Source organism: Mycobacterium sp. 1245805.9 (assembly GCF_001672915.1).
Classification (GTDB): Bacteria; Actinomycetota; Actinomycetes; order Mycobacteriales; family Mycobacteriaceae; genus Mycobacterium.
Genome location: NZ_LZKR01000218.1, coordinates 1 through 55,496, shown reverse-complemented (window position 1 = coordinate 55,496; position 55,496 = coordinate 1). Strand labels below are relative to the sequence as shown.

The 55,496-nt window shown below is 64.2% G+C and carries 63 protein-coding genes (1 of these 63 running past the window's edge); 42 read left to right on the top strand and 21 right to left on the bottom strand.

Going from position 1 to position 55,496, the window contains the following annotated elements; genetic code table 11:
- Window positions 1-1,058, top strand: partial view of an amidohydrolase family protein gene (locus A9X00_RS28360; protein WP_067161403.1) — the 3' portion only. It extends 154 nt beyond the left edge of the window; only the last 1,058 of its 1,212 coding nucleotides appear in the window; its start codon lies off the left edge, out of view; it ends in the stop codon at window positions 1,056-1,058.
- Between the two features lie 191 nt (window positions 1,059-1,249).
- Here the strand turns inward: A9X00_RS28360 and A9X00_RS28355 are convergent, their stop codons facing one another.
- The 11 genes from A9X00_RS28355 to A9X00_RS28310 form a co-directional block, all read right to left on the bottom strand.
- The gene (locus tag A9X00_RS28355; RefSeq protein ID WP_082975584.1) at window positions 1,250-1,858 is read right to left on the bottom strand and encodes a carboxymuconolactone decarboxylase family protein; all 609 of its coding nucleotides are present in this window, start codon (window positions 1,856-1,858) and stop codon (window positions 1,250-1,252) included.
- Window positions 1,859-1,870: 12 nt separating this feature from the next.
- The gene (locus A9X00_RS30370) at window positions 1,871-2,212 is read right to left on the bottom strand and encodes a ferredoxin family protein (RefSeq protein WP_082975583.1); all 342 of its coding nucleotides are present in this window, start codon (window positions 2,210-2,212) and stop codon (window positions 1,871-1,873) included.
- Between the two features lie 4 nt (window positions 2,213-2,216).
- Window positions 2,217-3,257, bottom strand: coding sequence for an NAD(P)/FAD-dependent oxidoreductase (locus A9X00_RS28350; RefSeq protein ID WP_067161400.1), 1,041 nt, complete (start codon window positions 3,255-3,257; stop codon window positions 2,217-2,219).
- Window positions 3,254-4,003: a dienelactone hydrolase family protein gene (locus A9X00_RS28345; RefSeq protein ID WP_082975582.1), complete on the bottom strand. Its 750-nt coding sequence runs from the start codon at window positions 4,001-4,003 to the stop codon at window positions 3,254-3,256. The genes A9X00_RS28350 and A9X00_RS28345 overlap by 4 nt, the downstream gene beginning before the upstream one ends.
- 39 nt (window positions 4,004-4,042) lie before the next feature.
- On the bottom strand, window positions 4,043-4,948 hold the full coding sequence (locus A9X00_RS28340) for a hypothetical protein (RefSeq protein WP_156772340.1): 906 nt from the start codon (window positions 4,946-4,948) through the stop codon (window positions 4,043-4,045).
- 113 nt (window positions 4,949-5,061) lie between these two features.
- The gene (locus A9X00_RS28335; protein ID WP_066939464.1) at window positions 5,062-5,343 is read right to left on the bottom strand and encodes a hypothetical protein; all 282 of its coding nucleotides are present in this window, start codon (window positions 5,341-5,343) and stop codon (window positions 5,062-5,064) included.
- 37 nt (window positions 5,344-5,380) lie between these two features.
- Window positions 5,381-5,929 (bottom strand): hypothetical protein, encoded by a 549-nt coding sequence (locus A9X00_RS28330; protein WP_067161394.1) that lies wholly within the window; start codon window positions 5,927-5,929, stop codon window positions 5,381-5,383.
- 17 nt (window positions 5,930-5,946) lie between these two features.
- Window positions 5,947-6,699 (bottom strand): hypothetical protein, encoded by a 753-nt coding sequence (locus A9X00_RS28325; protein WP_156772339.1) that lies wholly within the window; start codon window positions 6,697-6,699, stop codon window positions 5,947-5,949.
- A 30-nt stretch (window positions 6,700-6,729) separates the two neighbouring features.
- On the bottom strand, window positions 6,730-7,629 hold the full coding sequence (gene dapA / locus A9X00_RS28320) for a 4-hydroxy-tetrahydrodipicolinate synthase (RefSeq protein ID WP_067161388.1): 900 nt from the start codon (window positions 7,627-7,629) through the stop codon (window positions 6,730-6,732).
- Complete coding sequence (locus tag A9X00_RS28315; protein ID WP_067161386.1) at window positions 7,626-8,711, bottom strand: cupin domain-containing protein; 1,086 nt, start codon at window positions 8,709-8,711, stop codon at window positions 7,626-7,628. The genes dapA and A9X00_RS28315 overlap by 4 nt, the downstream gene beginning before the upstream one ends.
- Complete coding sequence (locus A9X00_RS28310) at window positions 8,711-9,754, bottom strand: ornithine cyclodeaminase family protein (protein ID WP_082975580.1); 1,044 nt, start codon at window positions 9,752-9,754, stop codon at window positions 8,711-8,713. Before A9X00_RS28310 ends, A9X00_RS28315 begins: the two co-directional genes overlap by 1 nt.
- A 79-nt stretch (window positions 9,755-9,833) precedes the next feature.
- Here A9X00_RS28310 and A9X00_RS28305 point away from each other — a divergent pair, with 79 nt between their 5' ends.
- The 22 genes from A9X00_RS28305 (at window position 9,834) to A9X00_RS28195 (ending at window position 27,528) form a co-directional block, all read left to right on the top strand.
- Window positions 9,834-10,592 (top strand): FadR/GntR family transcriptional regulator, encoded by a 759-nt coding sequence (locus A9X00_RS28305; protein ID WP_067161382.1) that lies wholly within the window; start codon window positions 9,834-9,836, stop codon window positions 10,590-10,592.
- 172 nt (window positions 10,593-10,764) lie between these two features.
- Window positions 10,765-11,328 (top strand): TetR/AcrR family transcriptional regulator, encoded by a 564-nt coding sequence (locus A9X00_RS28300; protein ID WP_197515299.1) that lies wholly within the window; start codon window positions 10,765-10,767, stop codon window positions 11,326-11,328.
- Window positions 11,315-11,902: a pyridoxamine 5'-phosphate oxidase family protein gene (locus tag A9X00_RS28295; protein WP_067161376.1), complete on the top strand. Its 588-nt coding sequence runs from the start codon at window positions 11,315-11,317 to the stop codon at window positions 11,900-11,902. Before A9X00_RS28300 ends, A9X00_RS28295 begins: the two co-directional genes overlap by 14 nt.
- Window positions 11,899-12,348, top strand: coding sequence for an anthrone oxygenase family protein (locus A9X00_RS28290; protein ID WP_067161372.1), 450 nt, complete (start codon window positions 11,899-11,901; stop codon window positions 12,346-12,348). The genes A9X00_RS28295 and A9X00_RS28290 overlap by 4 nt, the downstream gene beginning before the upstream one ends.
- Window positions 12,349-12,503: 155 nt before the next feature.
- Entirely contained in the window at window positions 12,504-13,421 is a 918-nt protein-coding gene (locus tag A9X00_RS28285) for an ABC transporter permease (protein WP_232006977.1), read from the top strand.
- Window positions 13,422-13,462: 41 nt separating this feature from the next.
- Window positions 13,463-14,269: an ABC transporter permease gene (locus A9X00_RS28280; RefSeq protein WP_067161369.1), complete on the top strand. Its 807-nt coding sequence runs from the start codon at window positions 13,463-13,465 to the stop codon at window positions 14,267-14,269.
- Between the two features lie 8 nt (window positions 14,270-14,277).
- Complete coding sequence (locus tag A9X00_RS28275; RefSeq protein WP_067161362.1) at window positions 14,278-15,297, top strand: hypothetical protein; 1,020 nt, start codon at window positions 14,278-14,280, stop codon at window positions 15,295-15,297.
- Window positions 15,294-16,295 (top strand): MlaD family protein, encoded by a 1,002-nt coding sequence (locus tag A9X00_RS28270; RefSeq protein ID WP_067161360.1) that lies wholly within the window; start codon window positions 15,294-15,296, stop codon window positions 16,293-16,295. Before A9X00_RS28275 ends, A9X00_RS28270 begins: the two co-directional genes overlap by 4 nt.
- Window positions 16,283-17,251, top strand: a complete 969-nt coding sequence (locus A9X00_RS28265; protein ID WP_197515298.1) for an MlaD family protein — start codon at window positions 16,283-16,285, stop codon at window positions 17,249-17,251. The genes A9X00_RS28270 and A9X00_RS28265 overlap by 13 nt, the downstream gene beginning before the upstream one ends.
- A gap of 44 nt (window positions 17,252-17,295) precedes the next feature.
- Window positions 17,296-18,345 (top strand): MlaD family protein, encoded by a 1,050-nt coding sequence (locus A9X00_RS28260; protein ID WP_232006976.1) that lies wholly within the window; start codon window positions 17,296-17,298, stop codon window positions 18,343-18,345.
- Window positions 18,345-19,337: an MlaD family protein gene (locus tag A9X00_RS28255; RefSeq protein WP_197515297.1), complete on the top strand. Its 993-nt coding sequence runs from the start codon at window positions 18,345-18,347 to the stop codon at window positions 19,335-19,337. Before A9X00_RS28260 ends, A9X00_RS28255 begins: the two co-directional genes overlap by 1 nt.
- Window positions 19,334-20,356, top strand: coding sequence for an MlaD family protein (locus A9X00_RS28250; protein ID WP_067161357.1), 1,023 nt, complete (start codon window positions 19,334-19,336; stop codon window positions 20,354-20,356). The genes A9X00_RS28255 and A9X00_RS28250 overlap by 4 nt, the downstream gene beginning before the upstream one ends.
- Window positions 20,357-20,404: 48 nt before the next feature.
- Window positions 20,405-21,169, top strand: coding sequence for a hypothetical protein (locus tag A9X00_RS28245; protein WP_156772338.1), 765 nt, complete (start codon window positions 20,405-20,407; stop codon window positions 21,167-21,169).
- Between the two features lie 30 nt (window positions 21,170-21,199).
- Complete coding sequence (locus A9X00_RS28240; RefSeq protein WP_067161355.1) at window positions 21,200-21,832, top strand: hypothetical protein; 633 nt, start codon at window positions 21,200-21,202, stop codon at window positions 21,830-21,832.
- A gap of 12 nt (window positions 21,833-21,844) precedes the next feature.
- Window positions 21,845-22,366: a hypothetical protein gene (locus A9X00_RS28235; RefSeq protein WP_156772337.1), complete on the top strand. Its 522-nt coding sequence runs from the start codon at window positions 21,845-21,847 to the stop codon at window positions 22,364-22,366.
- Window positions 22,367-22,402: 36 nt separating this feature from the next.
- Window positions 22,403-22,792 carry a hypothetical protein gene (locus A9X00_RS28230; RefSeq protein ID WP_067161353.1) on the top strand — a complete coding sequence of 130 codons (390 nt, stop codon included), beginning with the start codon at window positions 22,403-22,405 and terminating at the stop codon, window positions 22,790-22,792.
- A gap of 29 nt (window positions 22,793-22,821) precedes the next feature.
- A complete protein-coding gene (locus A9X00_RS28225; protein WP_067161351.1) occupies window positions 22,822-23,304 on the top strand; it encodes a hypothetical protein in 483 nt (160 codons plus the stop codon).
- A 260-nt stretch (window positions 23,305-23,564) separates the two neighbouring features.
- Window positions 23,565-24,056 (top strand): flavin reductase family protein, encoded by a 492-nt coding sequence (locus A9X00_RS28215; RefSeq protein WP_067161344.1) that lies wholly within the window; start codon window positions 23,565-23,567, stop codon window positions 24,054-24,056.
- Between the two features lie 32 nt (window positions 24,057-24,088).
- Entirely contained in the window at window positions 24,089-25,303 is a 1,215-nt protein-coding gene (locus tag A9X00_RS28210) for an acyl-CoA dehydrogenase family protein (protein ID WP_067161342.1), read from the top strand.
- Between the two features lie 32 nt (window positions 25,304-25,335).
- Window positions 25,336-26,196: a fumarylacetoacetate hydrolase family protein gene (locus A9X00_RS28205; RefSeq protein ID WP_067161340.1), complete on the top strand. Its 861-nt coding sequence runs from the start codon at window positions 25,336-25,338 to the stop codon at window positions 26,194-26,196.
- Window positions 26,197-26,234: 38 nt separating this feature from the next.
- The gene (locus tag A9X00_RS28200) at window positions 26,235-27,155 is read left to right on the top strand and encodes a VOC family protein (protein ID WP_067161335.1); all 921 of its coding nucleotides are present in this window, start codon (window positions 26,235-26,237) and stop codon (window positions 27,153-27,155) included.
- A gap of 25 nt (window positions 27,156-27,180) precedes the next feature.
- Window positions 27,181-27,528: a hypothetical protein gene (locus A9X00_RS28195; RefSeq protein WP_067161334.1), complete on the top strand. Its 348-nt coding sequence runs from the start codon at window positions 27,181-27,183 to the stop codon at window positions 27,526-27,528.
- 25 nt (window positions 27,529-27,553) lie between these two features.
- Here the strand turns inward: A9X00_RS28195 and A9X00_RS28190 are convergent, their stop codons facing one another.
- From A9X00_RS28190 to A9X00_RS28180, 3 genes are all read right to left on the bottom strand, one after another.
- Window positions 27,554-27,760: a ferredoxin gene (locus A9X00_RS28190; RefSeq protein ID WP_067161333.1), complete on the bottom strand. Its 207-nt coding sequence runs from the start codon at window positions 27,758-27,760 to the stop codon at window positions 27,554-27,556.
- On the bottom strand, window positions 27,757-28,962 hold the full coding sequence (locus A9X00_RS28185) for a cytochrome P450 (protein WP_197515295.1): 1,206 nt from the start codon (window positions 28,960-28,962) through the stop codon (window positions 27,757-27,759). Before A9X00_RS28185 ends, A9X00_RS28190 begins: the two co-directional genes overlap by 4 nt.
- 241 nt (window positions 28,963-29,203) lie before the next feature.
- Window positions 29,204-29,875, bottom strand: coding sequence for a FadR/GntR family transcriptional regulator (locus tag A9X00_RS28180; RefSeq protein WP_232006973.1), 672 nt, complete (start codon window positions 29,873-29,875; stop codon window positions 29,204-29,206).
- A gap of 389 nt (window positions 29,876-30,264) precedes the next feature.
- Between A9X00_RS28180 and A9X00_RS28175 the strand changes: the two genes are divergently transcribed.
- The 12 genes from A9X00_RS28175 to A9X00_RS28120 all read left to right on the top strand — a co-directional run bounded on the left by A9X00_RS28175 (window position 30,265) and on the right by A9X00_RS28120 (window position 41,791).
- Window positions 30,265-31,032 (top strand): ABC transporter permease, encoded by a 768-nt coding sequence (locus A9X00_RS28175; protein ID WP_067161330.1) that lies wholly within the window; start codon window positions 30,265-30,267, stop codon window positions 31,030-31,032.
- Window positions 31,029-31,877 (top strand): ABC transporter permease, encoded by an 849-nt coding sequence (locus tag A9X00_RS28170; RefSeq protein WP_066939537.1) that lies wholly within the window; start codon window positions 31,029-31,031, stop codon window positions 31,875-31,877. The genes A9X00_RS28175 and A9X00_RS28170 overlap by 4 nt, the downstream gene beginning before the upstream one ends.
- Before the next feature lie 2 nt (window positions 31,878-31,879).
- Window positions 31,880-33,220 carry an MCE family protein gene (locus A9X00_RS28165; RefSeq protein WP_067161329.1) on the top strand — a complete coding sequence of 447 codons (1,341 nt, stop codon included), beginning with the start codon at window positions 31,880-31,882 and terminating at the stop codon, window positions 33,218-33,220.
- A 27-nt stretch (window positions 33,221-33,247) separates the two neighbouring features.
- On the top strand, window positions 33,248-34,276 hold the full coding sequence (locus A9X00_RS28160) for an MCE family protein (protein WP_156639200.1): 1,029 nt from the start codon (window positions 33,248-33,250) through the stop codon (window positions 34,274-34,276).
- Window positions 34,273-35,622, top strand: a complete 1,350-nt coding sequence (locus A9X00_RS28155) for an MCE family protein (protein WP_067161327.1) — start codon at window positions 34,273-34,275, stop codon at window positions 35,620-35,622. Before A9X00_RS28160 ends, A9X00_RS28155 begins: the two co-directional genes overlap by 4 nt.
- A complete protein-coding gene (locus A9X00_RS28150) occupies window positions 35,619-36,914 on the top strand; it encodes an MCE family protein (protein WP_156772336.1) in 1,296 nt (431 codons plus the stop codon). The genes A9X00_RS28155 and A9X00_RS28150 overlap by 4 nt, the downstream gene beginning before the upstream one ends.
- Window positions 36,911-38,047 carry an MCE family protein gene (locus A9X00_RS28145; RefSeq protein ID WP_067161326.1) on the top strand — a complete coding sequence of 379 codons (1,137 nt, stop codon included), beginning with the start codon at window positions 36,911-36,913 and terminating at the stop codon, window positions 38,045-38,047. The genes A9X00_RS28150 and A9X00_RS28145 overlap by 4 nt, the downstream gene beginning before the upstream one ends.
- 1 nt (window position 38,048) lies before the next feature.
- Complete coding sequence (locus tag A9X00_RS28140; protein ID WP_067161325.1) at window positions 38,049-39,512, top strand: MCE family protein; 1,464 nt, start codon at window positions 38,049-38,051, stop codon at window positions 39,510-39,512.
- Window positions 39,476-40,063, top strand: coding sequence for a mammalian cell entry protein (locus A9X00_RS28135; RefSeq protein WP_156772335.1), 588 nt, complete (start codon window positions 39,476-39,478; stop codon window positions 40,061-40,063). Before A9X00_RS28140 ends, A9X00_RS28135 begins: the two co-directional genes overlap by 37 nt.
- A complete protein-coding gene (locus tag A9X00_RS28130) occupies window positions 40,060-40,674 on the top strand; it encodes a hypothetical protein (protein ID WP_067161323.1) in 615 nt (204 codons plus the stop codon). The genes A9X00_RS28135 and A9X00_RS28130 overlap by 4 nt, the downstream gene beginning before the upstream one ends.
- Window positions 40,675-40,681: 7 nt before the next feature.
- Window positions 40,682-41,386, top strand: coding sequence for a CAP domain-containing protein (locus A9X00_RS28125; RefSeq protein WP_232006972.1), 705 nt, complete (start codon window positions 40,682-40,684; stop codon window positions 41,384-41,386).
- A gap of 78 nt (window positions 41,387-41,464) precedes the next feature.
- Entirely contained in the window at window positions 41,465-41,791 is a 327-nt protein-coding gene (locus A9X00_RS28120) for a DUF732 domain-containing protein (protein ID WP_232006971.1), read from the top strand.
- Window positions 41,792-41,818: 27 nt separating this feature from the next.
- Here the strand turns inward: A9X00_RS28120 and A9X00_RS28115 are convergent, their stop codons facing one another.
- A complete protein-coding gene (locus A9X00_RS28115; RefSeq protein ID WP_067161314.1) occupies window positions 41,819-42,511 on the bottom strand; it encodes a class II aldolase/adducin family protein in 693 nt (230 codons plus the stop codon).
- Between the two features lies 1 nt (window position 42,512).
- Entirely contained in the window at window positions 42,513-43,304 is a 792-nt protein-coding gene (locus A9X00_RS28110) for an IclR family transcriptional regulator (RefSeq protein ID WP_067161311.1), read from the bottom strand.
- Between the two features lie 128 nt (window positions 43,305-43,432).
- On the opposite strand from A9X00_RS28110, the gene A9X00_RS28105 reads away from it, so the two are divergent.
- The 5 genes from A9X00_RS28105 (at window position 43,433) to A9X00_RS28085 (ending at window position 48,503) form a co-directional block, all read left to right on the top strand.
- Window positions 43,433-45,061: a bifunctional 3-(3-hydroxy-phenyl)propionate/3-hydroxycinnamic acid hydroxylase gene (locus tag A9X00_RS28105; protein WP_232006969.1), complete on the top strand. Its 1,629-nt coding sequence runs from the start codon at window positions 43,433-43,435 to the stop codon at window positions 45,059-45,061.
- A 19-nt stretch (window positions 45,062-45,080) separates the two neighbouring features.
- Complete coding sequence (locus A9X00_RS28100; protein ID WP_067161309.1) at window positions 45,081-46,010, top strand: VOC family protein; 930 nt, start codon at window positions 45,081-45,083, stop codon at window positions 46,008-46,010.
- A 3-nt stretch (window positions 46,011-46,013) separates the two neighbouring features.
- Window positions 46,014-46,832 carry a fumarylacetoacetate hydrolase family protein gene (locus A9X00_RS28095; RefSeq protein WP_067161307.1) on the top strand — a complete coding sequence of 273 codons (819 nt, stop codon included), beginning with the start codon at window positions 46,014-46,016 and terminating at the stop codon, window positions 46,830-46,832.
- Between the two features lie 118 nt (window positions 46,833-46,950).
- A complete protein-coding gene (locus tag A9X00_RS28090; RefSeq protein WP_067161305.1) occupies window positions 46,951-47,208 on the top strand; it encodes a ferredoxin in 258 nt (85 codons plus the stop codon).
- 113 nt (window positions 47,209-47,321) lie between these two features.
- Window positions 47,322-48,503 (top strand): cytochrome P450, encoded by a 1,182-nt coding sequence (locus A9X00_RS28085; RefSeq protein ID WP_067161303.1) that lies wholly within the window; start codon window positions 47,322-47,324, stop codon window positions 48,501-48,503.
- 262 nt (window positions 48,504-48,765) lie between these two features.
- Here A9X00_RS28085 and A9X00_RS28080 read toward each other — a convergent pair whose 3' ends face one another.
- Window positions 48,766-49,680 (bottom strand): SAM-dependent methyltransferase, encoded by a 915-nt coding sequence (locus A9X00_RS28080; RefSeq protein WP_067161300.1) that lies wholly within the window; start codon window positions 49,678-49,680, stop codon window positions 48,766-48,768.
- Window positions 49,681-49,744: 64 nt separating this feature from the next.
- On the opposite strand from A9X00_RS28080, the gene A9X00_RS28075 reads away from it, so the two are divergent.
- Window positions 49,745-50,542, top strand: a complete 798-nt coding sequence (locus A9X00_RS28075; protein WP_197515301.1) for an enoyl-CoA hydratase/isomerase family protein — start codon at window positions 49,745-49,747, stop codon at window positions 50,540-50,542.
- 155 nt (window positions 50,543-50,697) lie between these two features.
- On the opposite strand, the gene A9X00_RS28070 is transcribed toward A9X00_RS28075, so the two are convergent.
- The 4 genes from A9X00_RS28070 to A9X00_RS28055 form a co-directional block, all read right to left on the bottom strand.
- Entirely contained in the window at window positions 50,698-51,564 is an 867-nt protein-coding gene (locus tag A9X00_RS28070) for an LLM class flavin-dependent oxidoreductase (RefSeq protein WP_067161296.1), read from the bottom strand.
- 211 nt (window positions 51,565-51,775) lie between these two features.
- Window positions 51,776-52,549, bottom strand: a complete 774-nt coding sequence (locus tag A9X00_RS28065; protein ID WP_232006967.1) for an STAS domain-containing protein — start codon at window positions 52,547-52,549, stop codon at window positions 51,776-51,778.
- Window positions 52,550-52,859: 310 nt separating this feature from the next.
- Window positions 52,860-54,032: a DUF4873 domain-containing protein gene (locus A9X00_RS28060; protein WP_082975575.1), complete on the bottom strand. Its 1,173-nt coding sequence runs from the start codon at window positions 54,030-54,032 to the stop codon at window positions 52,860-52,862.
- Entirely contained in the window at window positions 54,029-54,934 is a 906-nt protein-coding gene (locus A9X00_RS28055; RefSeq protein WP_067161291.1) for a diiron oxygenase, read from the bottom strand. Before A9X00_RS28055 ends, A9X00_RS28060 begins: the two co-directional genes overlap by 4 nt.
- A 172-nt stretch (window positions 54,935-55,106) precedes the next feature.
- On the opposite strand from A9X00_RS28055, the gene A9X00_RS28050 reads away from it, so the two are divergent.
- Window positions 55,107-55,496 (top strand): SAM-dependent methyltransferase (locus tag A9X00_RS28050; protein ID WP_082975587.1); only part of this gene is annotated, 390 nt, incomplete at its 3' end.

Below are 55,496 nucleotides of genomic sequence, written 5' to 3'. Positions count from 1 at the left end.
GGCTGATGGACATGGAGGTCAACCTCCTCATGGGAGGGCGGGGCGAAACCCCTGCCCTCTCTGGCGTGCAAGACGATCCGGCGACCCGCATGCTGCGTGCGGTAGGCAATGCCCGCCGAACCCTGCGCGCAGGGTTCACGACAGTGCGCAACCTCGGACTGTTCGTCAAGACCGGCGGCTACCTTCTCGACGTTGCGCTGAGTAAGGCGATCGACGCCGGCTGGATCGACGGTCCACGCGTGGTCCCCGCCGGCCACGCCATCACCCCCACTGGCGGGCACCTGGACCCGACGATGTTCGCCGGCCTGGCGCCCGGTGTGCTGCCGCTGTCGGTCGAAGAAGGGATCGCCAACGGGGTCGACGAAGTCCGCAAAGCGGTGCGTTACCAGATCAAACACGGTGCACAACTGATCAAAATCTGTGCATCGGGCGGAGTGATGTCCCTGACGGGCGACCCAGGGGCACAACATTATTCCGACGAGGAATTGCGGGCCATTGTCGACGAGGCGCACCGCCGAGGCCTGCGTGTGGCGGCGCACTGTTTAGGCGCCGACGCTGTCCGGCATGCTGTCGCGGCCGGCATCGACTGCATCGAGCACGGCTTCCTCGTCGATGACGACGCGATCTCTCAAATGGTCGAGCACGGCACCTTCCTCGTGGCCACCCAACGACTGGCCGACGCGATGGACATCTCCAAGGCGCCGGCGCAGCTTCAGGCCAAGGCCGCCGAGATTTTCCCACGCGCTCGCAAAGCTGTACTTGCCGCCTACGAGGCGGGTGTGAAGATCGCGGTGGGAACCGATGCACCGGCAATTCCGCACGGCAAAAACGCCGATGAACTTGTGGCCCTGGTCGACAGAGGACTGCCAACGCTGGCCGTGCTGCGCGGCGCCACGACGGTTGCGGCCGAATTGCTCAACGTCAGCGACCGCGGTCGGATTGCAGAAGGGCAGCTCGCCGACATCGTTGCTGTCCCGGGAGATCCGTTGCGCGACATCACTGTTACTAAGCAGGTTGGTTTCGTGATGAAGGGCGGCCAAGTCTATGTCCCCAACTGATGCGCGAGAGTTGCATCCAGGGCCGGCGAATTCCCGTCGGACTGCAACAGCAACTTCGGCCCGTGGCCGGCGACGCCGCTGCTGCTGGACACTGTGTCCACGGCGGTGATGTCGCGTCGGTTATGTCCGGACTCCGTCAGCGGACGGATATCCTGCTCACCACCGCTCAGCATCGATCGCCGACTTTAGCGTCAGCTGTCGCCGGCTGCGAAAATCGAGGGAACCGGAGGCTGAATGCCGAAGCTGTTGGCGATGGTTGCGTGTGCAACGTAGCGACCGCACATCAACGCGACCGCGACGGCGTCCTTGGGGCCCAGTCCTCGTACGAGCGCGTCCAACTCGGTGTGGCTGCCACGCCCATAGTCCTTGAGCACCGCCAGCACCCATCGTTGCGTATCCCGTTGCGCCGGCGCGAGATCGGCGTTATCGGGATCGAGCAGCTCCACGGCGGCGACCCACTCCTTACCGAGGCCAAGCTTTACCGACAGCCGCTCGTGTTGGTGGCGTTCGTAGTCGTTTCCAGTCGCGGTGGCGACCGTCAGCGCGACGAGCTCGGCCAGATCGTCGGGCAGCGCGCGCTTGGTGGCGTCGGTGTAATCGATGAACGCGGCCAGCGATTCCGGCTGGTGGGCGGTCACCTGGAAAAAGTCGCCGAGATAGCCGAGGCGATCGAACTTGGATTGAAGCCGTTGTCTCACGGCGGGATCCAACTCTTCGAATCCGATCAAGCGGACTCCGGCGAGTCGCCGTTCGTTTCCGTCGGTGTCCGACGCTTTTGTCCCAGAATCAATCTCTGTCATGCAATTTCCTCCTCAGGCGGGGCTAGCTGGTGCCGGTGTGTTTGAGGTCAGTTCGGTGTCGACGCCGATCTTGCCGACCGAAGACGAACCGCCCGGCGAACCCAGCGGCTCGGATCGGCCGGGAAGAGCCGTGTCGAAGAATCGCGCATTGTCTTCCATCCACTCCTGCGCCGAGTTCGGGCCGCTCGTTATCGCATCAACCGGGCAGACAGGTAGGCACGCCCCGCACTCGATGCACTCCTCGGGTTGGATGTACCGGCGCCGTTCACCTTCATAGATACAGTCCACCGGGCATGCGTCAACGCACGAGCCGTTGAGCTCTTCGATACAGGTGGGTCCGATTACATATGTCATGGGATCACCCCTCCCTCGCCGTGGCGGGAGCCATCAACTCGGTCGAGTGGCCAGGAAAGATCGGCTGCCCCGGATCAAGTTGAGCCGCGAGGTTGTTCACCGCCGTCGCGGCTTCGCCGAATCCCACGGCCATGATGCGGACCTTCCCCGGGTAGGCGGTGACGTCGCCAACCGCGAACACTCCCGGGATGTTCGTGGCCATGGTGGAATCGACGACAATCTGCCGGCTTTCGATCCTGAGGCCCCATTTGAGCAGCGGTCCCAGGTTGGCGACGTGGCCCAATGCCGCAATCACCGCTTGAGTCTTAATCGTTTCCCTACCGTCGCCCGTACGAATGGTGATGGCTTCGAGCCAGTGCTCGCCATGCGCGGCAACGACCTCGCTGTCCAAGATCACCCTGGCGCCGCTTTCTTGAAGTTCGTTGACCGACCTGGGATGTGCGGTCAGTGTGCGTCGGCGATGGATCAACGTCACGGACCTGGCGACAGGGCACAGCATGTTGGCCCAGTCGACCGCGCTGTCACCGCCGCCGACGATCACGACGTCGACATCGACGTAGGAGGCGACGTTGCGCAGGGCGTACTGCACACCGCGGTCCAGGTAGTCGTCGGCGCAGTTCAGCCGGCGGGTTTGGAAGCTGCCGATGCCGGCGGCGACGATGATCCCGTCGACGCTGATCCGACGTCCCTTGTCAGTGACAACCGTGAATCGCCGCGCGGCGGCCTCGGACTCGCCGCAATCCTGCGGCGCCGCAACCAGTTCCACCGATTGTTCACCCAGGAGCCAGGTGGGTTTCGCAAGCTCGGCCTGCGTCGTCAGCGACGCCGCCAACGCGGACCCCATCACCTCGGGAAGGCCGGCGACGTCATAGATGGGTTTGTCCGGGTAGAGCGCCATGAGCTGTCCGCCGGGCTGTTCCAGCGAATCCAGCAACACCACGCTGAGCCCGCGCAGCCCTGCGTAGTACGAGGCGAACAGGCCGCTGGGACCGGCGCCGATGATCAGCACGTCGGCATCGATGGCGGCAGGGGCCGAGCTCCTCACGGCCGCGCTCTGAGGGTCTCGGCCAGGAATTCAGTGGTGTTGACCCAGGCCTTGTGGGCCGCGTCGGCCACATACTGGGCCGGTCGCGCGTCGCAATGAAAGGCGTGCCCCGCCCCGGTGAAAACGACCAGCCGAAGGTCCAAATCGTGGCGCTGGGCTGCGGCTTGGATGGCCGACAGGTCCTCCGCCGGTATCGTCGGGTCGGCGTCACCGGCGAACATCAACACCGGCCCCTTGATGTTGGCCGCCTTCTCCAGAGTGGCGTGCGGCCCGCCGGCGATGCCCGGTCCATAGAAGACCACCGTCGCTGCCACCGGGAGCGCCGTGGCCGCGGTGAACGCGGCCCGGCCCCCGAAGCAGAAGCCGACGACCGCCGTCCTGTCCGCCGGGATGCCTTCGTGTTCAGCTAAGTTCGTGAGGACGGCGCCGACGTCGGTGACGATCGGTTCGGCTCCGAGCTCGCCGATCAGTCGCATTGCCGTGTCGCGGTCGGTGTATTCGACGGTGTCGATTCCCGAACGGTGGAACAGGTCGGGCGCCACAGCCAGGTATCCCTGCGCCGCGAGCCGGCGGGTCACGTCCTGGATGTGATCGTTGACGCCGAAGGCCTCCTGCAGCACGACGACGGCCGCGGCAGGCTCCACGGCTTCACCGGGACGGGGCCGCACGCGGTAAAGCCGCATAGGGCCGTCGGCGGTGCTCACCGTCAACCAGTCGGCGGTCAATTCTCCGGCGGCGGCAGTCATGAGGCGAAACGTTCCTTTCTCCAACTGTATTGGGTGGGTCTAGTCCCAGATCAGCGCCCGGGTCGGGCGTTGGTCTTCGGTGAAGGCCGCGTAGGCCTTGGCGGCCGCCGGATGGAGCGCGATCGGCGCGGCGGCGATAGCTCGCGGCTCCAACGGGTAGCTCAGCGGGCTGCGTTCCGGTGGAATGTGGCGATATTGCACCTCGAGCGCGTCGCGGGTAGCGACCATGCACCAGGCGATCAGTGCCGCGATGTCGTCGGGCAGTGCATCCGTGCACAAGAGCAGAAAATCGGAGAACTCCAGTGCGGTCAGGTCGCGCTCGAGGCCCGGCAGGTAGCCCTGTGGGACGATCGCCGTCGGCCAGCGCCAGGCATCGAAGGCCTGTATGACCGAGGGGGCCGCGTCGAGGTAGACCACCGATTTGCGGTCGGTGATGCGCTGCCAGGCGGGCATCATGATCGCTTCGTGGATAAGCACATTGGCATCACCATCGCGAAATGCGGCGATCGCGGGAAACGGCCTCTCGTCATACACGAACGAACCGCCGGCGGCGTCCAGCGCGGCAGGTTCGATACCGACCGCACGCAGTTGGTGGTGCGCTGCAAGACCGACCAGGTTGACGCCGTCGTCGGGACTGGTGGCGATGCGCAACTGCGGCATTTGCGATGCCAGCTCTTCCATCGATGCGACGCCGAGCTCGGCGTCCACACAGGTGACCAGGCGGTCTCGCTGGGGCAAAGTGCCCAGCGCTCGTAGCCGCTCGGCGCGTTCGACGGCCAGCGGCCCCGCGCCGGCGCCGACCATCCCCATCGCGGCAGTCGGGGTCATGAGCGCCACGTCGACTTGGCCGGACAGGACGGCGTGAATCGCGTCGGCGCCCCCACGTCCGGAACGGATGAAAAATTCTGAACCCCGCTCGCAGCGGTCGCCGACCTCCTGGGCCAACCACCCGCAGATGCGATGCAGGTTGGCTTGGCCCCAATCACCCTGCAGCGTCAAGGTGATTCGGCGGTCGAGAGCGGGTCCGTCAGAGCGCTGGTCGCCTGGGCGAGCAGTTGTCATGAAGTGGGAATGCCCTCGACCATTGCCTGCAGGCCGGGCGCGTCGAGCGCGAACTGGATCTCCCGGATCTCGTCGAACGGGAAACCCACTCGCTCGAATTCCCGTTCGAGGTCTTCCCGGCTGTCGGCTTGGTAGATCGTCACAAGGAAGCCGCTGTACATGTCGACGTACAGATTTTGAAATGTGGCGTACTTCGACTCCGCGACATCCGGTGCGTTGCCCGCGATTTCGTCGGCAGACAGGCCGGGGGCCAGGTGAGTGGTCAGGTAAGTGGGCATTAGTCGGCCTTTCGTTAGATGGTTTACGACCGTCGAGTTATTGGGTCTGCAGTTCGGCGCGCAACTGCTCCGCGAGCGGCTTCCAAGCTGCGAAGGGTTCCATGTCGATGCGTGGATGCTGGGCACCGCAACCACTGCAGCGGCGGAGTGTCTCGTCGTCGTTGAATGCGAGGCAGCCGTCGAAATAGACGTCCTGCGAGATGGTTTCGGAGGTGTCCCACTCGCAGCGGTGCAGTTCACGGTCGCAGCCGGGGCAGTACCATGCGATGCCTTCAAGCCCGGCGGTGCGCGCCTTGTAGCGCAGCTGGACGCTCTCTTCCGACGGCACGATGCGGTGGGGGGTGCCGGCTGGCACGTAAACGTGGTCGCCGACGTCCATCGCGAATCGGTTGACCGAGGAGTCCTTGAGATACATCTCGGCCGTGCCCGCCATCTGCACCACAACGGTGTCTTTCTCACAGATGAGATAGAACGGCTGGGGGACGGTGTTGCGGGACATGAACAGCTGTGGGTCCACCTTCGCCGGCAGCACCGGGACTTCCTCGTAGTTGCCGATTTCTTGAGCCGCTTTGAACGCGTGCAGCATTCGTCGCCGATCCATGATCACACCGCCTTGGTTTCCTGCGCGGACGCCGCCGCCGCGCGCAAGGCCCGCTTGGCCGAGTCCGCCGTGCGGACCTGTGCGACGTAGCGATTCCAGCCCCATTTGTGGTGTGGATGGGGCGGACTGACATGCCCGCATTTGGGACAGGTGCGCGCTGATTCCGGCTCGTAGGCCAGGGCCGCGCGATTGCTGCCCCAGATGGTGGGGAACATCTGCACCTCATCGTCCGGGCTGCCGTCCCACTGGGTGGGGTCATGACCCTCGACGCCTTTGGGGCTTGCGTTGTAGTCGAACCGCACCAGTTGCTCGGAACATTTCTGGCAGCGGAACAGGATTGCCTCGGCTTGATCTCCATCTTCAGCTTGGTGCTGGGTAACGGTGATCAAGATGAAAGCTTCAGGATCGGCCGAATTGCGCAGGAACGAGTTCACGCCATGCAGTTGCTGGGTGACGAAGATCTGACCGGTCTGCAGCATGGCCTGGTTGGATCCGAACGTGATCGCAACTTCCTCGACGGTGTTGTAGTGGAAGAAGTGGCCGAACGCGCTATCGTTCGGATCGCCTCTCATGATTGAGCCGGTAGGCACTATCGCGCCGGCGTCATGGTATGGGAACAGCGGCAGCAGTTGGGATGCCGCCCCGGTCATGAAGTCAAAGATGTTTACCTTCAAGGGTTCCCGTCTGCCCGACGGCGGGGGAATTCGCCGCGTCCTTTCGGGTGCGGATGCCGCTCCTGTCACGGTCTGCGTCATGTCGATCTCCCTTCGTTGGGCGTTTCCGTGCTAGAGGTTGGCCGCAGCGGCCAGGACCGCATCGCAGCGCCGTTCGACTTCGGGCGTGGCGGGCGCCATGGGCAGACGCTCTTCGTTGCTGGGAATCAGTCCGCGCTGGCGCATCATGTACTTCACCGGAATCGGGTTGGTGTCAAAGAACACCGATTGGTTGAGCTGCCACAGCGCTTGATGCAATCGCTGTGCCTCGGCGAGCTTCTCGTCTTGGACGGCTTGATAGAGGGCGGCGATCGGCGCCGGGAAGACGTTGGCGACCGCGTTCACCATGCCGGCGGCGCCGACGGCGAGCATCGGCAGGCTGACCTCCTCGAGCCCGACAAAGATGCGGAACTGCGGGCCTACGCGCAGCAAAACGTCGGTGACCCACGCCAGATCGGTTGACGCGTGTTTTGCGCCGACGAAGTTGTCGCACCGCTCGGCAATCGCCTCGACGGTGTCGACGGTCACCGACACGGCCGAACGCACGGGTATGTGATACAGCAGTACGGGCTTGCTCGTGTTGCGGCAGACGACCTCATAGAAGTCGATCAGACCCCGTTGCGGGGGACGCGTGAATGCCGGCGTCACCACCAACACCGCGGCGGCGCCGATGTCCTCGGCGTGTCGGGTCAGCTCGACGGTCTCCGCCAACGACGGGGCCCCGGTGGCAACCATCACCGGTAACCGCCCCGCTGCCGCGCCGATCGCCGTGGCCGCCAATTCCTTTCGCTCGGCCACCGTCAACAACGCCGGTTCACCGCTGGTGCCGGCCACGACGATCCCATGACTGCCTGACTGAACCTGGAACTCCACCAACTTCTCGTAGGTCTCGAGATCCACGCGACCATCGGCGAACGGGGTGACAAGCGGCGGATAGGAACCGCGCAACTCGTCGGGCGCCAGCGCGATCATTTCGCGGACCGGTTCGTCACGAAACCCGACTCGACTCCCAGCACTCGGGCGGGGCGCTTCAGATCCTCTTGCCACAAAAGCGATTCGAGCGCGATGTGGAAGGGCTGGTCCTGGATCGTGAGCTCGTGCACATGTTCGTCGGGACCGCTGGCGTGATGATGCACGGCCCAGCCGGGCGCCGACAACATCAGGTCGCCCGCTTCCCAGTCATAGCGCTTGCCGGCGACGAGGCTGTGGCCGCGGCCGTGGAAGTAATAGTTGATGGCGGCCGACACATGGCGGTGTGGGCGGTCGACGATCTTCGGCGGCCGCACGGTAATGGTCGCGAAAAAGTTGGGCGTGGTGCCGTTGGTGCGCCCGGTTGCGGGGTTGTACAGCAAATAAAGGCGACGGCCCCGATACTCGGGTCCCAGGGCGGTGAGCTTGTCGAGGTTGTCTTTGACGCGGTGCCACGGCCAGTACAGCGCGGGGCTTTCGACGTTGGGTGGGTCGATCAGCTTTTCATAGGGCATCAGCCACGCGCCCTCGTCGGTCAGCTGGAAAACGCCGAACGGGTTCTCTTTGCCCTCGCCGGACTCCTCCGCTTCCCGCGCTGCGGCCGCGGGCTCATCCGACGGATTCTCCTCCACCAAGTACACGCCGAGTTGGTCCAGCAGCGCCGCGTTGGAGTAGCTCAACCGCACCTGGGCGGCGTCGGTGTCATTGATGTGGCGATACGTGGTCCACGACGGGTGATTCCACACGTCGAACTGCCCGAAGCTGAACTTCTTGTCGCCCACGACGGCGGTTCCGCCGCCGGCAATGCAGAACGAGACCTGCGTCGCGTTGTGCCGAATCGGGTCCGTGCTTTCCCCGGGCAGCAGCACCGACAACGTCACCCGGATCCCGGGCGCCAGACCGTTGCCCGGCGCCGTCGCCTTCGGGTGAACGATCAGCGACTCGCGTCGCCCGTTCTTCGGCCGCGGGGCCTGGCTGAGCCGGTCAACCTCCGCGTCGATCTCAGCCCTCGTGATGAGCACGGGGTCCCAGAAGTCCAGCGAGGCCGGAGCGGCGCGATCGGTTACATCGACGAACAATGACATTAGTTACTCCACAACTTGGGCTTGGTCCGGGATGAAACAGTCAGTGGCCGCCCGACACCGGCCGCGAGCGCTCGCTCTAGCACCATCTCGGCCACCGCGAGGTCGGAAATGCCGGTGCCAAGTGCTTTGAAGATCGTCACGCCGTCGCCATCGAGCCGCTCGTCCGCGGCGAGCGCCGATCCGAGCGACACCACATGGGCAGCGTTCGTTGCCGACAGCTCGCGTGGCGAGAGTTGGCGCGCGGCCGCCACGTCGTCGGCGACGATCCGTCGAGCCCGCGCCACAACCGCCGCCTCCAGCTCGGCGCGTTCCGGCGTGATGGCGCCGACGGCGTTGATGTGGACGCGCTCGGCGAGCATCCACGGGCTGATGAATGGCTCCGTCGCACGCGTCACCGTGACGATGACATCGGCCTGATCCACCGCTTCCGCGACCGATGCCGCCGCGCGCGCGGTGATGCCGGAGCGCTCGGCGATCCTGGCCGCGAAAGAGGTTCGGTGTTCGGCCGTGGGGCTGTAGACGGCGATGTCGTGGATTTCGCGGACCGCGGCGACGGCCGCGATCTGCCCCTCGGCCTGCTTGCCCGAGCCGATTACGGCGAGCCGCTCGCAGCGGTCGGCGGCCAAGATCGACGTGGCCGTCCCGGTGATCGCGCTGGTGCGCAATTGACCCAGCGCGAACGCCTGGATCACCGCGAGCAACTCGCCGGTGCCCGCGTCCCACGCGGCCAGCAGGGGAGTAGCCCCACCCGGGGTGTGTGCCCAGGTCTTCGAAACCGCCAGCCCGCTTGCTACCGCGATCGCCCCGATGGCGTGCATGCTCCCGCCGGTCCAGGAGGCAAACGTCTTGGGCATCGCCACGACTTCGCCGGCCGCGGCGCGCAAGTACGCACCCTTTATGGCGGCGATGGCCTCGGGCAACGACACCAGTCCGACGACGTCGTCTTCATCGATCCATCGAGGCGGACCGCCTTCGGACCGTGCCTGCGACCGAGTGGCACCCCTCACGCCGACCTCGCGCAGCGCAGAATCCGTATTCATCATGATGAATTAGTGTGCGGACGGTCACACCCGATGTCAAGACAATTCGGCATAATCGTCATGCTGAATTCCGGAGGTGGTCATGGGCGCTGGCGAGCGCGAGCAAGGCCAAGCCGAGGCGCCCGCGCTTCGACGCAGCGAGTGGCGCGAGGTCACCGGCAGAAAACGGGTCACCAGCCGCTCGGAACTCGCCGCGCAGAAAATCACGGCGAGCATCAAAACAGTGGGGCCCGGCGGGCGCCTCGGTACCAAAGAGGAGCTGCGCGTCCAATGCGGCGTGTCGGTCGGGACGCTCAATGAAGCGATCCGGCTGCTGCAAGCCCGAGGTCTGGTCGCTATTCGCCCCGGACCCGGGGGAGGACTGTTCGCGTGCGAGCCGGCGCCCATGGTGCGGCTGGGCAACGTCATGTTGGCGTTGGACTCCCACGACGCATCGGTCGCCGACGCCGTGCGTATCCGAAACGCACTCGATGCCCTGCTGATCGAGGACGCGGTATGGCACGCCGATGCCGCGGACATCGCGGTGCTTCACGAACGACTCGCTGACATGGCCGCCGCCGCGCAGAGCGGGGACGGCATCGCTTTTCTGCACGCGAATTGCGCGTTGCATGCGCGTATCGCCGCCTTGAGTCCCAACGCCATGCTGAGCTCGATCTACGTCGGCCTGCTCGACATCATCGAGGCCCATACGTTGGCGGTCGTGCCGGCCGCCGAACAGCCGTTGCCCGAGTCGCTCCACGAGCGTTACCGGCTGCATGTGCGCCTGATTGACGCCATCGCCGTTCAAGATCCGGAGGGTGCGTTGAGAGCGCTTGCCCAGCACAATGCCACCCTCGATTGAGGGTTCTTCGAACCTTTGATGCAATACGGATCCGTACTCTTTCTGGCTATAGCAACTCGAAAAGTGGTTGTGCTTACGACCACTAATCGATACGATACCGTACGCTATGATCCAGGACACAGGTTCCGACCGGACCGCAAACAGTCGAGGCGCCAGCCGAGCGGCGGCGATATTGGACGCCACGCTGCAGTTGCTTGGGGAAGTTGGATACGACCAGCTGACCATCGATGCGGTCGCCGCGCTGGCTCGATCGAGCAAGACGACGATCTACCGGCGCTGGCCAGACAAGTCCGCGCTGGTGTGCGCGGCCCTGGTCTCAGCGTCCGTGCGGCATCCGGAACTGCCCGCCGGCGCCACCAGCCTGCGAGAGGACCTGCTGGCACTTACCGCGCTGTTTGCGAAGGTTGCGAGCATCGAGGACCCCGGCGCCTTCGCCAGCCTGCTCGCCGCCGCGCAAAAAGACCCGGCGATCGCGACTGCGGTCCGCGCCACGGCGGTCGAACCCCGTCGTCGTGACTGCCGCGACGTCATTCAGCGCGCCATCGGCCGGGGCGAACTACATGATCCGCGGCTGGCCACCGCGTTGTTCGAGATCTCGATCGGCCAGATGATGGTGCGCTTCTTGCTGCAATCAGACGGCTTCGATGAGGCGCTACAGGTCGACTTCGTCGACAACACCCTGATTCCCACGCTCAAAGCACACGACAAGGAGGCCGGCCGGGATGCCGATCGCTGAACCCGACCTGGAGCAGGTCGAAAACGACATAGCCGAGCTGCTGCGGACCGAAGAACTCGGGTCGCTCGCGGTCGTCGGCCCGAACGGCGGGCCCGCGGTGTCGATGATGCACTTCGCGTCCGACGGCCTCATCGTGTACTTGCACACCTTCACCTATTCACGCAAACACGAGGCGATCGCACGCGACCCCAAGGTCAGCTACACGATCGCGGCGATTCCACCCGACGGGTTTTACGGCCGAGGACAGCTGCGCGCCATTCAGGTCGAGGGGCGCGCCACCTTCGTAACCGATCCCGCGGAGATTCAACGCGCGGTCGAGGTCAGCCGCGAACAATTCGAATGGATGAAGGACTTGTCGCTTTACGACACCTTCGACAAGGGCACCGCCCACCACCAGACCTTCATTCGGATCGACCCGGTCGAGGCGCTGTGGAACGACAATCGCGTGCGGTTGCTGTGGCGCAAGATCGTCACGTTCACGGCAGATGGCAAACACGTTGCGGCGCTTTCGCCATATGAAACCAAGCTACGGGCGACGACGCCTGCCGATGGTGACGGGAGCACAACGTCATGACGATCATGCATGCCAGCGCGTGGCTGATGGCCTTGTTCGCCGGGCTGTTCGGCGGCGGGATCCTGATCGTTGCCGTCGAGCGACTCAACCTATGGCGGCGGATGCCCGTGGATCAATACGTCGTCGACTTTCGCCGATCGTTGTATCGGCTCGATCCCATGATGCCGATCCTCGGCGCTCTCGCAGGGGTGAGCGCGGTGATTTTCGCACTCAACAGCAGTGGACGTGCGGCGGCGCTCGCCTGGGTCGGCACGGGGCTGATCGGGGTCATCATGGTGGCCTCCATCCTTATCGCAGAGCCGATCAATTCGAAATTTCGCCGCCTTTCCGAGGGTGAAGCCCCCGATGGGGTCGACCAGTTGCGGGTCACTTGGCGCCGCTTTCATTTGGCGCGCACGGCTGTGGCGTTGGCCGCGCTCGCTTGTCTTGCCGCCGCGGTCGCCTAGATCATGCAAATCTTCACCCGGGATGGCAGTGCGGCCACCACACCTGCCGGAAGGCAAGATGAAACATGTCTTGCGGCAATGGTTTTCGTTGCTTCCGACGGGTGGTCACCAGCGCCGGACGGGCGCTGGGAATGTTCCCCGGCCGGGGAGCGGTGATGGCGACCGACATCAGCGACAGGCCGGCGCGGGAACAGTCGGCTGCCGACGTCTTGGACGCGGTGACGGCGGGCACGGCGCAAAGATCGACGGCCGCGCGCTTTGCCTCGGTCGGCAAAGCGACATCCCGGGTCCGCTCGATTCCCGCGCGGTCGCTCGCCACGATTGGTCGCGGCGCGGCACTGGGCGTGGCCGTGCTGCGCTACTCGGTCCTCGACACCATCACCCTGAGGCTGCCCGCCGGCGAATTCTTGGTGCAGGCATGGTTGCTGCTCACGGTCACGGCGATACCGGCAGTCCTCATGGCCATCCCGTTCGGCGCGATGGTGTCGGTCGTCTCCTCGGGGCTGGTCAATCAGGTCGGCGCAAGCTCACTTCTTGGCGCGGCGAGCGGCGCCGGCGTCGTTCGCCAGGGGGCACCGATCACCGCCGGATTGTTGATGGGCGGCGCGGCGGCTTCTGCCATCGCCTCCGACTTCGGTGCGCGCGCGATTCGCGAGGAGCTCGACGCACTCCGGGTGATGGGAATCAACCCCGTCCGCCGACTGGTGGTCCCGCGTTTCTTGGCCTTGGTGGCAATCGCGCCGATCCTGATCGTGGTCATCCTGGTGTCGGGCACGACGGCCTCCTACATCCTGGCGGTCACCCTTAGCGACGTGACGCCCGGAAGCTTTTGGCAGTCATTTGGTCTATTCGCGCAAAAGACGGATGTCTGGTTTGCCATGGCCAAGACTGTCGTGTTCGCCGCGATCGTCGCCATAGTTTCGTCGCTCCGCGGCATGGAGGCGACGCGTGGACCGCGCGGTGTCGCCGACGCGGTGAGCTCCTCGGTCGTGCTCAACGTCATCTGCATCGTTATCGCGAACCTCGCCATCACTCAGCTCGAAGTGATGTTCTTCCCGACGGTGGTCGCCTGATGGCCACCCCATCAGCGTTGCTCCCCGCACGATTGCTATCGATGCGGCCCATCCAGCGCCCCCTCATGGAAGCCGGGCAGTGGTTGCTTTTCATCTGCCTGACGCTGTGGTACCTGCCGCTGACGGTTCGCCGATACCATCGCCAAACCTTGCAGGCGATGAACAGTCTCGCCTGGGGCCGCGGCTCCATCATCGTCGACGGCGGCACCATCAGCGTGCTGATCCTGCTCGGCATCGCCGTCGGCGCCTCGGTGGCGATCGAGGGCTTCGCAATTCTGGACCTCATCGGATTCGGCGCGTTGGCGGGCATCATCGGCGGCGTCGGCACCGTCCGCGAGATCGGTCCGCTCGTCGCCGGTATCGCCTTCACCTCGCAGGCCGGCTGTCGGATGACCGCCGAAATCGGCGCAATGCGAATTTCCGAAGAGATCGACGCCGTGGAAGCGCTTGGCCTGCGGCCGATCCCATTCGTGGTCGGGACTCGCCTCATCGGCGGCCTGTTGGTGGTGATCCCGGGGTACCTGCTGACCCTGGTCGCCGCGTTCCTGGTGCAGAACGTGTTCATCACGGCGCTCTATAACCAACCCGCCGGCACGTATAGCCACTATCTGGCGATGTTCCTGACACCGACGGATCTTGCGTATTCGGTGATTAAGGCCGCCGTCTTTTGCATCGCGGTGACCTTGATCCATTGCTATTACGGATATTTCACCTCTGGCGGGCCGGTCGGTGTCGGCAAGGCGTCGGGCCGCGCCGTACGCGCAAGCCTGGTCACGATCATGGTGCTGGATTTCACGCTCACCGTCGCCCTCTGGGGCCTTCAACCACAGTTCGTCTTCCGGGGCTAGGTGCGCTTATGTTGCTCAGAGGCTCGCAGGAGTCGCAGGATCGGAAGTTGACGATCGCCGGCATCGTAGTCGTATTATCCGCCATTGCAGTCGGTTTCGTCGTCGTCTGGCACCCATCCGCGTCCGAAACGCCCGCAAGGATCTCGGTCGCCATCGATACTCCCTATGTCGGCCAAGGCGTGCGTGACGGCACCGCGATAGTCATGCATGGCGTCCAGGTGGGCGTCGTCAAGACCATATCGAGCTTGCCCGGCGGTGGTGTTCGGCTGCAGAGCGACCTGCAGAAGGGCCCGGTGGCCGGGCTGACCGACACCATGAAAATCGAGTTTCGGCCGATCAATTACTTTGGTGTCACCGGCATTACCCTCGCCGCCGGTTCGGGCGGGCAACAACTGCGCAACGGCATGCAGATCACGACGGTGCCCCAGAACTCGACGCTGCAGGCCGTTTTGTCCCGACTCGGCCAGGTTTCGGTGAGCGCCCTGACCCCGAGGCTGATATCGGTCATCGACCGCATCGTGCAATACACCGACGGGCTGACCCCGCTCCTCGAAACGGTGCTCATCGCCACGCATGCCGTCGCCGATGTCCAGACCGTATCCACCGAGCGCCTGCTGGCAACCACGACCGGGGTCAGCGTGGCATTTCCCACGTTCACCGATGCGCTCCTTGGTTCCGGCGAGGACTTCACGGCCGTACCGCGTCGATACAACGACGAACAGTGGCGCAACGGCGTGCAGGAGGCATACCGCGTCGGATCGACCGAACTCTTCGGCGGCTTCGGGCGGCTGGAGTCCAACTACGTCGACGACCTGCTGCCGGCGATCGACGGCGTCAAAGCCCTCACCGACCCGGTGCCCGCCCTGGTCAGACCGGACGACTTCGCGAACACGCTTGTGCAACTGCGGACCCGGCTGCAGAAGCTGTTCGCCGGTAACGGTGACCAGCGCGCCCTCCAGGTCAAGATTGTCCTCGATAACCTGCCCGGTGTGGCCGCTCCACTCGCCGCGATGGGAGGCCCGCAATGAGCTCCAGGGCGGCATTGCTGCGACTGACAATCAGCGCTGCCGCCGCAGTCGTTCTCCTCGTCCTGCTGCTAAGCGGCATCTCGCAACCCCTCAAGATGCAAACCCGGTCGTACAACGCGAAATTCACCGACATATCCGGCCTGCACGAGGGAGCCGACGTGCGTGTTCGCGGAGTCCTCGCAGGGCGGGTGCTTGCCACGGCGCTGCAGCGACAGCAAGGACAAAGCATTGCGTCCGTAGACTTCACGCTCAACAAGAAATATGGTGTCGTGTCCAACACCCGGATCGGGGTCAAGTACCAGACGCTCACCGGTTCGCGCTACCTCGATGTGCTCAACCCCTCCGAGGACTACCTACCGGCCAGCCTGGTGACGTCGGTGCCGACCGCGATGACGCAGCCGTCATTTGACGTCACGCGACTCTTCAACGGCCTGCAACCCGTGCTCGCCACGCTGAATCCAGAGCAACTCAACGCGTTCGCCGCGAACGCCGCCAACTTCTTGTCCGGCGATGGGAGTGGCTTCGCCCCGGTGCTGGACAGTATCCACAAGCTCACCCAGTTTCTCGCGGACCGCCAGCAGGTCGTGGCCACATTGATGCGCAACCTCTCCGAGGTTTCCGAGGTCATGTCGGGGCACGCGGAGGACTTCACCAAGATAATCAACGGACTGAACACCCCCATCGACAGCGCGCTGACGGTGTTGGACGAATTCCGCAAATCCCAGCTCTACGGACCGGATTTCGTCGAGCCCCTGCTGCGCCTGCTGACCAATGTCGGATTAAAGCCGGACGACGACATCGACAGGGCGCTGGACACGGCATTCAACAACGTCGACAGAACCCTCGACGCGTTCAAACTGATTCCGGTCATGTGGGAAAACATCCCCCCGCCGGCCGAAGCGGGGGAGCCCCAGCCGTGCGCTCGGGGTCGCGCGCAGCTGCCCACCACGATGGATGTCCTGCTCAACGGGCAACGGGTGGTCTTATGCAACCGGTGAAACTGCTACGCAACCCGATGGTTTGGGGCGCCGGCGCGCTGGCGCTGGTGACGGTGGTGGCGGTCGTGGCCGGCCTGCTCTATGTCAGCCCGCCCGGTCAGAAGACCATTACCTTCTACACCGACGACGCGGCTTCGGTTGTGCCGGGAGACCAGGTCCGGATCGCGGGCATCTCCGTGGGCAAGGTCAAAGATGTCTCGCTGGAGGCTGACCGCGTGCGGGTGCGGGCACGCGTCGACGACAGCGCGTTTGTCGGGAACAAGTCCGCGATCGAGGTCCGGATGCTCACCGTCGTTGGTGGCTACTACGTCAACCTCATTTCCCTGGGTGATCGTCCGCTGGGCGCCGACGCCATTCCGCTGGAACGGGTGACCATGCCTTACAGCCTGATTCGCACGCTCAACGACGTGACGAAGGTTTCCGACAACCTGAGCGCCAAGCCCGTCAACGAATCGCTCAATGAATTACAAACGGGCCTGCGTGGTGACAACTTGGAGGCGTTGACCGCAATAATTGACGCCGGTAATTCCATCATGTCGACGATCGACCGGCAGCGCGGTCAGATCACCTCCATCCTGAACCTCAGCGACGAGTACATCCAGCGGCTGAGCGAGTTCCGCCAAGAATTCAAAACGCTGGTCGAGAAGGTCGCCATCATCCAGTCCATCTTGGAGCTCTACAGCAAGGGATTCGGTGGCGCCCTGTGGGGGATCGGCGTCGCGATCGACGCGCTCAAACCGATCGGCCTGTTTTATGACAAGCACCGAGCGCAGTTCCTCGAGAAGGTGCGCAACTTCTTGGCCAAGGGCCGGATCTGGATCGACCACAACGGCGTGATCGTGCGGGGCCTGCGGGATCTGCAGCACCACTTCGAGCGGATCCTCGACGTGCAGCAGGACCGGCCGGAACTGTTGGCCACCGACCTGTGCATACCGATGCCGGGGGCGGCATGTTAGCGAGGACGTCCCGCGCGCATCGCGTGCTCCGAACGGGCGCGGTATTGATCTCCGCGGCCGCGGTGGCGCTGGTGTGCGGCTCGTGGACGCCGTTTCGGCAGGAGCAATACGTCGGCTACTGCGCCATCATGCCCGACAGCGTCGGCCTCTATGTCGGCAACCCCGTCACCCAAATGGGCTACAAGATCGGCGAAGTCAGCGCCATCACCCCGGCCCTGCGTGACGTCCGTGTCGATTTCAAAGTCGACAAACGCCGTCCGCTGCCGGCCGACGTCAGAGCGGTAACCCGATCGCCCTCGCTGCTGGCGGATCGGGCATTGGAACTCGTCGGCAACTACACGTCCGGTCGCCAATTGTCGGGCAAGGACTGCATTCCGCTGTCGAGATCTGTGACGCCCAAAAGCCTCTCCGACATCATCGGTTCGGCGACCAGTTTCCTGAACGCCATCAACCCCGAGGGCTCGACGAACATCGGCGACGTCGTCGCCGGCCTCGACAAGGCGCTTCGCGGCAACGGGCCGGGGCTAAGTCAACTGCTGACCACCTCGTCGACAGTCCTGGACGCCCCCGATCGTGCGGTCGCCGATATCCGGTCCATCATCACCAACCTCGTCACGCTGACGTCGACGCTCAGGGAAATCAGCGGGCCGCTGAAGTACAGCATGCTCACGACCTACAAGACCACCGAAGATGTCGAAAAGGCGTTGGCCACTCCGGTCTTTCAAGGCGTCATACCGCTGGTCGGTGCGGCGTCGGACATCGAAGTCGAACTCGGTGACGAGATCCAGACCGTGCTCAACGACGCCGAATGGGCGCTTCGCAAAGTCAGCGCGCACGCCACGTTGTTCGCCAGTCTGATGAAGCCGTACCCCGTCTTGCTCAACTGGCTGGAACGCCATGCCAACGACAAGCAGTTCTTCACCATCAGGTACCGGCCGCCGCTGTATCGCATCGCCACCCCGGTCGACGGGCTGATCACATGCGCAACGCTGAACGCCGCGACTCCCGGTAGTTGCACGGACGTGGGGGGAAAGCCGTACGCGGTGGACGTGGCGCTGCTGCAGTACGTGTTGGCCCAGGCGGCCAAGCGATGATGCGCCGCGCCAGATCCCTTGCGATCACGATCGCCACCGTTGCCGTGGTCTCGTCGTGCGCGTCGATCGACGTGAATGCCCTACCGGCGCCGGGAAAGTCATTCCAGGACGGCTACGCCCTGGTGATGGAGTTCGACAACGTCCTGAACCTGCCGGCCCGCGCGAAGGTGACGCTGGACGGCATCACCGTGGGCATCGTCACCGGCGTCGCCGTGGCAGCGAACCATGTGGACGTCGCGACGCGCATCGACCCCGCCGTGTCGGTGCCGTCCAATATTCACGCCAGCTTGCAGCAGGCCACCGTCCTGGGCGACATCTACGTGGCGCTGAGCCGCCCGCCCGACGGCGGCCCCACCGCGCTCCCGTTGGCGCCGGGCGCACGGATCCCCTTGACACACACCGCATCTCCACCGCAGCTTGAAGACACCATCGCTCATCTGGCTGATTTCGCGGGCAGCGGATCCCTGCAACGCATCCAGAACACGATCATCGGCATCAACCGGGTAACCCCGCCCCCGGCAGACATCCGCAAGATCGCTTCGCAGTTTGCCGCCGACATCTCCGACCTGTCGAACAACATCGACAACGTCGACCTCTTGCTGAACGGAACGGCGCAGACGGCCCAAGTCCTGCATAACCGGATGCCCATGCTGCAGACCTGGTTCAGCGCGCAAGGCATGAGCGGTTGGAAGCACGCCTATGACCTCTACCAATACACCGGCACCGCATACCCGAGCGTGGGCACCATCTACTCGGGCGGGTTTTGGATCGTCCCGCTGCTGAACTCGATGGCCGACGCCGCCGGAGCGGTCCAGAAATCCAAGTGGGCGTTCGAAAGCGAGGTTCACGAATGGCGAAAGCTCTTCACGGATTACTACCTGCCGCAGGATAAGTATCCGGCCATCAACATCACGTCCATCGTCGGGCCCGACGGCCGAGAGCTGTCCGGCAACGTGCACGACGTCCTGCGGATCCTTGGTGCGATGCCATGAAAGTCAAAGGCGCCCTGTCGTTTGCCTCGTTCGCCGTCATGATCGTCTTCGCTCTCGGCTACTTCAGGTCGATGGGCGTGAGTTTGACACCCCCGCCCCAGCGCACGAGCGTATCCATGGCCGTCCACGACATCAGCGGCCTGGTGGTCGGGTCGAGTGTGCAATTGCGGGGCGTCCCGATCGGCGCGGTCACGGGCATCACCACGTCGCTCGCGGGTGCCACGGTCAATTTCTATATCGACAGCCACTACAAAATTCCCGTGGACAGCGATATTCGCTTGGAAAACCTATCCGCTCTTGGTGAAGCCTATGTCGAGTTCGTCCCGCGCAGCGAAGGCGGCCCGATGCTGCAGGACGGCCAGCGGCTTGCCACCGACGCGATAACTCAACCCCCGTCGATCTCCGACCTGGCGACGACGGTGGTGCGGGTACTCAACCAGTTCGATCCCCCAGCGCTGGAACGCATCGTCGACGAAACCGATGCCGCCCTGCCTAGTCCCACCACGGTGCTGCCCAATTTGTCGCGCACGGCCACGCTGCTCAGAAACACCGCGGCCACCATGCATGGCAAGGGACGCGACCTGCTTGACAACTTCCAAGTGCTATTGCGCAACGCGCACTGGGTAGGTCCGGTAATCGCCTTCAACACACCGTGGCTCACCAAAATGGGACACGACTTCGCCGCACTCAACGACGCGGCGGTGGTACTGCACGACCGCGGAGCACCGCAGACGTTGCACAACCTCTCGCACCTGGTCGGCCGGCTCGAGCATTTCCTCGACCATTCCGGGGGAGATGTCAAGGTGCTCATGCAGTCGATGCTGCCTTACCTGAACGACATATCCGGGGCCTTGATGAATCTCGATACCGCCCAGTTACTTCGCAACGCATTGGCCTCGGTGCCGGAAGAGGGCGCCGTCACGCTCCACGTCACCATCCCCGATGCCCGCACACCCGAAAATCCCCCGGCCGGTGTACCTCCGACCGGCGGTGCCCACGGAAGTCCGGGCGCCCGCTGATGGGAACGGGGCGCGACATATCCGGAGCGAACAAGAGAGGGGCAACCCATGAGCGATAACAACAACAACAACGGTGTGAAACTGAAGTCGGCCACCACCGAGCCAACGGATCATGCTGTGGCGAAACCGGATTCCGGCCATGAGGGCGACCCGCAGAAGATCGAACCCGAAGCTCCCGCCGCTGAAACGACCGATGCCAGCGACGACACCGACGATGAAGACGGTGCTGATCCGGCCGATGAGCCGGCCGCCGATAAAGGCAAACGGCGCGGCGAACGCGCACAGCGGCGCCTGTCGATCTCGGTCAGCGCGCGCGGCCTGCTATCCGGCGCGCTGATTACCGCGCTGGTGGGCGCGCTCGCCACGCTCGTCTGGCTGTACATCGACGCGCGGCGCGAACTCGACGCGCAGGCCCGCAGGGCGGACAACTACGCGCACGCCGAGAAGGTGGCCCTCGACTACGCCGTCAACGCAGCGTCGATGAATTTCCAGGACCTCAACGGATGGAAAGCCAAATTGGTGGCTGGAACCACCCCCGAGTTGAACGAAAAATTAAGCAAGGCAGCCGACTCGATGCAACAGATCCTGGTCCCGTTGCAGTGGACCTCGAACACACGACCACTGATCGCCAAGGTTCGTTCGAACACCGCGGGTATCTACGTCGTCGACTGTTTCGTGAGCGTTCAAACCAAGACGGTGCAGGCCCCGGATCCGCTGATGTCCACGGCAACATACAGCCTCACGCTGGACAGCAATAAGAACTGGCAGATCACCGACGTCGGCGGAATCGGCGCGCTGACCGGCCAAAGATAGCTCGGGAACATTCGGGGAACGAGGTGCACCATGCGTCATTGCCATTCGCGTTGGCGTGGACTCGGTTTGGCGGCCGCCCTGATCGCGTCCCTCACGGCGGCCACCACCGTCGCGCCCGAGGCGAGTGCGGAGCCATCGGACCCGCCGAGCAACGATCAACTGATCCGCCCGCTGCCCCCGATCGTCGTGCACTCGACGAACTGGGCGCCGAAGTTTCCCTTCCCGTACGACCAGACCAGGAACCAGGTCACCCCGGCAGACACCCGGGCGGAAGCCGAAATGTGCCAGTGGTACACCGCTCAGTACCAGATCACCAATGACCAAATCGAGCGGGTTCAATTCAATCGGATCAGCCCCAATGGGACGGACTGGGACTACACCGCGAACGGCGTCCAGCAACAGGTCGACATCGTCACCGGCAACATAGACCAGTCGGTGAACTTTCTCGGCCCCCGCGCCCAGGCGCTCACCCAACGTCAAGACTTCGCCGGCGACAACTACTTTCCCCTCTATCAGGGCGAGGCCTTCTACGGCTTATGGCAGGAGCTCTCTAATGTGAGCAACGGCATCAAGGCCCATCAACCCGATTGGTTCACCGGACCTTCCTACCTACGGGTGAAGCGGTTGGCCAGCGAGATCCACCGTTCGCACGTGTGCGATTAAAGGATCGCCGCGATGCGTAAAGATGTCTCACCCCGAAGCCGCGTGCCGCGCGCACAGCGCCTTGCGATGCGCCGCGGCTACCGCTGCACCGCCGCGGTGATGATCGCCGCAACGGCGCTCGCTGCGAGTGCCGTTGGGGTGCCTTCGGCCGCCGCCGACTTCACGGGCAGTCTCAGGGATGCGGTGATGCAGGCGCGCCAGGGCTCCTCGTGTGGAGCGTTGCGGCCCGAGGCGCTTGCCGACCAAACGGCCGCGATCGCCGCCCGCTCAACGGACACGTATCTCGATCACAACGCGCGGGTCATTCCGGTGTCGGATCCGCTTCCGATCTTGAAAGACCTCGGCCTCAACGCCGGCAAGGCAAAGTTGTTGCAGGGTGCCGGCCAAACCGAGGCCGACGCGATCAAGGCAATCTTGGTCACCGGCTACAAAGAACTCCCCGACTGCTCCTACACGGCATACGGGACGAGCACGTTACCGAACACCAACCTCGGCAGTTGGTTCCTGTCCGCGGTGGTATTGGTGGGGCCCTAGATGCGGTCGTCGCGATACCTGAACCGGAGTTGGGTTATGGCGGTGGCGCTGACCACTGGAATCGCCGCCCTGCTGTCAGCCCCCGTCGCTCACGCCGAGGACACCGTTACCTACGAGATTGTCTCGGACCAGAACAACGTGGCCGCCGCAAATGTCGAGTACAACGACCGCTCCGAACGCAAAGCGTTACAGCACGTTTCACTGCCCTGGCGGCTCACGGCCGAGGTGCCAAACGCGGTCAGCCCGACAAAAGATGGCGCTGAAATTCGCGCCGACTGGCGGCCCTATCGCTGGCCGTACAAGTACGTCACGGTGCGCATCTACCTCGGAGACAAGCTGCTATGCGAAAGCACCCTCGATGTCGGCGATGCGACCTGCTACGGCAGCACGCCACACCGAAATTTCCCGCAAACCGGTGGGGAGTGATTGTGCGTAAGGAAGTTTCGTCTCGGTGGTTGGCCACGCTGTCGACGATCGCGCTGGCGCTGCTGAGCGCGCCCCGATCACATGCCGATCCGGTTGACGCGACGATCGCGCCCAATCCCTATCCGAAGGACAGCCTCGTCTTGGCGGCCTACACCCGCCTTGACCCCGCCCAGTATTTCCTGCCCGGCCTCTACGGGGTGTATTTCCTGACCCCTACCGGGCTCAACTGTGGGATCTGGCTGCGGGGAAGCTTTGGCTGCGCCGGTCCTCTTCCCGACACCCCGCCTGGAACTGATCACATCGGCTGGTTCAACGGGGATACCAGGGTCCATCATGATCCGGCGATCGCGATCGGGTTTCCCCATGCGCAAGCGCAGCAGGTCCTGCCGCCCCGCAGCTATCTCAACTGGAACGAGACGACCTGCGCCACGATGGCGGATACCAGCACCTACTGCTACCGCGGCATGTTCCGATTTCTCATCACCCCGAACGGCACATACCTCAACGGTTGAACATGTCCGATGCCCATGTTCGCCACAGCCCTCGGCCCCGTTGCTGCGTCGGGTCCATTCCGCGATGGACTGGCTTGTCACGCGGTGTCTGCGACGGCGCAAGCAGGCCCTTCCGCCGCGCAGCGCGAAATCAGCATGATGAATAACGTCGAATCTATTGACAGGCGCATGGGCGGGCTCGCAGACTGCAAGGAGCAATTCAGCATGGTGAATTTGGTGGGAAGGCCGCAGTGGTACTCGATCGGCACTTTCGCGACTTGATGGCGGGGGTCTGCGCCCCGGTAGCGATCGTGACGACCGCCGACCACGACGGGGCGCACGGCGCAACCGTGAGTTCGCTGGCATCGGTGTCGCTCCGGCCGCCGCTGCTATCGATCGCACTTGATTGCGGCTCCGCGTTGTTGGCCCGCATCCTCGGCAGCCGTCGGTTCGGGGTCAACGTTCTCGGGCGCGCCCAGGACGACCTCGCCGTCGTCTTCGCCAAAAGGGGAGTGGACCGATTCAGCCAAGTGCGCTGGTCGATGGCGGATGGGTTGCCGCGTTTGGAGGGCGCAGTCGGTTGGGCGGCTTGCGATCTCCATCAATCCGTGGAGGCCGGCGATCACGTGCTGCTCATCGGCATGGTGCATCACGCCGCATCGTCCCCCGAACCGCCTTTGATCTACGGTCACCGCACATTTGGCACACATTCGCAGTTCCAACAGCGGCCCCGCACGCCGATCACCGATCACATCGCCGCTTGTGCCCGCTGAATAGGGCATCCCTACACCGAGGAGTAAACGCGATGACAACCGTTCAGCCTTCGCTTGATGGCAGTACCGCGACGCCCCACGCTGCCGAGCTAGTGGCGCGCGTCAAGGAACTTCAGCCGCTGCTGTCGAAGAACGCGGTGGCCGGCGAACAGGACCGACGGGTCGCAGAAGAAAGCATCGAGGCCCTGGCCCAGGCCGGGTTGTTCCGGCTGACCATACCGAAGCGCTACGGCGGATATGAGACCTCGATGCGTACCATGCTCGACGTTTGCGCCGCCGTCGCCGAAGCCGATGGCGGAACCGCGTGGGTCGTCACTTTGATCAATGTCTGTAACTGGATGACCAGCCTGTTCAGCGCCCAGGCGCAGGACGAAGTCTTCGGCGCCAATCCCGATGCAAAGGTCTCTGGAGTGCTGGCGCCGACGTCGGAATCCCAAAAGACCGACGGGGGATGGAGGGTCAGCGGAAAGTGGTATTACAACTCGGGATCGTGGCATTCGGACTGGTCGGTGCTGGGCATCCCGATCACCGACGAGGCCGGCGAGGTCGTTGACCAGGGGCTCGCGCTGATCCCTCGCTCGGAGCTGCAGCTGGAGGACGTGTGGTTCGTCGCAGGCATGAAGTCCACCGGCAGCAACGCCGTCAGCGCCGAGGATGTGTTCGTGCCCGAGCACCGTATCCTGCGGGTGCCCAATGCGATTCGCGGCGACTATCCATCGGAGCACACCGCCACCGAGCCGTTGTACCGGTCGGCGTTTGTCCCCGTTGTCGCGTTGGTGCTCGTGGGTCCCCAGTTGGGCATGGGCAGGGCTGCGCTGCAATATGTGACCAGTAAGGCGGCCAAGAAGCCCATTTCCTACACCTTCTACGAAACCCAACAGGATTCGGTCGCCTTCCAGTTGCAGATCGCCGAAGCGGCGCGGCTGATCGACACCGCCCAGCTGCATGCGTATCGCGCTGCCAGCGATATCGACGAGGCGGCCGCCCGGGGCGAATACCCGGACTTCCTGACTCGCGCCCGAGTGCGATCCGACACCGGCTACGTCGCGGAGTCGATCACGCGTGCCATCGAAATTCTGTTGTCCGCGCATGGCGCGGGATCATTCGCGGATGTCAATCCACTGCAGCGGATTTGGCGCGACTCGTCGACCGCGGCGCGGCACGCGGTGGTGTCGCCGATGGTCGCCTACGAGGTGTACGGCAAGGCGCTGTTGGGCGTCGAGGAAACCATCACCCCGCTGGTCTGAACGCAGCAGACCGACAACGAAAGGACTTTCACGTGCGCGTGGCGAATCTTCATGGCCGACTTGCGCTGGTGACCGCCGACGGAGCGCGGGCGCTGGATGTGCAGGGCGCCAGCGGCGGCCGTTTCGACTCCTCGCCCCAGCGGATCTATGACGAGTGGGCGGAGTTCGTGTCGTGGGCCGACCGGGTGGACCTGGCCGCCGCCGAGCCGTTCTCTCCGAGTGAACTCGGAGCGCCGGCGCCGGCTCCCCGGCAAGTGTTCGCGATCGGCCTGAACTATCGCGCCCATGCCGCGGAATCGCACTTCGACGTGCCTGACGAGCCGACGGTGATGTTTACCAAGTGGCCGTCGTGCATCACCGGCCCAGTCACCACCGTCGAGCTGCCGCCGGGCGGCCATACCGACTGGGAGGTGGAGCTGGTCGTCGTCATCGGTCGCTCGGCGCATCGGGTCACGCAGAACCAGGCGTGGGACCACGTGGCGGGATTGACGGTCGGGCAGGACCTTTCGGAGAGGATCACCCAAACCAGCGGGCCCTCACCGCAATTCAGCTTGGGAAAATCCCTGCCCGGTTTCGGTCCCACCGGACCGTGGCTGGTCACACCCGACGAATTCGACAACCCCGATGATCTCGAATTGGGCTGCACCATCGACGGAGAACAGATGCAAAAGGGTCGCACCCGCGATCTGGTATTTTCGGTGCCCGCGCTGATCTCGCGCCTGTCGGACAAGCTGCCGCTGCTGCCCGGCGACCTGCTGTTCACCGGCACCCCCGCCGGAGTGGGTCTGGGCCGGACGCCCCCGCGTTATCTGGTCCCGGGTGAGGAACTGGTCAGCTACGTCCGGGGAATCGGAGAGCTGCGACAGCGATTCGTCGCCGGCGACGCCGATTGAATCGTCCACATGACCCTTCGCAATAGCAGGAGGCCGCTATGGCCCTACACCGGCTGACCGCTGTGACGATCGGGGTTCCCAACGTCCCCGAAACACAGGCCTATTATGCCGAGTTCGGCCTGGAGGCTTACGGGGACGGCTGTTTCGCCACGCGTGACGGAGGCAGGCAGTTACGCATCGTCCAGGCGCCGACGCGCAGGCTGATCGAAATGGAGCTCGGCGCCGAGGACGACGACGACATCGAGCGCATCGCAAGCAATCTGAGGCGTATCGGCGCGCGGCCGGAGCGACAACCACGTCAGGTCAGCGCCGTCGAATTCGTGACCGGTGTCCGTGTGACGACGGCTGTCACCGGCCGAATCGTCCAACTGCCCACGCCGGTCCCCATGCCCAACACACCGGGCCGAGCCGGACGGATAGGCCAACGCGCACCAGGTGTGCTGCGCAGCGGGCGGGTCCGACCGCGCAAGCTCGGCCATGTCGTCCTGGGGACTACTAACCTCGAAGCGACGCAACGCTTCTTCCTCGACGGCCTCGGGTTCAAGGTCAGCGATCGCATCAAGGATGTGGGGGCATTCCTGCGCTGCTCGACCGACCACCACAACGTGCTTATCCTGCGCGCACCGGTGAGCTTCCTGCACCACACCTCCTGGCAGGTTGACGACATCGACGAGGTGGGGCGAGGCGCGTCGGCGATGCTGCAGGCCGATCCCGCACGCCACGTCTGGGGACTCGGGCGCCATCACGCGGGCTCGAATTTCTTCTGGTACCTCAAAGATCCGGCCGGCAACTTCAGCGAGTACTACGCGGACATGGACTCCATCGTCGACGACCAGCTATGGACGCCGGAGACACTCGAGGGCGCACGGGGTTTGTTCAATTGGGGGCCGCCGCCACCGCCGTCGTTCTTGTCTCCCGAAGACCTGGGCGCGCTGATGATCGGGGCCCACGCGTCGTGAGCATCGCTGAGCAGGACCTCTCGGCATGCCAGTGATCCATGTGGTCACGTTCACCTTCGCTCCCGACGTAGCGGACGAAGTGATGGCGGATCTCGGCGCGGCGCTCGACGATTTCGCGCCGCGCACCGGGGCCATCCGCTATTACCACGGACCCGACATCGGAGTGCGAGATGGCAACGCTCACTACGCAGTGACGGCGGTTTTCGAAGGCCGGAATGCGTTCCTGGACTACATCTCCGACCCAGAACATCTGCGCCTCATTCGCGACAAGGTCGCTCCGCACCTACAATCTCGATCAGCCGTGCAGTTCGACGTTGCGCCCGACGGATTTAACTCGCCACGCGATGCGGCGGTCTTCGGATCAGCGCGCTAGAGCACGAAGTCGACTGTTATCAGCGCTATTCGGCCAGCAACCGGTCAGCGAGCCGGAGCGCGGCCACTGGGCAGACCATGGCGGCATCGCGGACGTGCGCCTCGTCGCGGTCCGAAACATTCTCCGCGAGAATGGTCAGATTTCCGTCATCATCGAGTGAGAAGTACTCCGGCGCGACGACTTCACACATCCCGTGGCCTTCACATCGATTTCGGTCGATTTCGATTCTCACCGCGTGCGCTCCTCGGTCAGGCGGACTGGGACAGATCGGACTCGTCTGGTCAGCGCCCCTGGACATTTCACCCATTTCGCGTCTGGGTCCAGCGTCATGTGGGGATAGCGATCTAGTAGGGCGCTGATGGCGACTTGGGCCTCGATGCGGGCCAGCGGTGCGCCGATGCAGGTATGGATTCCGCGTCCGAACGCCAAGTGGGCCGCCGGATTCGGCCGATCGAGGCGGTATCTCCGGGAGTCATGGCCCCACCTGTTTTCGTCGTGGTTCGCCGACTGGATGTTGAGGTAGACCTTCTTGCCGGCAGGGACGGCATACGAATCGATCGTCACGTCCCGCATCACCGAGCGCACCATGAACTGAGCCGGTGAGTCCATGCGCAATGACTCTTCGATGGCGTTCGGCAATTGCGAGCGGTCGGCCTGCACGGCCTCGAAATTATTCCTGTTCTCCAGCAATCTGTATAGGCAGTTCGCGATGAGTGCCCGGGTCGTATCGGTCGAGGCCACCACCAGTTGGAGGATGTGCGTCATCACCTCCGGTGTGGACATATCGGCCTCGCCCGGCCCGGAGAAGCATAAATTGTCCAGAACGTCTTCTCGATGGTCATCGGGACGCGTGCGCCGCTCTTCTGTCAACTCGGCTAAATACGTTGTGAGGGAGACGAATTCGGGCAGCTGGTGGGTGGGCGCCGGAACCGTTGCGACGATCACGTCAGACCACCGTTGGACCTCGCTCCAGGCGTCCTGGGGGATGCCGATGAGCGCGTACAGAACCTTGGCGGGGATGAAGTGCGCGTAATCCGCGTAGACATCAACGCGCCCGGATTTGGGAAGAGCGTTCAGGCAATCCGTGACGATCGACTCCACTTGCGGTGTCAGCTTCCGTAACCGCACGGGCGCAAAGTCCTTCAGCAGCCGCGCGCGCAACGCGGTGTGCGCAGGAGGGTCCGCTTGGGTGGCGACGGTGAAGGGCCACTGGACGTCCTCGGCTCCGACGGAGAAATTGCCCTTGTTTGAGAAGTTCTCGGTGTCATCGAAGACCTGCCGGACACCGACATCGCTGTTAACGCAGTAGAGGATGTCGCTGACCTGCCCGACGCGGCAGCCCAAGCGGGAGGCGTGCATCAATTCGTCGGGCTCAGCAATATGCTCCGCGTTGAGCGGATCGAAGAATTGACCTGGTTCTGCGGGCGTTGTCACGCCAGTCCCCCCTCGACCGCGGTTATCGCACGCCAGGGCCGAGGCGACCAGTGCGAGTCGTCGTGCGGTGGCCAACATGCTCGTCGCAAATCACAGACCATTGCGCGTTCACAGTGGTGCATCGGCATGTGTCAAGTCTTGAGTCGTGTCGATGACATTGTCAAGGAAATCCGCAGTATTCATTATGGTGAATTGCTCGCTCGTCGGGGCGGCGCGGCTCGGCTAAGACAGGCCGGCGACCCTACTGATTGACGGCGACCGAACGGCTGGTGTCGGCTTCGCCGATCCAGGGTCCGGTCGCGTTGTGCTCGCGGATCAAATCCAGCGCGCGTGGATCGTGTGCGCCGATGGCATCGACCAGCGCGACGTGCAGGTCGTAGCGGTTGTGGATGTATTCCGACAGTGATTCGTCCTCGACCGGTTCCGCCGTCAGCAGGTGGGAATCGGTGATTTCCAGCAGGTGCAGATAGAAGGAACGCAGCAGGGCGCTCGGACTGATTTCGGCGAGCCTGATGTGTAGCTGCCAATTGGCGCGAATGAAGGCGGTGCGATCGGCCGCGGCCGCGGCAAGCTTCATCTGATCCAGCTCGGCCCGCAGTCCGGCGATGTCGTGAGCGGATGCGTGTTCCAACGCATCTTGCACCAGCAGCGGGTCGAGCGCGTGGCGCAGCCGGAAGGCGTCGGCCAGCGACGCCGCCTCGTCGCCGAGGGAGAGCATGGCGTTACCGAAGCGCACCATGGGTGATTGCTGGCTGGCGAACAGGCCACCGCCGGGACCCGAGCGGACGGTGACGAGTTCGCGCGCTTGGACCATTCGCAAAGCCTCGTTGAACGTGCCGACAGACACGCCGCAGGCGGCGCGCAGTTCGTCTTTGGTGCCGAGCCGTTCGCCCGGTTTGGCCGACAACGCCATGGCCGCCAACTGCTCGGCCGCCTGTTCGGGCCTCGTCAGACCGCGGGCTGGCCGACGTTCCCAATCGGCCCTGCGTAAGGCGGGAGGATCGACTGTCATCACCGCTCATCTTCCCACTAGCAACCGGCTTGACGCGTTAGGACGCCCCGCCAGGATTCATCATATTGGATTACGCTCAATCTATTGACAAGTGACTGATATCACCCCAAACTCTCACCCAGATCAATTGAGCATGGTGAATTCCTGAGGCGGTGTGAGGGGGTGGTTCAGCTGACCAGGCCGGGCCTGACCACCAGCGACAAGAGCTGCGCTGACCCCGCGGCGCGTCGCCTCTGCGGGCCCATGTTGGCAGCGGCGGGCACCGCCGGGTCGTCCCAAGGCCACCGGGAATGATCGCGTGGGCCCGCGCAGCCAGGCCCGCCTCGGCGGTCGGGGGCTTCTTTGCGATGGCGCTGGATACCCTGATGCTCATCCCGCGAAAGCCATGGGCGTGGCGGGAGTTCCTACTTCAGTCCTGGTTCGTGGCAAGGGTGTCGTTGCTCCCGACGCTGATGCTGGCGATTCCCTACACCGTTTTGGTGGTCTTCACGTTCAACATCTTGCTCTTGGAATTCGGCGCCGCAGACTTCTGCGGGACTACCGCCGCTTTTGCCACCGTCACGCAGGTGGGCCCGATCGTCACGGTGCTGGTCGTGGCCGGCGCCGGCGCCACCGCGATGTGCGCCGACCTGGGCGCGCGCACCATCCGTGAGGAGCTGGACGCGCTGCGGGTGATGGGGATCAACCCGATACAGAAGCTGGTGGTGCCGCGAGTATTGGCGGCAACTCTGGTGGCCGTGCTGCTGTCGTCGGTCGTGATCACCGTCGGTCTGGTGGGTGGGTTCTTCTTTTCGGTGTTCATCCAGCACGTGACCCCGGGCGCGTACGCGGCCGGGATGACGGTGCTCACCAGGTTTCCCGACGTCGTGCTGGCCGTGATCAAGGCCGGGCTCTTCGGCCTGGCGGCCGGACTCATCGCCTGCTACAAGGGGATTTCGGTCGGCGGCGGGCCTGCCGGCGTGGGCAACGCGGTCAACGAAACCGTCGTGTATGCCTTCATGGCGTTGTTCGCGATCAACATACTCACCACGGCCATCGGCGTGAAGGTCACGCTATGACCGTCTCGCAGATGCCGTTTCCTTACCTGCAGCGGGGCCTGCGCCGCTGGGCGGGCGGATGGACCAGAATCGGCATCCAGACCCAGTTCTACGGAAGGACCGTCAGCTCCGTCGGCGATGTGTTCCTGCGCTATAAGCCCGAACTGCTGCGGTTGATCGCGCAGATGGGCCTGGGAACCGGGGCATTGGCGGTGGTCGGTGGAACGACGGTGATCGTTGCGTTTCTGACGATCACCACCGGGGCCCTGGCGGCGGTGATCGGCTACAACCAGTTTTCCGACATCGGGGTGGAGGCGCTGACCGGATTCGCGTCGGCCTATTTCAACGTGCGGTTGGCCGCGCCCTTGACATCGGGCATCGCCCTGGCCGCCACCATCGGCGCCGGCGCGACGGCGCAACTCGGCGCGATGCGGATCAACGAAGAGATCGACGCGCTGGAGGTCATGGGCATCCGTTCGATCGCTTATCTGGCATCGACGCGACTGGTGGCCGGAGTGATCGTCGTGATCCCGTTGTATTGCGTCGCGGTGTTGGCGGCGTTCGCGTCGGCAAAGATCAGCACCACGGTCATCTATGGGCAATCCACGGGCGTATACGACCACTATTTCAACACCTTCCTATATCCGATGAGTTTGGTGTGGTCGTTCCTGCTGGCCGTGTCGATGGCAGTCGTCATCATGCTGGTCCACACCTACTACGGCTACACCGCCTCGGGGGGACCCGCCGGAGTCGGTGAAGCAGTGGGCCGTGCGGTACGAACGTCGCTCGTGGCGTCGGGAGTTTTGACGGTCTTCATCTCACTGGCCATTTACGGGCAGTCCGGCGGATTCAACCTGTCGGGTTAGCCATGCCAGCCAATGCGAAACACCGTCACGTCCACCCGGCCTTGTGGGCGGCGGTTCTCATCGTGGTCGTACTGGCCTTCGTCTGGCTCTGCTCGGCCATGTTCGCCGGCGCGCTGAACACTTACGTACCAGTGACTGTCGCATCGGACCGCGCCGGTCTGGTCATGGAGACGGGCGCCAAAGTCAAGCTGCGCGGCGTGCAAGTGGGTCGCGTCGCCGGCATCGAAGCCGGAAACCCCATTCGCCTCAAGCTCGACCTCTTCCCCGATCAGATCAAACACATCCCCGCCAACGTCGAAGCCCAGATCCGCGCAACCACCCTGTTCGGCGCGAAATATGTCGACCTGGTCTATCCCGATAATCCGAGCCGGCAACATCTTTCAGCCGGGGCCGTGCTGTGGTCGCGCAACGTCACAACCGAGGTCAATACCGTTTTCGAGAACTTGGTCAAGGTTCTTCATCAGATCGACCCGCCCAAGCTGAACGCGGTCTTGACCGCCCTGGCCGAGGGGGTGCGCGGCCGCGGCGAGCGCATCGGAGAGGCCATCACGGCCAGCAATCACGTGCTCGGGGAGGTCAATCCGCGGATGCCAACGCTGGAGCGCGACTGGCGATCGCTCGGGGAGGCCGCCGGCGCGTACGGCGGCGCAGCCCAGAACCTCCTCGAGATCGTCAGGTCGTTCACCACCACCAGTGCCACCCTCACGGCTCGGGCGTCCGACCTGGATGACCTGCTCCTCAATGTCATTGGCGTTTCCCAAGCCGGAATTGACCTGCTCGCGCCCAACCGGGACCACCTGATTCGGGCGGTCAACGTGCTGCAACCCACGACCGATTTGCTGCTCAAATACAACCCCGAGTACACCTGCCTGCTGGTGGGTGCGAAGTCGTGGCTTGACAACGGCGGCTACAACGTCGCCGGAGCGCAGAACGGTCGCAGCATCCTGCTCGACGACGCGTTTCTTTTGGGTAGTGACCCGTACCGGTACCCCGACAACCTGCCGATCGTGGCGGCCAAGGGTGGTCCCGGCGGCAAACCGGGCTGCGGGTCGCTGCCCGACGTTGCAGCGAATTACCCCGTGCGGCAGCTTGTTACCAACACCGGTTGGGGTACCGGCCTCGACATCCGGCCTAATCCCGGTATCGGCTTTCCGGGTTGGGCAAACTTCTTCCCCGTCACACGCGGCACGCCCGAGCCCCCAAGCATCCGGTATTTCGGGCCTCCCGCGCCTGGGCCGGTGCCCTACCCTGGCGCACCCCCCTATGGCGCGCCGCAGTACGCACCCGACGGCACACCCCTCTACCCGCCGCCGCCCGGACCACCACCTGCGCCGTCACCGTGACGATGCGCGCGACGAAGGAACCGATCCGTGAGAGATAACCTGGCTGCGGCGACATGGCGTTTCGCCATTTTCGTCATGGTGTGCGGGCTCGCCACGTTCGGCTTGTTCATGATTTTTGCGCAGTTGCGGTTTCAAGCAGAGGTCACGTACAACGCCGAATTCACCAATGTGAGTGGTCTGAAGCAGGGCGACTTCGTGCGCATCGCCGGCGTGGAGGTCGGCAAGGTCAAACACATTGCGATTCGCCCGGATACCGTCGTCGCGGTGGAGTTTTCCGCCGACAACACCGTGACCCTCACCGAGGGAACCAGGGCGGTCATCCGCTACGACAACGTCATCGGCAATCGGTACCTGGAACTCTTGGAAGGAGTTGGCGGGGTCAAACGGTTGAGTCGCGGTCAGACCATCCCGATCGATCGCACCGAGCCGGCACTGGATCTCGATGCCCTGATCGGCGGGTTCCGCCCATTGTTTCGGGCACTGGATCCGCTCCAAGTCAATGCATTGTCTGGGCAGCTGATTCAGGCGTTCCAGGGCCAAAGTGACGCCATCAGCTCCTTTCTCGCCCAGACCGCCGAGGTGACCAGCACTTTGGCCAACCGGGACGAACTAATCGAACAGGTCATACTCAACCTGAACACGATCCTGGGATCGCTGGGCGACCAGAGCCAGCAGTTCGACAAAGCCGTCAGGTCGCTCGATGAGCTCGTCAAGCGACTGGCCGCGGGCAAGACGGACATCGCCAATTCGCTGGCGTACAGCAATGCGGCCGCCGGCTCGATCGCCGATCTGCTGTCACAGGCGCGCCCTCCCTTCAAAGACGTTGTCGCACAATCGCAACGGGCCAACGACATCGTGCTTGCCGATCACGACTACTTCGACAATCTGCTCAACACGCTGCCGGACGCCTACCAAGCGTTGGCGCGACAAGGCATGTACGGCGACTTCTTCACCTTCTACCTGTGTGAAGCCGTTCTCAAAGTCAATGGCAAAGGCGGTCAACCGGTCTACGTCAGACTCGCAAACCAGCCATCGGGGCGGTGCACGCCAAAATGAAGTCGTTTTCCGAGCGGAACCAAACCGTCATCGGCGTGGTGGGTATCACCGCGACGGCCGCGATCGTCCTAGCCGCCCTGGAGTATGACAAGTTGCCCATCTTTACCGCGCAAAAGGCCGACTACTCGGCCTATTTCGCCGAATCGAGCGGCATCGGCCCGGGCGCGCACGTACAGGTTTCGGGCTTCCAGGTCGGCGCCATCACCAGCGTCGAACTAGACGGTCCACGTGTCCTGATCAAGTTCAATGTGGAGAAGAACGTTCGCCTCGGTGATCGCACCGAGGCGGCCATCAAAGCCAAGAGCCTGTTGGGCGCGAAAGTGCTCGAAGTTACGCCACGCGGCGACGGTCAGTTATCCGGCCCTATCCCGTTGAACCGCACGACCCCCGCTTACCAGCTGCCGGACGCGCTCGGCGATCTGACCCAGACCATTCGGGGGCTGGACACCGATCGGCTGGACCAGTCGCTGAGCACCCTGGCCCAGACATTCAAAGACACACCCCCCAACCTCAAGGCGGCGCTCGACGGTGTCGCCCGGTTTGCCCAGACCCTCGACGAACGAGACAACCAACTTCGGAAGCTGCTCGCAAACGCCAACAAGGTGACGGGGGTGTTGGCCAAGCGTAGTGACCAAGTCGTGGAATTGATCGCCAACACCAACGCGTTGCTGATTGAGCTGCGGACGCAAAGTGCTGCGCTGGACCAAATCTCGGGCAGCATCTCTGCCCTCGCCAGGCAGCTGTCGGGATTCGTCAGCGACAACCGCTCGCAACTGCGATCAGCCCTTGACAAGCTCAACGGAGTGCTAGCGATCGTCGACAACCGCAAAGATCGACTACAGAAGTCGCTGAAACTACTCAACGCATACTCGCTGTCGCTTGGCGAGACGGTTTCTTCCGGTCCATTCTTCAAGGCCTACGTCGTCAACTTGCTGCCCGGTCAGTTCCTGCAGCCGTTTGTCGACGTGGCGTTCAAGGACCTGGGCTTGGACCCGAACACGTTGTTGCCTTCGCAGCGCACCGACCCGCAGATCGGGCAGCCGGGCACACCGCCGTTGCCGGTGCCGTTTCCGCGCACCGGCCAGGGCGGAGAGCCCAATCTCAGGTTGCCCGACGCGATCACGGGTAATCCCGGGGATCACCCGTGCCCGTTGCCCGGGCCGGGCTGTTATCCCTATCGTGAGCCGCCGCCGGCGCCGCCGCCTGGGGGTCCGCCACCCGGCCCCCCGGCGATCGCGCCACCGGATCTGGCCTCCGTTCCCGAACCCACTCCGTCACCGGTCTACGCGCCGGCGCCCGGTGAGGTGCCGCCGCCCGGTCAGACGCCGCCGAGGGGACAACGGTGAGATCACGTGCCGCCCGAATCGCGCTGGCCGTCGTCCTGTCGGCGACTCTGGCGGCGGGACTCGGCCTCGTCTGGTCGCTGCCGGGGTTCAACCGAACCCACGTGGTCGCCTACTTCGACAACAGCAATGGCATATTCGTCGGCGACGACGTCGTGATCCTCGGCGTCAAGGTCGGCCAAATCGCGAACATCGAACCGCAGCCCGAACGCGCCAAGATCAGTTTTTGGCTGGACAGCAAATACCCGGTTCCCGCCGACGTCAACGCGGTCATCCTCTCGCCGAAACTGATCACCTCCCGGGCGGTCCAACTGACACCGGCCTATACCGGCGGTCCCCGACTCGCCGATGGCGCCGTCATATCCCAAAGCCATACGGCGGTGCCGGTGGAGTTCGACGACTTGCGCCAACAGTTGGAGAAGCTGACGGAAAGCCTGCAGCCGACACAACCCGGCGGCGTCAGCCCACTCGGGGCCTTCATCGACACAACCGCCGACAACCTTCGGGGACAGGGCTCCCGGATTCGCGACACCATCGTCAAACTGTCACAATCGGTTTCGGCGTTCGGCGACCACAGCAACGACACATTTTCGACCGTCAAGAACCTCTCGACGCTGGTGGCCGCACTCCACGACAGCGCTGACCTGATGCGTCAGCTCAACACCAATCTGGCCGCGGTAACGGCGCTTTTCGCCAATGATCCCGATGAGGTGGGCAGGGCGGTCACCGACTTCAACACTGCGGTCGATGACGTCAAGGGATTCCTGGCCGACAACCGCGATGCACTGGGAGCCACATCCGACAAGTTGGCGAGCATCTCACAGGCCCTCACCGACAGTCTCGACGACGTCAAGCAGACGCTGCATGCTCTTCCGAACGTGGTGGGCAACTTCGTCAACATCTATGACCCGGCGCAGGGATCCATCACCGGTATCCTGGCCATCAACAACTTCGCCAATCCGATCTCGTTCCTGTGCGGGGCAATTCAAGCCGCGTCGCGGCTCAACAACGAGCAGTCGGCGAAGCTCTGCGTGCAGTACCTGGCACCGATCATCAAGAATCGGCAATACAACTTCCTCCCGTTGGGGTTGAACCCGTTCGTCACCGCGCAGGCCCGACCCAACGAGATCACCTACAGCGAGGACTGGCTGCGGCCGGACCACCGGCCTGACCCGCCGCCCGCCTCGCCCGAGCCGGCGCCGACGGCTCAGGTGCCGGCGGCTGAAGCACCGACACCCACCAATCCTGCTGACGGCCTGCCCGGCCTCATGGTTCCACCAGGGGGCAATCAATGACGAAGCGCTTCGTGCGCGCAAGCGCATTGCTGCTGTTGATTACCGTGATCGCCGCGATGCCGGGGTGCGGGTGGCGCGGGGTGAACTCGCTACCCCTCCCGGGCACTCAAGGGCAGGGACCGGGGTCCTACCAGGTGCAGGCCCAGATGCCGAATGTGGCCAACATCCAGCCTAATTCACGGGTCCGGGTCGGCGATGTCACCGTCGGCACCGTCACCAAAATCGAGCGACAGGGCTGGCACGCCTTGATCACGATGAGGATCAACGGCGACGTCGACCTGCCCGCCAATGCCACCGTGAAATTGGGGCAGACCAGCGTTCTCGGCACCGTTCACGTCGAGCTGGCCGCGCCCACCGACGCTCCGCCGCAAGGAAAATTGCGGAACGGCTCGCTGATCCCGCTGGCGCGTGCCGGCGCTTATCCGACCACCGAGCAAACGCTGTCGGTGGCCGCGATGTTCCTCAATGGGGGAGGGCTGGGCCAAGTCCAAGACATCACCAAGGCGTTCAGCACCGCATTCGGCGGCCGAGAAGAAGACCTGCGGGTCCTGATTCTGCGCGTCGACCAGTTCGTCGGCCAGTTGAATCAACAAAAGGACGACATCCTCACGGCGACCGACCGGATCAACAACGTGGCGAGCCAGTTCGCCGCGCAGCAGCCGGTCATCGACAATGGATTACGGACGATCCCAGATGCGCTGGCTGTGCTCAAGGATCAAAGGGAGAATCTTGTCGAGGCGTTCGACCGGCTCGGCAAGTTCAGCGCACTGGCCGCCGATTCCGCGAACAAGACCAAAGCCGCCTTCGTGCAGGAACTGCGCGATCTCGGTCCCGTGTTGGAGTCGTTGGCCAACGCCGGGCCCGCATTGACCAGATCGCTAAGCCTGCTGCCCACCTTCCCGTGGCCAAAGGAGGACATCGACAAGGTCTTCCGGGGAGACGCGGCCAACATCACCATGATCATCGACTTGACCTTGAGTCGGCTCGACACGGCGCTTTTCACCGGTACCCGCTGGGAAGGGAACCTCACCCAACTCGAAATGCAATGGGGCCGCACGATCGGTCAACTACCCAGTCCGGTCACCGCCGGCAACCCGTTGGTGGTTCCGTACCACCGGGACCAGGGACCGTGAGATGAATCTGAATCGGCGCATCAAGCTTCAACTCGCCCTGTTCGCGGTCATCGCCGTTGCTGCGGGTGCGGTGATGACCTTTCGCTATATCAGTGCTCCGGCAATGCTTTTCGGCGTCGGACGCTACACCGTCACCCTGGAACTTCCCCGCGCCGCCGGCCTGTATCCCAGCGCGAACGTGTCCTATCGCGGGACGGAAGTCGGACATGTCGAAAAGGTGGAGCTGACCGACGGCGGCGTACGGGCGGTGCTTTCGCTCAGATCGGACATCAAGGTCCCCGCAAACCTGCGCGCGGAGGTGCACAGCCAGAGCGCTCTGGGCGAACAGTATGTCAGTTTGCTGCCGCACGGCGGTGGCCCGTCGCTGAGAGACGGCGATGTGATACCGGCGACGGCGGCTTCCGTCCCACCTGATATCGATTCGCTGTTGGATGCCACCAACCGGGGATTGGCGGCCATACCGCGAGACAACCTCAAGACCGCCATCGACGAAAGTTACACCGCCGTAGGAGGCTTGGGTCCTGAACTCGCACGACTGGTCGGCGGCTCCACCCAGCTGGCGATCGACGCCGACAAGAACCTTGACCCGTTGACGACCCTGATCGATCGGTCGGCGCCGGTCCTCGATTCGCAGGCCGACACCGGCGACGCGATCCGTGCGTGGGCCGCACACCTGGCCACGATTACGGGCCAACTCCGTTCCAGCGACGCCTCGCTGGCCGGAGTCCTCCATAACGGCGGGGCGGCCGCCGATCAAGCGCGCCAACTGTTTCAACGGCTGCAGCCCACCCTGCCGGTACTGCTCGCCAATCTGGTCAGCGTCGGTGACGTTGCCGTCACCTACCAGCCGGCGCTCGAGCAATTGCTGGTGCTGTTTCCCCAAGCTGTTGCCAACGTCCAGGGCATGATGGTCGCCAACCGCAACACCAAACAGGATTACAAGGGCTTGTTTTTGGACTTCAAGCTCAACCTCAACCTTCCGCCGGTGTGCAACACCGGTTTCCTGCCACCTCAGCAGCAACGGATCCCCTCGTTCGAGGACCACCCGAACCGGGCCCCCGGTGACCTGTACTGCCGGGTCCCGCAGGATTCACCGTTCAATGTCCGTGGGGCGCGCAACTATCCATGCCTGACGGTTCCGGGCAAGCGGGCTCCCACCGTCAAGATGTGTGAGAGCAACGAGCAGTACGTGCCGCTCAACGATGGCTACAACTGGAAGGGCGACCCCAACGCCACCCTGTCCGGTCAAGACGTTCCCCAGTTGCCGCCCGGATCGCCACCTCCTGCTCAGAACGCCCCGCCTGCCGCGGCACTGCCGCCGCCAATCGCGGCGGCCGAATATGACCCGGCGACCGGCACGTACGTGGGGCCGGACGGGCATCTCTATACGCAGTCGGACCTTTCCCAAACTGCCCCGAAGGAGCGAACATGGCAGTCAATGTTGATACCGCCGACAAAAAACTAGAAGGACCGGCCGACGCCGATGGCCCTGAGGCACAGGACATTGGCGGTGACGTCGGCGTCGGCAGGGCGCATCGGGTCGCCAGGACAGCGCTGTGCGCCTCGCTGGCGATGGTCGTCGCGTTCGCCGGGTTGATCGGCTGGCTGAGCTACCGCGCTTATCAAGCACACCAGGACCAGTCACAGCGCAATCTCTTTCTGCAGATTGCTCGACAAGGTGCATTGAACCTGACGACGATCAACTACACGCAGGCCGAGGCCGATGTCCAGCGCATCGTCGATTCGGCGACCGGAACGTTCCGTGACGACTTCACCAGAAGATCGCAGCCGTTCATCGACGTCGTCAAACAAGCGCAGTCCAAGTCACAGGGCGTAATCACCGAAGCTGCGGTGGAATCGGCCGACAGCAATTCTGCGCAGGTTCTCGTGGCGGTGAACGTGAACACCTCGATCGCCGGGGTCGCCGAGCCGCAGCCGCGTGCTTGGCGGATGAGAATCGCCGTTCAAAAGGTCGGCGACGGCGCCAAGGTGTCCAACGTGGAGTTCGTGGCATGACACCGACCGACGTGACCGACCTGGTCGAGAAGATCGCCGAGCCAGACCCCGCCGACGACATGGAAGGCCCACCTGATCCAGAAGAAGACGCCAATGCGCCTGGGCGCCAAGGTGTCCGGCGCGCGGGCATCCAATGGCGCCGCGTGCTCGCGCTCGGGATCATGCCCAGCTTGGCGCTGATCTTGGCCATGGCCGCGGCTTACCTGAAATGGTATGACTCGTCGGCTCGCGACTCGCGTCTTGCCGCCGTCGAATCGGTGCGGGCCGCCAGCGAAGGCGCCGTCGCGATGCTGTCCTATCGACCGGACACCGTTGAGAAAGACCTGGGCTCGGCGCGAGACCGGCTGACCGGAGCGCTCAAGGACTCCTACAGCTCGCTGACCCACGACGTGGTCATTCCTGGCAGCAAGCAAAAGAAGATCTCGGCAACGGCCAGTGTGCCGGCGGCCGCGTCCGTCTCGGCTTCACCCAGTCACGCCGTAGTGCTGATGTTTGTCGATCAGACCATCGTGATGGGAAGCGATCCGCCCTCCAACACGGCTTCCCGGGTACGAGCGGCACTTGACAGGGTGAATGGCCGGTGGTTGATCTCCTCGTTCGATCCGATCTGAGCCGAGCATGTTGAACCTTCTGTGTATCCGAATCCCGAAGCCGCTCGCGGCGATTGGTGTGGCCGCCGCCCTGGTCGGTGTCCCCACCGCGCACGCTGACGGCGACAACAACACGCTGATATTGAACAATAAGCGGCTCAACGACGGTGTTGTCGCCAACGTGTACACCGTCCAGCACCAGGCGGGTTGCACGAACGACGTCACGATCAACCCGCAACTTCAGCTTGCCGCCCAATGGCACACCCACGATCTGATGACAAACCGCGGCCTCGACGGCGACATCGGCTCCGACGGATCCACACCTGAAAAGCGCGCCGAGGCAGCAGGATTCCGCGGACGCGTGGCGGAGACGGTGGCCACCAACCCGGCGTTGGCAATCAGCGGCATGGAGGTGATCAACCAGTGGTACTACAACCCTGCCTATAAGGCCATTATGGCCAATTGCGCCAACAGCCAAATCGGCGTGTGGTCCGAGAACAGCCCCGACCGCACCGTACTCGTGGCCGTGTACGGCCAGCCGCAGCAAACGCCGAAAGCGCCAGGGATCCCGGCAAATACAACGGTGCTGGCCGGCCCGCCTACCGGCTCACCCGATATCCCGCTCGACCCCAGTCCCGACTACGACGCCAGTGACGAACTGGAATTCGGTACCAACTGGTTTGCCTGGATCCTGCGGGGTGTCTACCCCCCGCCCGGTTATCCGCCCAACTAGTCAGAACCTGGCCGACTTATCATGAGAGACCTACCGATCACGAGACACTGCTCGGCTGCCGTCTCGCTGCTCGCCTCGGTGGCCGCCGCCGGCGCTGCGGTGATGCCGGCGCCGCGGGCGTATGCCGCCCCGGCACCCGAGGTGGAGTATCTGTACAACGTGACGGCACGCCGGCACTACAGTTTCCCCGACAACGACGCGCTCGGTTATGGCCATGGAATCTGCGCCAACGTGGCTCGGGGCGAGAGCTACGGTGAAGTAATGGCCGAAGTGAAGCGCGACGTGACGCCTAACGACGAGTTCGCGGCCAACTATTTGGTGTCGTATGCAGTGAATTTGCTTTGCCCTGGCGAGATCTGGCAGTTGCGTAACTCGGCGGCCCACTATCAGCCGCCCGCGGGGTAGTCGCGGATCACCGTCCACAACTTGACATCATGTCGCGCGACCCGAACGGCGCACGAGGTATTGCCACCCGGCGTCGAATTGCGTGTGATTCCATGCCTGATCGCGTTTGAAGTGGGTTTCCTTCTCGTCTGACCACTGCTGGGGCCCGCCGGCTGCCGCGGCCAGCAGCTCCGTGCGACATGCGCTTTCCAGCAGGACGGACAGCATCACCGCTGTCGCTGCGTCGGGGCCTACGGTGACGGAACCATGATTCGGAATCAATATCGCACAGGCGTCGCCCAACGTTTTGGCCAGGGATCGTCCTAACTCGGGAGTAGCGATGAGGGCACCGGTTTCGGTGAACCGTGGGATCTGGGGATGGGCGAACGGGACCCCGTCATGCGAAATCGGATGCAGGTCGCGCCCCAATGACGAGAAGGCGTTCACCGCGGGGGAATGGGTGTGCACGACGCAGCCCACGTCGCCTCGCGCATCCATGATCTGGGTATGGATATGGAATTCGAGATGTCGCCGGCCCTCGCCGGACAACACGCTGCCGATGGGATCCACGAGAACGACTTTCGCGGAGTCAATCTCCTCAAAGGCCCAGCCGGAGGCCTTCATCCAGACGCCACGGCCCTCGGGGTCACGAATCGATGCGTGCCCCCATACCATGTCACTCAGCCCGGCGACTGCCAAGGCGGCACTGGCAGCCACGACGGTTTCGATTGGATCGTCCATCTCAGATATCGGCGACGGATAGTTGTTCCGTAATGGTTGCGGCAGTGGCTTTTACCGCCAGTTTCACAGATTTGATCGCGGTGCGCGGTATCCGTGAGGCCAGCGCTGCGACGCTGACCGCCGCGATGACGTCGCCCCGGGCGCTGTATATGGGAGCTGCCACGCCGAGGATTTCCTCGTCGAGCTCGCCTTGGGAAATCGCCGCTCCGTCCTTGCGGATCTGCGCCAAGCGCGCTTGTAACTGCCCCGGGTCGGTAAGGGTCTTGGCGGTAAATCGTTCCAGGGGCGCGGCGGTAAGCACGCTGGCCACCTCGTCCGGGGGTGCCCACGCGAGCAGTACCTCTGCGGCGGCACCAGCGTTGATCGGTAGGACGTGACCACGTTCGTAGGACAACCGCACGGGACGCGGGGCTTCGACAAGTTCTAGACAGACGACGTAGCGACCCGAACGCCGGGTAAGCAGCGCCGTTTCGCCGACGGCGGACACCAATGACCGCATCGCCGGCACCGCGATGTCACCCAGGCTGGTCCCGGCGCGCGCCAACCGGGCAAGCTCGAAAATGCGTGGGCCCAACCGAAAGCCACCCGCGGCCTCCTCCACGAAACCGGCGTTGACAAGACTTTGCATGTACCGGTAACCCGTCGAGCGTGCCACACCGATCCGGTCGGCAATTTCTGCCCCGGTCCACACCAGCTTCTTTTCGTTGAACAAAAGCAAGATGTCCAGCGCCCGATCGGCCGTGGAATTTCGGTCTCGGTAGCGAGACGTCGTAGGCGCCGGTAGTCCTGGCATACAGGACACAGTACCTGAAAAAGAGGAGTCGCGAAACGTCCCGCCCGAGCGCCGGGCCCGAGCCCATATGTCCTGATATACAGGATTAATATTTCGATTTACGCGCGACCTGCTATTAGGCTGCGTGCGTGCCCGATGGAAAAGGGATCGTCGCGCCGAGATCGGATCCCGGAGCCCTCGATGTTGTGGTGTGCGGTGCCGGTCCGGTGGGGCTGACCGCCGCGGCACTGCTGGCACGGCGCGGACTGAAGGTGGCGGTGCTTGAGAGGAACGAGGCGACCAGCGACGAACCAAAGGCCATTAGCATCGATGACGAAGCCTTGCGGGTATTCCAGCAGGCCGGGATCGTTGACGCCGTGCTGGACATCGTTGTTCCCGGCACCGGAACCAGGTATTACGACAGCGCGGGCTCGCCTTTGTTCCACGCCCGCGCCGCCTGGCCCCTCCGATTTGGCTATCCGTTCAAAAACCCCTTCGCCCAACCAGATCTGGAGAAGGTCCTTGTCAGCACTCTGGCTGCCTTACCGAACGTGACCCTGCACTTTGGCACGGAAGTGACCGCCGTCGAGCAGACCGCGAACGGAGCGCGGGTGTGCGCTTCGCATGGGGCGCAACGGCACTATTTCGATGCCACCTACGTATTCGGTTGTGACGGTGGCAGATCGGCGATACGCCAGATGCACGGCGTGACGATGAGCGGACGCTCTCACAGCGAAGTGTGGTTGGTTGTCGACACCGTCGCCGACACGCATACGGAGCGTTACGCGATGCACCATGGTGATCCTCACCGGCCACACGTCATTGTCCCGGGCCTGAATGGACGATGCCGCTACGAATTCCGGCTTTTCGACGGTGAGGGGGACACGGGGGTCGACCCGCCGTTCGAACTCATCCGCCACCTCGTCTCGCGCTATCGCGCACTTCAGCCAGAGCATATCGAGCGCGCAGTCAACTACCGGTTCAACGCCCTCGTCGCAAACCAGTGGATGATCGGTCGCTCTTTTCTGCTCGGAGACGCCGCGCACATGATGCCGCCGTTCGCAGGCCAGGGCCTCAACTCCGGCATCCGCGACGCCGCCAACCTCGCCTGGAAGGTCGCCGATGTGATCGACGGCCGGTTGGACGAGGGTGTGCTGGACAGCTACGAACGTGAACGGCGTCCACATGCGGCTGCGACGGTCCGGCTATCCGAGCAACTGGGTCGGATTGTCATGACGACGTCGAAGCGCATGGCGCAACGCCGCGATTCACTCGTCAGAATGGCCGTGGGCACCTCCGAGGGTCGTAATTACCTCGAGCACATGCGCTACCGGCCACTGCAGCACTACACCGAAGGCCTGGTTATCGGCGCCGATCGCGCTGACCTTGTCGGTGTCCCCATTGGCCAGCCGTTGGTATTCGACTCGGCCGCCCACCGCTTGGGGCGCCTCGACGACATTCTCGGCGATGGGTGGGCCATCCTGGCAGTCGACTTACTCGACGACAAGTGGTGTGGACTAGACGATGTCATCCGCGCCTTCGACGTCACTACGGCGGCCGTAACCACTCGAGATACATTGCCGCACAGCACCCGTCGGGTGCTTATTGACGTCGACCGCGGCCTGCAACGTGAACTGAGTGATTACACGGGACGCTTCGTGCTCTTGCGACCCGACAGATTCGTCGCGGCCGCTTGGCTTCCACCTGCCTCACCGGAGATCTGCGCTCAGCTTCTGCGGTGGAGCGCTCACAACGTTGCGGTGCCTGCCGCGATCTAGGACAAGAAGGGCTCTCTCGATGGACAAGCCAGATCGGGTCGTTCTACAGGAACGCGACGCCGCAGGACTGCTGCGCCACACTGCGGTGTCGCACATAGGTTTCAGCGTTCCCGACGTTGCCGCCGCCGCTGACTTCTATGGCCGGGTCCTCGGGCTGGTCGTGCACGAGGATCTGCCGGATGGCGGGTTAAGACTGGGCTGGGGCTGTGGACACCACGTGATCGAATTGATCGCGGGTGAATCCGCCCTCAGGCACTACGGGTTCGAGGTCCGAGACGACCATGGGGTAGAGGGAATCGCCAAGAGGCTTAACGCGGCAGGTCACCAGGTCAAGGATCTGTCTGAGTCCTACATCGACAGCTCGGTCGGATCGCCAATCGGCATCGTGGTGCCCGATCCGGACGGCACACCGGTCCACTTCCACAGCGCCGTTGAACGTCAGGGTGAGAACGCCGCCGACACCGGGCGACGGCCGATCAAGTATCAGCACGCGACGCTGGGTACCGCCGATATCGGCGCAATGGTGGCCTTCTTCGTCGGCTGCGTCGGATTTCGGATATCGGACCAGCTTGAGGACGGCAGATTCGTCTGGCTGCGAAGCAACCGGGACCACCACACTCTGGCTGCGGTCAACGTCGGTCGCAGCGGAGTGCTCGATCACTACTCTTATGACCTTGCCGAATGGGAGGACTTCAAGGCGTGGTGTGACCGCTTGACCGATGCTGGCGTCGACGTCACCTGGGGACCCGGCCGACACGGACCCGGAAACAACCTCTTCATTTTCTTTGATGACCCCGCCGGCACTCACGTCGAACTGTCGGCGGATATGGAGAAATTCCATGATGACCGCGTCACTTACGTTCCGCGGCAATGGAAACCGATACCGCACTCGGTCAACCTGTGGGGCGGCCAACTGCCCACGTGGCGCAAAACCAGTCAGGAGAAGTGAGTCATGGCATACGCGACATACCTACACGATGGCCAGAGCCGGGTCGGGGAGGTTCGTGGCACGCACCTGGTCCCGCTGACGGGCGTAGCAGAACTGGGAGCAACGACCACCGCCGACGTTCTAGCGGATGCGGCGCGGGACGAGTCTTCGATCGTGGCGATCAGTGACGCCGTGTTTCGACCCGTCGTTCCCAATCCGACCAAAGTCTTCTGCGTCGGCCTGAACTACCGCGACCACGTCTTGGAAACCAAACGCGAACTGCCCAGCTATCCAGTGCTATTCCCGAAATACGCGTCGAGCCTGATCGGCGCTCACGACGACATCGCCCTACCGGCGGAATCCACCCAGGTTGACTACGAAGGCGAGATGGCGATCGTGATAGGCCGAGCTGGGAGACGTATCCAGCGATCGGACGCATTGGCCCATGTTCTCGGCTACACCATCGCCAACGACGTCACGATGCGCGACTTTCAGTACAAGACACACCAGTGGATGCAGGGCAAGGTGTGGGACGCCTCGACGCCGATCGGGCCCTACCTCGTTACTCCCGATGAGATTGACATCGAGCAAGCGGGTATCCGCACCGTTCTCAACGGCGAGAAAATGCAGGAATCCGAACTGTCGCAACTGATTTTCGACGTGCCCGAACTCATCGCCACGATCTCCACCTTCTGTGCCCTGCGGCCGGGCGACGTGATTCTCACCGGAACCCCCGGCGGTGTGGGTTACCGGCGCGACCCCCAAGTGTTCCTCAAAGAGGGTGACCGGATCTCGGTTGAGATCGACGGAATCGGTGCAGTCTCGAACCTGGTGCGGCGATGACCCGTCCTGCTATACAGGACGACGCTCTTGACTTGCAGATCAGCCGTCTTAACGTTGACCGCAGGTGTCAGCCAGATCACACAGTCGCGACGCCGGCTTGGACCACAGAAGGAGACGCATGGGTGTCCACGGACCATTTCGGTTGAGCGTCGACAGGTCCAAGTGCGAGGGCCACGGGATGTGTGAGCAGGTGGCGCCCAACTTAATTCGCCTGAACGAGGACGCCGAGCCGGTGTTCGACAAAGGCGACCTTTCGTCGGCGGACAGGCCGATGGCCGACGCGGCGGTGCATTGCTGTCCAGTTGCCGCACTGAGTATTTACGAGGTTGAGAAAGGTGAGACGGCGCGGGACGACGCGCCGCTTGCCCACCGATGACGTCAGTTGCGGCGACCCCATCAGCCGCTCGCGCCTCCTCGCACGAAGCCCCCCAATAACCGGATTCGACCAAGCCCAGCCGCGCAAGTTGCGATAGACCGAAGGACGCTCTGATGACCCAAATCAACACAATCCCGCGATCCGACGTGGACTTGTTCTGCGACGAGGTGATGGATGACCCGTATCCCGTGTTTCGCGAGCTGCGTGACGCAGGACCGGTTGTTTATCTGGACCGGCTCGATGTGTGGGCGATAACGCGGTATGCGGAGGCGCGCCGGGTTCTCGGTGACTGGCAGTTCTTTTCGTCGGCCGACCTCGCTCTCAATGAGCAGTTCAACGCTTACATCGGCGACGGGATCATTCGCTCCGCCCCACCCCTGCATGATCAACAGCGTGACGTCCTGGCGTCGCGGCTGTCCCCACGCGCTGTTCGTGAGCTTCAGCCGAAAATCGAAAAGCGCGCAAAGGAAATTGTTTCCGCGTTGGCCGAGGCCGGTTCCTTCGACGCGGTTGCGGACCTCGCGAGGACATTTCCTCTCGAGATCGTCGCCGACCTCATCGGGCTGCCACGCCAGGGCCGTGAGCGTCTACTCGAGCTGGTGGATGCGAATTTCAACTGCTTTGGTCCCGACAACGACCGCACCCGCGAATCCGGTCCGAAGCTGGCCGAATTGGCACAGTACGTGATGGCCAACGCGACCAAGGAGACACTGGCCAAAGACAGCATGGGCGCGGCGGTCTACGACGCCGTCGAGGCGGGGTGGGTGCCGGCCGACGCCGCACCTTGGCTGGTGATGGCCTACGTGACCGCGGGAATCGACACGACGGTGCACGCCATCGGCCACACCTTGTGGCTGTTCGCGAAGCATCGCGACCAGTGGCAGGAGTTGCGGGCCGACCCCGCACTCGTTCCGGGGGCCTTCCGGGAGGTTTTGCGCTACGAGTCGCCGGTCCAGGTATTCGGTCGCACAGCAACCGATGAGTGGATCGTCAACGGCACCACTGTGCCGGCCGGATCGCGGCTTGCGGTCTTGTTTGGTTGCGCCAACCGTGATGAGCGCAAGTGGAAAGACGCCGACCAGTTCGACATCCGTCGGGACAACATCGACCAACTGGCCTTCGGCTACGGGCTGCACGCGTGCGCCGGTCAAGCACTCGCAAGGATCGAGGGAGAAGCGATCCTTGGAGCGCTCTTAGAGAGCGTCAGCGACATCGAAGGCGACGTGCCGGTGCGTCACTACAACAACGTTCTGCGCGGCCTCGAGTCGCTACCCGTCAGAGTCACCAGGGCCTGATCGCTCTGTTGGATCAATAAGTCCGCAGTATGGTGTCCTAGGGGAGCATGGGCCCCTTCGCGACTACACGTATCTGCATGCTGCAGGCAGGGTGACTCGAAAACCTCTACGAGACACCACAGTACAAAATCGCAAGGATCGTCGGCAATCAATCGTGTCACGAAATCATTTGGCGCACAGCTTGACACGAATACGGCGAGGTCCACCTGACATGAGATAACATATCTCTCGAGAAGGGGTGTCGGCAGTTGCACTTTCGCGGCTAGGTCTTGATCGCCCGCACGAAATTGATCGTGGCGGCCGGGCCGTGCTCGGCCTCGAGAAGGTCCGGCAGGCCCGCCGCGGCGAAGAGGTCGGTGAGCCCGTACCTGCTCGTGTCCCACCCGTCCGCCTGCAGGTGCGCGGCGACGTCGGTGTGCTTGCCGGGGTAGGTCAACGCGGCGATGTCCATGTCGAGCCCGTGGCGGCGCCAGCCCTCGGTGGTGCGCTGCGCCTGTTCCTTGGACCGCTGCGAAGCGTCGTTGAGCGACCCGTAGTCGGCCGCGAAGCGGCTGCCCTCGGCCGACAGCGGGGTGATCGAGTCCAGCAGGCGGACCTCGGCGTCCGGCGGCAGCCACCCGATGAGCACGCCCTCGGCCAGCCAGGCCGTGGGCCGGGCGGGGTCGAAGCCGGCGTCTTGGAGCGCCGTCGGCCAATCCTCGCGGAGGTCGATGCCGATGGCGCGCAGTTCGGCCGTTGGGGCCGCGCCGATCTCCGACAGCGTCGCGGTCTTGAAAGCGATCACCTCGGGCTGATCGATCTCGTACACCGTCGTCCCGGCCGGCCACGCAAGCCGATACGGGCGGGCGTCCAAGCCCGAGGCGACGATCACCACCTGGCGCACACCCGCCTTGCCGGCCGCGGCGAAGTAGTCGTCGTAAAACCGGGCGCGGGCGGCGAACGTGTCGACCATGCGGGGGAATGGGACGTCCCTCTCGAGGTCGTCGGAATCGAGCTCGCCGCTGGCCAGCTTGGTGAACACATCCAGGCCGACGGCGCGGACCAGCGGCTCGGCGTACTCGTCGGTGATGACCGGCTGCGGACGTCGGGTGGCGGCCGCGCGCGCCGCGGCGACCATGGTGGCGGTGGCGCCCACGCTGTTGGCCAGGTCCCAGGAATCACCCTCGCTTCGTGTCATGGTTGCATGCTAGGCCGGGCCCCTGAACATCCGCTGTGTCGCTTACGGTTCACGTATGCCCGCAGTGGAATTCGAAACTCTCGAGGACAACATCGCCTGCATCACCCTGAACCGCCCGGAGCGCCTGAACGCGATCGACGGGGCCCTGATCGGCGGGGTCGACCAGGCCCTCGACGCGCTCGGCGAGGGCGAGCACCGGGTCGCGATCATCACCGGGGCGGGGCGGGGCTTCTGCGCCGGCGCCGATCTCAGCGGCACCGGCGAGGCCTGGACCAAGTCCAGGCCGACGAGCCCGCCGTTCAAGGTCAACTACGACTCGCAGGTGCGTCTGGCCGAGCTGTTTACCCGGATCTACGAGCTGCCCATCCCGGTGATCGCCGCGGTCAACGGCGTCGCCGTCGGCGGCGGGCTTGCCTTCACCCTCGTCAGTGACATCCGCGTCGCGTCCGAGAACGCCCGGTTCGGATCGGTATTCATCAAGGCCGGCTTCTCGTCGATGGACATGGGCACCAGCTACCTGCTGCCCAAGATCGTCGGCGCCGGCGTCGCGCGCGAGCTGATGCTGACCGGCCGCATCATCGACGCGGCGGAGGCCTATCGCATCAAGCTGGTGCACGAGGTGGTGCCCGCCGACGACCTGATGGCCGCGGCGCTGCGCAAAGCCCGCGAGATCGCCGGGAACAACGCATATGGCGTGTGGCAGACCAAGATTGGGCTCAATGCGGCGCTGGACGCGCCGAGCCTGCGCCACGCCATCGAGCTGGAGAACCGCACCCAGATCCTCAGCGGCTTCACCAACAATCCGACCGAAGCGGCCATGGCCCACATGGAAAAGCGCGCCCCCAAATGGGATCCGCTGTGAAGGCTAGACTTTGGTCTTCGGACGTTGAGTGTGAAGCCTGGGCTTTGGGTGTGACTCCTGGGCGGCGACACGCGAGGCAGCGCGCCATGGGTTCACACTGAAAGCCGTCAGCTCACACTGAAGGCCCTCGATTCACACCGAAGGCGCTGTGACGGCTAGAGCTTCGCGATGACGTTCTCGGCGAACATTTCCAGGTTGCGGATCTTGCTGTCCAACGGCTCGGTGTCGGGCCCCTTGATGTAGGGGATGCGGAAGCCGACGATGACGTCGGTGACGCCCTTGTCCTCGAGCCGCTTGATGCCGTCCGGGGTGTAGGCGTCCACCGAGATGACGTGGATCTCGAACGGGCCGGTCTTGCCGGCTTCCTCGCGGTACTGCTTGAGCTTGGCGAGCAGCGCGTCGAGTTCCTCCGGATCGCCGCCGCCATGCATCCAGCCGTCCAGGCGTGCAGCGCGCCGCAGCGCGGCGTCGGCGTGCCCGCCGATCAGGATCGGGATCGGCTTGGTCGGGGCCGGGGTCATCTTGGTCTTGGGGATGTCGTAGAACTCGCCGTGGAATTCGAAATAGTCGCCGGTGGTGAGGCCCTGGATGATCTCGATGCATTCGTCCATGCGCTTGCCGCGCTTGGCAAATGGGACGCCCAGCAGTTCGTAGTCCTCGGGCCACGGGCTGGTGCCAACTCCGAACCCCACCCGGTTGTCGGTCATCGCGGCCAGTGAACCGATTTGCTTGGCCACCAACGCGGGTGGCCGGATGGGCAGCTTGAGGACGAAGAAGTTGAACCGCAGCGTCGACGTCACCGCACCCAACGCCGACGTCAGGACGAAGGTCTCGATGAACTCCTTGCCGTCCAGGAATTCGCGGTTGCCGTCGGGGGTGTACGGATACTTCGAGTCGGACTCGAAGGGGTAGGCGATGCTGTCGGCGATCGTCATGGCGTGGTAACCGGCCGCCTCGGCCGCCTTGGCCAGCGGGATGTAGTAGCGAAAGTCCGTCATCGCCTCTGCGTAGGTGAACCGCACGTCATCCGCCTTCCTGGAGGGACCGTCACACGAGATTAGAACGTGTTCTACTTTTACCCGTGCGCGGGTCCCCGAACAAGGTGCCGTCTGGTCAGAGCTGAATTGCCAGACTCCTCCTCACCCCGCTGACGCGGGGCGCATCGTCGTCTGGCTAGAGCTGAATTGCCAGACTCCTCCTCACCCCGCTGACGCGGGGCGCATCGTCGTCTGGCTAGAGCTGATTCTCGGGCCCGATGACGGCCCAGACCGTCTTGCCCGACGCCGTCGGGGTGCTGCCCCAGGCGCGTGACAACGCGTCGACGATCGCGAGGCCGGACACGTCGATGCCCTTGTCCGGCGACGGCAGCCGCAGGGCGGGTGTGCTGCTGGTGTCGGACACCGCGATGGTCGCCGTCGCGCCGTCGGTCTCAACCCGCATCATCGGCACGCTTCCGGTGTGCTCGAGCACGTTCTCCACGAACACGTTGACGACCACCAGCGCGACCGGGATGAGCGCGGACTGCGACCAGGTGGTCAGCCACTCCCGGACCAGTCGGCGTGACTCGCGCAGACTGGTGAGGTTGGCGGGCAGTTCGGCGTCGGCGTGCCGCACGGTGCGGCTGGTGAGCCGGTCGAGCGCCTTCATCGCGGACTTCTCGGTCGCGTACACCGACATGAAGCGGGCCACCTCGCTGCGGGTGATCGCCTCGCGGGCGGCGCGGTCCGCGCACACCAGCACGATTGGAACGCCGGGCCGGATGTGCGCCTGCCAGCGCACGCCGATGAAGCTCGACCAGACCGATTCCGCGGGCACCTGCAGACGGGAGACGTTGACGAGGACGGCGGACGGCTCGTCCAGCGTCGCCTTCGTGATGATGTCGCGCAGCGCCGCCGAGCTGTTGCTGTCGAGCACGCCCTCGACCGTGAGCACGACGACCGACTGCTCCGTGCGCGTCGCAACGGCCAGCGAGCTCGGTGACTCAGCTACCGCGCTCACCGCAGCCACCCCTTTCCCGTCAGGGCTTTATCCTCGCCGACCGCACCCCGGCAAGCCGTGTCATTCGGGTGCGCGTGTCTCAATAGCAATTTAGGCGCCGCATTCCCAACGTGAAAGAAGGGCGGATGCGATTTCCTGATCCGGTCCGCTGCCATATCCCCCGCTCCTCGAATTCCCGCCCGCGAATTGTTTGAGAACCCGCCCCCCGGCGGCGAAAACCGCCCGTCTCCTGCAGCACACCCCGTGAGATGAAAATGAGACTAACGCGGTTACCCGAACGTCACGATCGGCAAACCTTCGAAATACGACGCCGTGGCCCTCAGCTCAGCGCATACGGCGGAGCGCCGACCCCCGCCACCGTGTGCGTGCCCCACGGGGTCTGCTCGATGATGCGGGCCGGCGCGCTGCACTCGCCGACCGTCAGGGTCGCGGTGCGTGCCTGCCTGAGCCAATCGTCGGGCAGCGCCGCGGAACCGAAGACCGTGCCTTGCCAGTGGTAATGGCCGTCGATCGGGTCCAGGTGCCCGGCGAGACGCACGCGCACCGGATGGTCGGATCCGGCGATCGTCAGCGTCGCGGTGCCCTCGTAGGTGGCACCGTTGCCGGACGCGCCGGACGTCAGCTCGAACGCCGACACCACCGGCTGGGGCTCGGCCGGCCGCACGTAGACGCGCTCGTTGAACACCCGTTGGCTGCTGCGGCGCACCTCGATGCGGGTGCTGTCGGTGCGCTCCATCAGCGTGATGCATTCGGCGACATAGCGTGCCTGCGCGCCGGTGTCGGGCCCGGTGATGAAGAAGTGGTTCGGCAAGCCGCGAACGGCGACCCCGAAGTAGGGCTCCATGCCATCGGCCAGCGTCGCGCCCGACATCGGGTCGGGCGCCGCGAACCCGGTCCCGTAGATGATGGCGTCGGCGTCGTGTTCGGCCGCGTCGGCGGTTCGGATGCGCGATGCGGTGACGGCGACGACGGGCGATCTCACCAGCGCGGGCCGCGGCGTCGCGTCGGCGGTCGGTCGGATGCGGCGACGCAGCCAGCGTTTTGCGCGGGTGGCGGGCAGCGGCAGCTCGTCGACAACCCGGCGCGGCGGGTGCGCGAAGACCGTGACCGAGGCCGCCGATTTCAGCAGCCGCGGGATGTGATGACCGGCGGTGGAATCGGCGCCGACGACGGCGACGCGCTTGCCGGTCGGGTCGAAACCCGACGGCCACTGTGCCGCGTGAAACGACTCGCCCAGGAAGTCGTCGCGCCCGGCGATGTCCGGTATCCACGGGACGGGTCGATCTGCGGCGACGACAACGCGGGCCCGCACGCCTTCGTCATCGGCCGTCGTGATCAGCCAGCTGTCGGTGGCGTCGTCGAACCGTGACCCGAGCACCTCGCGGTCGAGCGTCGCGACGTCGGTGATGCCGGCCGCCCGCAGGGCCGCCCGTGCGCTGTCTCCCGCCCCAACGACGAGCACCCGATGGCAGCGCACGGGCGACTGGGTCATAGGAATCTGCTGCGCTTCCAGCCGCGCCGCGCGATCGGGCCCAGCAGGCCCACCTCGGTCAGAAACGCCGCCAGCGGAGCGAAGCCGGCAACCTGCATCTCGCGGCGGTGTGCGCTGGTGCGCGCGGTCTTTCGCGCCCGCTTCGCGTCCAGGCCCACCCGCGCGTACGGGATCGGGTTGCTGAACAAGTAGTTGAAGAAGTACCCGCCCAGCCCGTTGATGTTGGCCATGAACCAGCGGTTGAGCCGCGGCATCTCCGCGGCGCGCTTGCGGGCGCCGTCGCGGGCGAACTGAATGTGGCGGGCCTCTTCGGTGACGTGAATCCGCATGAGCCGCTGGATGATTGGCTGCAGTTCGGGATCCTCCATCATCTGCCGTTGCAGCGAGTCGAAGATCTCCTCGCCGATCAGCGCGGCCATCCACAGCATCGAGCCGCGCTGGAACGCCAGCGGCAGCGCGTTGATGATCCACCGGTGAAACAGCCTCGGCCGCACCGGTTTTGCGCCGATGCGCTCGATGGCCTTGCCGAACATGACCATGTGCCGGGTCTCGTCGCCCAGCTCGGTCAACTTGTAATGCGTTGAGGAGCTGGTGGGATCCTCGTGCAAGATGGTGCGCAATAGCGACTGGTTGAGCATGTTCTCGAACCAGATACCGGCCGACAGCGTGTTGACCAGTTCCTGGCGCGACAGGTCGATCTGCTGCTCGCGGGTCATCTCGTCCCACATCGGGGTGTTGTACAACGACACCAGCCGCGGCGGCAGGTAGAACTTGTCCGGGTCCAGCGGCGCGTCCCAGTCGATGTCGACCACCGGCTCGTAGGACTTCTTGACCGAGCCCTTCAGCAATCGGTCCGAGAACTCCTCACGACTCGGCCCGCCCGGCTTCACCGCTGAGGTCATAGCGCCGCTCCTCCTCATCGCTTCGCTCTGCATCGTCTCGGCGCGAGTCATTGGCTGGCGTCCCTTCATTGGGGTTGCTTCAGTCGGTACCCATGGTATCGGGTACCTAGGGTCCCGGCTAGCCCCTCGAGGTCTCGATTCGGCACTCTGATTTAAGCAGTGAGGAGGCTTCTTGGCTCGGCATATTCACGTGATCGGCATCGGCGCCGGCGACCCGGGCTACGTGACCGTTCAGGCCATCGAGGCGCTCAACGACACCCAGGTGTTCTTCGCGATGGACAAGGGCGAGGCGAAAAGCGACCTGGTCGCGCTGCGACGCGAGATCTGCGCCCGGTTCATCCGGCAGCCCGGGTACCGCTTCGTCGAGCTGCCCGATCCCAAGCGGTCCACCGAGGCGGCCTATCGGGAGGCGGTCTCGGATTGGCACGCCGCGCGGGCGCGGGTGTGGGCCGACGCCATGGCCGCCGAGCTCAGTCCCGACGGCGTGGGCGCCTTCCTGGCCTGGGGCGACCCGTCGCTCTACGACAGCACGCTGCGCATCCTCGACGCCGTCCGTGCCGAG

Bases quoted from the DNA above. Each gene is read 5' to 3' on its own strand.
- A9X00_RS28355 (WP_082975584.1), bottom strand. From the start codon at position 1,858: ATGACAGAGATTGATTCTGGGACAAAAGCGTCGGACACCGACGGAAAC.
- A9X00_RS30370 (WP_082975583.1), bottom strand. From the start codon at position 2,212: ATGACATATGTAATCGGACCCACCTGTATCGAAGAGCTCAACGGCTCG.
- A9X00_RS28345 (WP_082975582.1), bottom strand. From the start codon at position 4,003: ATGACTGCCGCCGCCGGAGAATTGACCGCCGACTGGTTGACGGTGAGC.
- A9X00_RS28335 (WP_066939464.1), bottom strand. From the start codon at position 5,343: ATGCCCACTTACCTGACCACTCACCTGGCCCCCGGCCTGTCTGCCGAC.
- A9X00_RS28330 (WP_067161394.1), bottom strand. From the start codon at position 5,929: ATGCTGCACGCGTTCAAAGCGGCTCAAGAAATCGGCAACTACGAGGAA.
- A9X00_RS28325 (WP_156772339.1), bottom strand. From the start codon at position 6,699: ATGACGCAGACCGTGACAGGAGCGGCATCCGCACCCGAAAGGACGCGG.
- dapA (WP_067161388.1), bottom strand. From the start codon at position 7,629: ATGATCGCGCTGGCGCCCGACGAGTTGCGCGGTTCCTATCCGCCGCTT.
- A9X00_RS28315 (WP_067161386.1), bottom strand. From the start codon at position 8,711: ATGTCATTGTTCGTCGATGTAACCGATCGCGCCGCTCCGGCCTCGCTG.
- A9X00_RS28310 (WP_082975580.1), bottom strand. From the start codon at position 9,754: ATGATGAATACGGATTCTGCGCTGCGCGAGGTCGGCGTGAGGGGTGCC.
- A9X00_RS28305 (WP_067161382.1), top strand. From the start codon at position 9,834: ATGGGCGCTGGCGAGCGCGAGCAAGGCCAAGCCGAGGCGCCCGCGCTT.
- A9X00_RS28295 (WP_067161376.1), top strand. From the start codon at position 11,315: ATGCCGATCGCTGAACCCGACCTGGAGCAGGTCGAAAACGACATAGCC.
- A9X00_RS28290 (WP_067161372.1), top strand. From the start codon at position 11,899: ATGACGATCATGCATGCCAGCGCGTGGCTGATGGCCTTGTTCGCCGGG.
- A9X00_RS28285 (WP_232006977.1), top strand. From the start codon at position 12,504: ATGGCGACCGACATCAGCGACAGGCCGGCGCGGGAACAGTCGGCTGCC.
- A9X00_RS28280 (WP_067161369.1), top strand. From the start codon at position 13,463: ATGCGGCCCATCCAGCGCCCCCTCATGGAAGCCGGGCAGTGGTTGCTT.
- A9X00_RS28275 (WP_067161362.1), top strand. From the start codon at position 14,278: ATGTTGCTCAGAGGCTCGCAGGAGTCGCAGGATCGGAAGTTGACGATC.
- A9X00_RS28270 (WP_067161360.1), top strand. From the start codon at position 15,294: ATGAGCTCCAGGGCGGCATTGCTGCGACTGACAATCAGCGCTGCCGCC.
- A9X00_RS28265 (WP_197515298.1), top strand. From the start codon at position 16,283: ATGCAACCGGTGAAACTGCTACGCAACCCGATGGTTTGGGGCGCCGGC.
- A9X00_RS28255 (WP_197515297.1), top strand. From the start codon at position 18,345: ATGCGCCGCGCCAGATCCCTTGCGATCACGATCGCCACCGTTGCCGTG.
- A9X00_RS28250 (WP_067161357.1), top strand. From the start codon at position 19,334: ATGAAAGTCAAAGGCGCCCTGTCGTTTGCCTCGTTCGCCGTCATGATC.
- A9X00_RS28245 (WP_156772338.1), top strand. From the start codon at position 20,405: ATGAGCGATAACAACAACAACAACGGTGTGAAACTGAAGTCGGCCACC.
- A9X00_RS28240 (WP_067161355.1), top strand. From the start codon at position 21,200: ATGCGTCATTGCCATTCGCGTTGGCGTGGACTCGGTTTGGCGGCCGCC.
- A9X00_RS28235 (WP_156772337.1), top strand. From the start codon at position 21,845: ATGCGTAAAGATGTCTCACCCCGAAGCCGCGTGCCGCGCGCACAGCGC.
- A9X00_RS28230 (WP_067161353.1), top strand. From the start codon at position 22,403: ATGGCGGTGGCGCTGACCACTGGAATCGCCGCCCTGCTGTCAGCCCCC.
- A9X00_RS28215 (WP_067161344.1), top strand. From the start codon at position 23,565: ATGGCGGGGGTCTGCGCCCCGGTAGCGATCGTGACGACCGCCGACCAC.
- A9X00_RS28210 (WP_067161342.1), top strand. From the start codon at position 24,089: ATGACAACCGTTCAGCCTTCGCTTGATGGCAGTACCGCGACGCCCCAC.
- A9X00_RS28200 (WP_067161335.1), top strand. From the start codon at position 26,235: ATGGCCCTACACCGGCTGACCGCTGTGACGATCGGGGTTCCCAACGTC.
- A9X00_RS28195 (WP_067161334.1), top strand. From the start codon at position 27,181: ATGCCAGTGATCCATGTGGTCACGTTCACCTTCGCTCCCGACGTAGCG.
- A9X00_RS28180 (WP_232006973.1), bottom strand. From the start codon at position 29,875: ATGGCGTTGTCGGCCAAACCGGGCGAACGGCTCGGCACCAAAGACGAA.
- A9X00_RS28175 (WP_067161330.1), top strand. From the start codon at position 30,265: ATGATCGCGTGGGCCCGCGCAGCCAGGCCCGCCTCGGCGGTCGGGGGC.
- A9X00_RS28170 (WP_066939537.1), top strand. From the start codon at position 31,029: ATGACCGTCTCGCAGATGCCGTTTCCTTACCTGCAGCGGGGCCTGCGC.
- A9X00_RS28165 (WP_067161329.1), top strand. From the start codon at position 31,880: ATGCCAGCCAATGCGAAACACCGTCACGTCCACCCGGCCTTGTGGGCG.
- A9X00_RS28155 (WP_067161327.1), top strand. From the start codon at position 34,273: ATGAAGTCGTTTTCCGAGCGGAACCAAACCGTCATCGGCGTGGTGGGT.
- A9X00_RS28145 (WP_067161326.1), top strand. From the start codon at position 36,911: ATGACGAAGCGCTTCGTGCGCGCAAGCGCATTGCTGCTGTTGATTACC.
- A9X00_RS28140 (WP_067161325.1), top strand. From the start codon at position 38,049: ATGAATCTGAATCGGCGCATCAAGCTTCAACTCGCCCTGTTCGCGGTC.
- A9X00_RS28135 (WP_156772335.1), top strand. From the start codon at position 39,476: ATGGCAGTCAATGTTGATACCGCCGACAAAAAACTAGAAGGACCGGCC.
- A9X00_RS28130 (WP_067161323.1), top strand. From the start codon at position 40,060: ATGACACCGACCGACGTGACCGACCTGGTCGAGAAGATCGCCGAGCCA.
- A9X00_RS28125 (WP_232006972.1), top strand. From the start codon at position 40,682: ATGTTGAACCTTCTGTGTATCCGAATCCCGAAGCCGCTCGCGGCGATT.
- A9X00_RS28115 (WP_067161314.1), bottom strand. From the start codon at position 42,511: ATGGACGATCCAATCGAAACCGTCGTGGCTGCCAGTGCCGCCTTGGCA.
- A9X00_RS28110 (WP_067161311.1), bottom strand. From the start codon at position 43,304: ATGCCAGGACTACCGGCGCCTACGACGTCTCGCTACCGAGACCGAAAT.
- A9X00_RS28100 (WP_067161309.1), top strand. From the start codon at position 45,081: ATGGACAAGCCAGATCGGGTCGTTCTACAGGAACGCGACGCCGCAGGA.
- A9X00_RS28095 (WP_067161307.1), top strand. From the start codon at position 46,014: ATGGCATACGCGACATACCTACACGATGGCCAGAGCCGGGTCGGGGAG.
- A9X00_RS28090 (WP_067161305.1), top strand. From the start codon at position 46,951: ATGGGTGTCCACGGACCATTTCGGTTGAGCGTCGACAGGTCCAAGTGC.
- A9X00_RS28085 (WP_067161303.1), top strand. From the start codon at position 47,322: ATGACCCAAATCAACACAATCCCGCGATCCGACGTGGACTTGTTCTGC.
- A9X00_RS28080 (WP_067161300.1), bottom strand. From the start codon at position 49,680: ATGACACGAAGCGAGGGTGATTCCTGGGACCTGGCCAACAGCGTGGGC.
- A9X00_RS28060 (WP_082975575.1), bottom strand. From the start codon at position 54,032: ATGACCCAGTCGCCCGTGCGCTGCCATCGGGTGCTCGTCGTTGGGGCG.
- A9X00_RS28055 (WP_067161291.1), bottom strand. From the start codon at position 54,934: ATGACCTCAGCGGTGAAGCCGGGCGGGCCGAGTCGTGAGGAGTTCTCG.